Annotated in this window: 50 protein-coding genes (1 of these 50 running past the window's edge); 26 read left to right on the top strand and 24 right to left on the bottom strand. The window is 70.5% G+C overall.

Annotation, left to right across the window (positions count from 1 at the left end):
- Positions 1-85: 85 nt before the first annotated feature.
- Both ccmI and VP06_RS22625 read right to left on the bottom strand, forming a co-directional pair.
- Entirely contained in the window at positions 86-1,246 is a 1,161-nt protein-coding gene (gene ccmI / locus VP06_RS22620) for a c-type cytochrome biogenesis protein CcmI (RefSeq protein WP_048466049.1), read from the bottom strand.
- Between the two features lie 96 nt (positions 1,247-1,342).
- The gene (locus tag VP06_RS22625) at positions 1,343-3,109 is read right to left on the bottom strand and encodes an SLC13 family permease (RefSeq protein WP_048466050.1); all 1,767 of its coding nucleotides are present in this window, start codon (positions 3,107-3,109) and stop codon (positions 1,343-1,345) included.
- A 298-nt stretch (positions 3,110-3,407) separates the two neighbouring features.
- On the opposite strand from VP06_RS22625, the gene VP06_RS22630 reads away from it, so the two are divergent.
- The 17 genes from VP06_RS22630 to VP06_RS22710 all read left to right on the top strand — a co-directional run bounded on the left by VP06_RS22630 (position 3,408) and on the right by VP06_RS22710 (position 25,595).
- Positions 3,408-3,695, top strand: coding sequence for a PDDEXK family nuclease (locus VP06_RS22630; RefSeq protein WP_156295726.1), 288 nt, complete (start codon positions 3,408-3,410; stop codon positions 3,693-3,695).
- Between the two features lie 62 nt (positions 3,696-3,757).
- Positions 3,758-4,315, top strand: a complete 558-nt coding sequence (locus VP06_RS22635; RefSeq protein WP_048466051.1) for a DUF533 domain-containing protein — start codon at positions 3,758-3,760, stop codon at positions 4,313-4,315.
- 102 nt (positions 4,316-4,417) lie between these two features.
- Entirely contained in the window at positions 4,418-5,134 is a 717-nt protein-coding gene (locus VP06_RS22640) for a TetR/AcrR family transcriptional regulator (protein ID WP_082167560.1), read from the top strand.
- Positions 5,135-5,382: 248 nt separating this feature from the next.
- On the top strand, positions 5,383-6,345 hold the full coding sequence (gene mdh / locus VP06_RS22645) for a malate dehydrogenase (protein WP_048466052.1): 963 nt from the start codon (positions 5,383-5,385) through the stop codon (positions 6,343-6,345).
- Between the two features lie 83 nt (positions 6,346-6,428).
- Positions 6,429-7,625 carry an ADP-forming succinate--CoA ligase subunit beta gene (sucC, locus tag VP06_RS22650; RefSeq protein WP_048466053.1) on the top strand — a complete coding sequence of 399 codons (1,197 nt, stop codon included), beginning with the start codon at positions 6,429-6,431 and terminating at the stop codon, positions 7,623-7,625.
- Between the two features lie 39 nt (positions 7,626-7,664).
- On the top strand, positions 7,665-8,000 hold the full coding sequence (locus VP06_RS22655) for a hypothetical protein (RefSeq protein ID WP_048466054.1): 336 nt from the start codon (positions 7,665-7,667) through the stop codon (positions 7,998-8,000).
- Positions 7,990-8,409: a PIN domain-containing protein gene (locus tag VP06_RS22660; RefSeq protein WP_048466055.1), complete on the top strand. Its 420-nt coding sequence runs from the start codon at positions 7,990-7,992 to the stop codon at positions 8,407-8,409. The genes VP06_RS22655 and VP06_RS22660 overlap by 11 nt, the downstream gene beginning before the upstream one ends.
- 23 nt (positions 8,410-8,432) lie before the next feature.
- The gene (gene sucD, locus VP06_RS22665; RefSeq protein WP_048466056.1) at positions 8,433-9,317 is read left to right on the top strand and encodes a succinate--CoA ligase subunit alpha; all 885 of its coding nucleotides are present in this window, start codon (positions 8,433-8,435) and stop codon (positions 9,315-9,317) included.
- 295 nt (positions 9,318-9,612) lie between these two features.
- On the top strand, positions 9,613-12,567 hold the full coding sequence (locus VP06_RS22670) for a 2-oxoglutarate dehydrogenase E1 component (protein WP_048466057.1): 2,955 nt from the start codon (positions 9,613-9,615) through the stop codon (positions 12,565-12,567).
- A gap of 95 nt (positions 12,568-12,662) precedes the next feature.
- Complete coding sequence (odhB, locus tag VP06_RS22675) at positions 12,663-13,958, top strand: 2-oxoglutarate dehydrogenase complex dihydrolipoyllysine-residue succinyltransferase (protein ID WP_048466058.1); 1,296 nt, start codon at positions 12,663-12,665, stop codon at positions 13,956-13,958.
- A 347-nt stretch (positions 13,959-14,305) separates the two neighbouring features.
- Positions 14,306-15,052, top strand: a complete 747-nt coding sequence (locus tag VP06_RS22680; protein WP_048466059.1) for an SDR family oxidoreductase — start codon at positions 14,306-14,308, stop codon at positions 15,050-15,052.
- A gap of 73 nt (positions 15,053-15,125) precedes the next feature.
- Positions 15,126-16,529, top strand: a complete 1,404-nt coding sequence (gene lpdA, locus VP06_RS22685) for a dihydrolipoyl dehydrogenase (RefSeq protein ID WP_048466060.1) — start codon at positions 15,126-15,128, stop codon at positions 16,527-16,529.
- A gap of 210 nt (positions 16,530-16,739) precedes the next feature.
- A complete protein-coding gene (locus VP06_RS22690) occupies positions 16,740-17,291 on the top strand; it encodes a gluconokinase (protein ID WP_048466061.1) in 552 nt (183 codons plus the stop codon).
- Positions 17,292-17,439: 148 nt separating this feature from the next.
- Entirely contained in the window at positions 17,440-21,189 is a 3,750-nt protein-coding gene (locus tag VP06_RS22695; protein WP_197093257.1) for an ATP-binding protein, read from the top strand.
- A gap of 392 nt (positions 21,190-21,581) precedes the next feature.
- Positions 21,582-23,258, top strand: coding sequence for a DEAD/DEAH box helicase (locus VP06_RS22700; RefSeq protein WP_048466063.1), 1,677 nt, complete (start codon positions 21,582-21,584; stop codon positions 23,256-23,258).
- 422 nt (positions 23,259-23,680) lie between these two features.
- Positions 23,681-24,559 carry an aldose 1-epimerase family protein gene (locus VP06_RS22705; protein WP_048466064.1) on the top strand — a complete coding sequence of 293 codons (879 nt, stop codon included), beginning with the start codon at positions 23,681-23,683 and terminating at the stop codon, positions 24,557-24,559.
- Between the two features lie 70 nt (positions 24,560-24,629).
- Positions 24,630-25,595 carry a tyrosine recombinase XerC gene (locus VP06_RS22710; protein WP_048466065.1) on the top strand — a complete coding sequence of 322 codons (966 nt, stop codon included), beginning with the start codon at positions 24,630-24,632 and terminating at the stop codon, positions 25,593-25,595.
- A gap of 7 nt (positions 25,596-25,602) precedes the next feature.
- On the opposite strand, the gene VP06_RS22715 is transcribed toward VP06_RS22710, so the two are convergent.
- Both VP06_RS22715 and VP06_RS22720 read right to left on the bottom strand, forming a co-directional pair.
- Complete coding sequence (locus VP06_RS22715; RefSeq protein ID WP_048466066.1) at positions 25,603-27,066, bottom strand: MFS transporter; 1,464 nt, start codon at positions 27,064-27,066, stop codon at positions 25,603-25,605.
- Between the two features lie 117 nt (positions 27,067-27,183).
- On the bottom strand, positions 27,184-27,645 hold the full coding sequence (locus tag VP06_RS22720) for an Lrp/AsnC family transcriptional regulator (RefSeq protein ID WP_048466067.1): 462 nt from the start codon (positions 27,643-27,645) through the stop codon (positions 27,184-27,186).
- Positions 27,646-27,819: 174 nt separating this feature from the next.
- On the opposite strand from VP06_RS22720, the gene VP06_RS22725 reads away from it, so the two are divergent.
- Complete coding sequence (locus tag VP06_RS22725; protein ID WP_048466068.1) at positions 27,820-28,071, top strand: DUF6356 family protein; 252 nt, start codon at positions 27,820-27,822, stop codon at positions 28,069-28,071.
- Between the two features lie 125 nt (positions 28,072-28,196).
- A complete protein-coding gene (locus VP06_RS22730) occupies positions 28,197-29,198 on the top strand; it encodes an ABC transporter substrate-binding protein (protein ID WP_053081988.1) in 1,002 nt (333 codons plus the stop codon).
- 9 nt (positions 29,199-29,207) lie between these two features.
- On the opposite strand, the gene VP06_RS22735 is transcribed toward VP06_RS22730, so the two are convergent.
- Both VP06_RS22735 and VP06_RS22740 read right to left on the bottom strand, forming a co-directional pair.
- A complete protein-coding gene (locus VP06_RS22735) occupies positions 29,208-29,546 on the bottom strand; it encodes a hypothetical protein (protein ID WP_048466069.1) in 339 nt (112 codons plus the stop codon).
- Positions 29,547-29,908: 362 nt separating this feature from the next.
- Positions 29,909-30,223: a hypothetical protein gene (locus tag VP06_RS22740; RefSeq protein WP_048466070.1), complete on the bottom strand. Its 315-nt coding sequence runs from the start codon at positions 30,221-30,223 to the stop codon at positions 29,909-29,911.
- 346 nt (positions 30,224-30,569) lie between these two features.
- On the opposite strand from VP06_RS22740, the gene cysS reads away from it, so the two are divergent.
- Positions 30,570-31,949, top strand: coding sequence for a cysteine--tRNA ligase (gene cysS / locus VP06_RS22745; protein WP_048466071.1), 1,380 nt, complete (start codon positions 30,570-30,572; stop codon positions 31,947-31,949).
- A 42-nt stretch (positions 31,950-31,991) separates the two neighbouring features.
- On the opposite strand, the gene VP06_RS22750 is transcribed toward cysS, so the two are convergent.
- Both VP06_RS22750 and VP06_RS22755 read right to left on the bottom strand, forming a co-directional pair.
- The gene (locus tag VP06_RS22750; protein ID WP_048466072.1) at positions 31,992-32,198 is read right to left on the bottom strand and encodes a DUF1737 domain-containing protein; all 207 of its coding nucleotides are present in this window, start codon (positions 32,196-32,198) and stop codon (positions 31,992-31,994) included.
- A gap of 340 nt (positions 32,199-32,538) precedes the next feature.
- On the bottom strand, positions 32,539-33,132 hold the full coding sequence (locus VP06_RS22755; protein ID WP_048466073.1) for an LOG family protein: 594 nt from the start codon (positions 33,130-33,132) through the stop codon (positions 32,539-32,541).
- Positions 33,133-33,351: 219 nt separating this feature from the next.
- Between VP06_RS22755 and VP06_RS22760 the strand changes: the two genes are divergently transcribed.
- The 5 genes from VP06_RS22760 (at position 33,352) to pssA (ending at position 40,750) form a co-directional block, all read left to right on the top strand.
- Complete coding sequence (locus tag VP06_RS22760; RefSeq protein WP_048466074.1) at positions 33,352-34,644, top strand: LysM peptidoglycan-binding domain-containing protein; 1,293 nt, start codon at positions 33,352-33,354, stop codon at positions 34,642-34,644.
- A gap of 149 nt (positions 34,645-34,793) precedes the next feature.
- Positions 34,794-36,734: an ABCB family ABC transporter ATP-binding protein/permease gene (locus tag VP06_RS22765; RefSeq protein ID WP_245291279.1), complete on the top strand. Its 1,941-nt coding sequence runs from the start codon at positions 34,794-34,796 to the stop codon at positions 36,732-36,734.
- Between the two features lie 94 nt (positions 36,735-36,828).
- Positions 36,829-39,108, top strand: coding sequence for a spermidine synthase (locus VP06_RS22770; protein WP_053081989.1), 2,280 nt, complete (start codon positions 36,829-36,831; stop codon positions 39,106-39,108).
- A 74-nt stretch (positions 39,109-39,182) separates the two neighbouring features.
- Positions 39,183-39,896 (top strand): phosphatidylserine decarboxylase, encoded by a 714-nt coding sequence (locus VP06_RS22775; RefSeq protein ID WP_048466075.1) that lies wholly within the window; start codon positions 39,183-39,185, stop codon positions 39,894-39,896.
- A gap of 17 nt (positions 39,897-39,913) precedes the next feature.
- Positions 39,914-40,750, top strand: coding sequence for a CDP-diacylglycerol--serine O-phosphatidyltransferase (gene pssA / locus VP06_RS22780; RefSeq protein WP_048466076.1), 837 nt, complete (start codon positions 39,914-39,916; stop codon positions 40,748-40,750).
- 294 nt (positions 40,751-41,044) lie between these two features.
- Here the strand turns inward: pssA and VP06_RS39050 are convergent, their stop codons facing one another.
- Both VP06_RS39050 and tam read right to left on the bottom strand, forming a co-directional pair.
- Entirely contained in the window at positions 41,045-41,647 is a 603-nt protein-coding gene (locus tag VP06_RS39050) for a hypothetical protein (RefSeq protein WP_048466077.1), read from the bottom strand.
- Positions 41,648-41,927: 280 nt separating this feature from the next.
- Positions 41,928-42,701 carry a trans-aconitate 2-methyltransferase gene (gene tam, locus VP06_RS22790; protein WP_048466078.1) on the bottom strand — a complete coding sequence of 258 codons (774 nt, stop codon included), beginning with the start codon at positions 42,699-42,701 and terminating at the stop codon, positions 41,928-41,930.
- Positions 42,702-42,825: 124 nt separating this feature from the next.
- Here tam and mscL point away from each other — a divergent pair, with 124 nt between their 5' ends.
- Positions 42,826-43,236, top strand: a complete 411-nt coding sequence (gene mscL, locus VP06_RS22795; RefSeq protein ID WP_048466079.1) for a large conductance mechanosensitive channel protein MscL — start codon at positions 42,826-42,828, stop codon at positions 43,234-43,236.
- Positions 43,237-43,239: 3 nt separating this feature from the next.
- On the opposite strand, the gene VP06_RS22800 is transcribed toward mscL, so the two are convergent.
- The 14 genes from VP06_RS22800 to VP06_RS22865 form a co-directional block, all read right to left on the bottom strand.
- On the bottom strand, positions 43,240-43,494 hold the full coding sequence (locus VP06_RS22800; protein ID WP_048466080.1) for a hypothetical protein: 255 nt from the start codon (positions 43,492-43,494) through the stop codon (positions 43,240-43,242).
- A gap of 324 nt (positions 43,495-43,818) precedes the next feature.
- Positions 43,819-44,226 (bottom strand): DUF1236 domain-containing protein, encoded by a 408-nt coding sequence (locus tag VP06_RS22805; protein WP_048466096.1) that lies wholly within the window; start codon positions 44,224-44,226, stop codon positions 43,819-43,821.
- A 140-nt stretch (positions 44,227-44,366) separates the two neighbouring features.
- The gene (locus VP06_RS22810; protein WP_048466081.1) at positions 44,367-45,104 is read right to left on the bottom strand and encodes a sigma-70 family RNA polymerase sigma factor; all 738 of its coding nucleotides are present in this window, start codon (positions 45,102-45,104) and stop codon (positions 44,367-44,369) included.
- A gap of 129 nt (positions 45,105-45,233) precedes the next feature.
- The gene (locus VP06_RS22815; protein WP_048466082.1) at positions 45,234-46,025 is read right to left on the bottom strand and encodes a class II glutamine amidotransferase; all 792 of its coding nucleotides are present in this window, start codon (positions 46,023-46,025) and stop codon (positions 45,234-45,236) included.
- Between the two features lie 45 nt (positions 46,026-46,070).
- Positions 46,071-46,370, bottom strand: coding sequence for a cytochrome C oxidase subunit IV family protein (locus VP06_RS22820; RefSeq protein ID WP_245291280.1), 300 nt, complete (start codon positions 46,368-46,370; stop codon positions 46,071-46,073).
- Positions 46,371-46,380: 10 nt separating this feature from the next.
- Positions 46,381-47,043, bottom strand: a complete 663-nt coding sequence (locus tag VP06_RS22825) for a cytochrome c oxidase subunit 3 (RefSeq protein WP_048466083.1) — start codon at positions 47,041-47,043, stop codon at positions 46,381-46,383.
- Positions 47,040-48,716: a cytochrome c oxidase subunit I gene (locus VP06_RS22830; RefSeq protein WP_048466084.1), complete on the bottom strand. Its 1,677-nt coding sequence runs from the start codon at positions 48,714-48,716 to the stop codon at positions 47,040-47,042. The genes VP06_RS22825 and VP06_RS22830 overlap by 4 nt, the downstream gene beginning before the upstream one ends.
- Before the next feature lie 10 nt (positions 48,717-48,726).
- Positions 48,727-49,695 (bottom strand): cytochrome c oxidase subunit II, encoded by a 969-nt coding sequence (coxB, locus tag VP06_RS22835; RefSeq protein WP_048466085.1) that lies wholly within the window; start codon positions 49,693-49,695, stop codon positions 48,727-48,729.
- Positions 49,692-50,249: a hypothetical protein gene (locus VP06_RS22840; protein WP_053081990.1), complete on the bottom strand. Its 558-nt coding sequence runs from the start codon at positions 50,247-50,249 to the stop codon at positions 49,692-49,694. The genes coxB and VP06_RS22840 overlap by 4 nt, the downstream gene beginning before the upstream one ends.
- Positions 50,246-51,304, bottom strand: coding sequence for a hypothetical protein (locus VP06_RS22845; RefSeq protein WP_048466086.1), 1,059 nt, complete (start codon positions 51,302-51,304; stop codon positions 50,246-50,248). The genes VP06_RS22840 and VP06_RS22845 overlap by 4 nt, the downstream gene beginning before the upstream one ends.
- Positions 51,304-51,849 carry a c-type cytochrome gene (locus tag VP06_RS22850; protein ID WP_048466087.1) on the bottom strand — a complete coding sequence of 182 codons (546 nt, stop codon included), beginning with the start codon at positions 51,847-51,849 and terminating at the stop codon, positions 51,304-51,306. Before VP06_RS22850 ends, VP06_RS22845 begins: the two co-directional genes overlap by 1 nt.
- A complete protein-coding gene (locus tag VP06_RS22855; protein ID WP_053081991.1) occupies positions 51,846-53,837 on the bottom strand; it encodes a quinol:electron acceptor oxidoreductase subunit ActD in 1,992 nt (663 codons plus the stop codon). Before VP06_RS22855 ends, VP06_RS22850 begins: the two co-directional genes overlap by 4 nt.
- A complete protein-coding gene (locus tag VP06_RS22860; RefSeq protein ID WP_048466088.1) occupies positions 53,834-56,809 on the bottom strand; it encodes a TAT-variant-translocated molybdopterin oxidoreductase in 2,976 nt (991 codons plus the stop codon). The genes VP06_RS22855 and VP06_RS22860 overlap by 4 nt, the downstream gene beginning before the upstream one ends.
- On the bottom strand, positions 56,806-57,365 hold the 3' portion of the coding sequence (locus VP06_RS22865; RefSeq protein ID WP_048466089.1) for a cytochrome c3 family protein. 100 nt of this gene lie beyond the right edge of the window; 560 of the gene's 660 nt are visible here — the last part of the coding sequence; its start codon lies off the right edge, out of view — the gene reads right to left on this strand; it ends in the stop codon at positions 56,806-56,808. Before VP06_RS22865 ends, VP06_RS22860 begins: the two co-directional genes overlap by 4 nt.

Consider the following 57,365-nt stretch of genomic DNA (forward strand, 5'->3'; position numbering starts at 1 on the left):
AGCGGCGTCCCCTCTCCCGGCCTGCTCCGCAGGCCACCCTCCCCCGCAGAGGGGGGAGGGGTCATGCGCCCGGCCGTCGCGCTCGTCACGGTGTCGCCTTGGCGGCGCCCAGGCCCATCTCCCGCGCCACGTCGTCCAAAGGCGCGAGCTTGCCGGGGTCGCTCCCGAGCGCGGTCCGCGCCTGGGCCAGGACCGCCTCCGCCTTCGGCCGGTCGCCGAGAACCACGTAGGACCGCACCAGCCGGCCCCATTCCTCCGGCGAGCCGCCCTTCTCGGCGAGGCGCTGGGCCAGCCCCTCGACCATGCCGCGGATCATCCCTCGCTGCTCCTCGCTCATGCCGGGGGCCTTGGGCTGATCCTTGGCCTGACCCGCGGCGGCGGGAGCCGGCGCGGTGCCGTCCAGGCGGGCGAGGCTGTCGCGCACCATCGGCAGCCAGGGTGCCTCGGGCGGCGCGGCGGCGGCGAGCGCGGCGTAGCGGGTGCGCGCCTGGGCCCGGTCGCCGTCCTGCTCGGCGGCGCGGGCGAGGTAGAATTGCGGCTTGACCGCCTTGGCATCCTGCCGGAGCGCCCGCTCGAAGGCGTCGCGGGCCTTGGCCGAGACGACGCCGTCGCCCGCCGCCACCAGGGCCTCGCCGTAATCGGCCAGGCGCGTGGCGTCGTCGCCGAGGATCCGCAGGGCATTCTCGTAGGCTTTGGTCGCGTCCTCGATGCGGCCGAGGCGCAGGTAGACCGGAGCCAGCACCGTCCAGCCGCGGCCGTCTTCCGGCGCCTTGGCGAGATGGGCCTCGATCTGCGTCACCGCCGCCGCGAGGTCGTTGCCGGCCGACCGGGCATGGGCCAGCCGCTCGGCCTGGGGCTGGGCCGGCAGGTCCGGCGAGCCGTAGATGCCGTAGACGAGGAGGGCCACCAGCGGCACCGTCGAGAGGGCGAAGGCGGAGGCCGCCCGGCGCCGGCGCAGGGCCGGCTCGCCCATCGCTCCCGCGGTCCGGCCGGGCTCGCGGCTCGCTCGCAGCAGGCGGCGCGCCGCTTCCGCCCGGGCGGCCTCGGCCTCCGGCGCGGCGAGGAGCCCGCGGGCGGCGTCGCGGTCGATCTCGCGCAGCTGGTCGCGGTAGAACCCGGTCTCGGTGGCGATCCGTGCCTCGGCCTCGGGGAGGCCCGCGAGGGCCGGGCGGCGCGACATCGGCCAGAGCAAGGCGAGCACCGCCAGGCCGGTCATGAGCGCGAAGATGAACCAGATCGCCGTCATGCCCTCTTCTGTATCCCCCGGCCCGTGGCGACACGATTCCGGCCCGTGGCGACACGGTGTCACGTCGGGGACATCCCTCAAGGATGGTCCCGGCTCTCAGCGCGGCGCGACCGGCCAGAACAGGCTGATCAGCAGCGTGCCGACGACGATCACCGTGATCGAGAGCGGCAGGCCGAGGCGGGCGTAGTCGCCGAAGCGGTACCCGCCCGGGCCCATCACCAGGGTGTTGCACTGGTGGCCGATCGGGGTGAGGAAGTCGCAGGCCGCCCCCACCGACACCGCCATCAGGAACGGGTCCGGGTTGAGCCCGAGCTTCTGGGCCAGGCTGGCGCCGATCGGCCCCATCACCAGCACCGTCGCGGCGTTGTTGAGGAATGGCGTCACCGCCATGGCGGCGATCAGCAGCAGGCCGATCGCCAGCATCGGCGGCACCGTCTGCATGGCGTGCGAGAGCGCCCCGGCGATGAGGTCGGTGCCGCCGGTGGCCCGCACCGCGTCGCTCACCGGGATCAGGGCGCCGAGGAGCACGATCACCGGCCACTCGATCGTCTCGTAGGCGTCGTGCATGGTCATGACCCGCAGGACCAGGAGCAGCACCGCGGCGCCGAAGAAGGCCATCGCCACCGGCACGACATGCAGCGCGATCAGCGCCATCGCGCCGGCCAGCACCACGATCGGAAGATAGCTGCGGCGGCTGTGGCCCAGCGCCAGCTTGCGCTCGGCGAGGGGCAGGAGGCCGAATTCGGACAAGACGTCCGCCAGCCGCTCGGCTTCGGCGCGCAACACCACCACGTCGCCAGCCCGCAGGCGCACGCTGCCGATCCGCCGGGTGATCGCCGCGCCCGAGCGGCTGACCGCGAGGAGCGCGGTGCCGTAGCGGGCCGCAAGGTCCGCATCCGTCGCCGTGGTGCCGACGAGCGCCGAGCCGTCGGGAATCACCGCCTCGATCACCGTCATCTCACCGCCGGCCGGCTGGGTGCCGACCAGGGTGAGCTTGGCCCGCGCCACCAGGCGCTCCAGATCCTCCGGCTCGCCGTCGAGGAGCAGGATGTCGTCGGCGGCAAGCCGCCAGTCCGGCCCCGGCACGTAGCGGCGGAAACGCTCGCGGATCACCGTCGCCACGGTCACGTCGCCGTCGCCGAGCGCCTCCAGCTCGCCCACCGTGGCGCCGACGAGGGGCGACTCCGCCGGCAGGCACGCTTCCGTCGTGTAGGCTTCGATCCGGAAGGCGGCGGCCAGCGAGCCCGCCGGGCGCCGGTCCCGCGGCAGCAGCCGGTAGCTCAGCGACAGGAAGGCGAGGCCCGCCACCGCCAGCCCGAGACCGACCGGCGTGAAGTCGAACATCCCGAAGGGCTGGCCGGTGACGTCGGCCCGCACCTTGGCGACGATGATGTTGGTCGAGGTGCCGACCAGCGTGACGAGGCCGCCGATCAGCGAGGCGAAGGACATCGGCATCAGCAGCAGCGAGGCCGGCGTGCCGGTCTTGCGCCCGAGCTGGAGCGCCACCGGCATGAAGATCGCGAGCGCCCCGATATTCTTGGTGAAGATCGACAGGCCCATCACCGCGCCGGCCAGCGCCGGCACCTGCTGGCGGGGTTTTCTGAGATAGGGCAGGAGCGGGCGCATCGCGCTCTCGACCACCCCGGAGCGAGACACCGCGGCGGAGATCACCAGGGCGCTCGCCACGATGATCACCACGTCGTCGGCGAAGCCGTCGAAGGCTTTCGACGCCGGCACCAGCCCCAGCGCCACCCCGGCGACGAGGGACAGGAGCGCCACGAGGTCGTAGGGCAGCCGCCCCCAGACGAAGAGCAGGACGGTGACCCCGATGAGGCCGAAGGCGAGGCCCTGGTCGAGGGTCATGCGCGGGCGCTGCGAGCGAGAGGGCGGGGGCGTGTCATGCCGGGAGGGTGATCCTGCTGCCGAGTATCGGGCCTCCCTAGATTGGGCCGGGTGAGGCGGCGCCCAGGGTGGCGGATGGAAGAGTTTGCGCGGCCGGCACCTTTCCGCCGGGGCTGTCACGCGCCAAGCGGACGAAGCGTTGGCGGGCCAACGCTTCGTCCGCTTAGTTTCTTATCTGATCGCAGATTTTTGCCGCCGAACCGGTGACCACTTCGGCGAAATCGGCTGAGGCTCGGCCCCAGCCTCCCGGAGCCCCATCATGGAAGACCGCGTCCACCGGCCTGGCCGGTGCACGATCGCCGCGTTCGACCGTTTCGTCGACGCACAGCGCGACGAGCGCGACCGGGAACTCGTCGACGGCGACGTCGTCTTGATGACGAACCCGACCGAGAACCACGAGCAGATCGCCGGCCATCTCGGCGCGCCCCTGAAGCTCGCGATGGATGCCGCCGGCTGCCGGAGCGATCAGGGCGGCATGCGGGTGCAGCGCGACGACGATGGGCGCGGCCGCGACAGGCCCAAGCCGGACATCGTCGTGCGCGGCTGAGCCGGCGGAGCCTGCCCGCGCCTCGCACGTTGGGTGCGGGATCACGCCATCCGGGACCCCGCATGAGCTTCGCCTTCCTCACCCGCGCCTTCGGGCGCGACGCGCCGGACGACGCCGAGGAGCCTCAGGCTGCGCCGGTCCGGGCGTCGCGGCGCGACCGGCGGGCGGGCCGCGCCGATGCGGTGGTGACCGAGGCGCTGGGCCAGAAGGTGCTGCACGCCTTCCTTCAGAACCGCCATCAGACCCTGGTGCCGCTCACCCTGAACCTCCGGGTGCTGGAGCCCGCGCAGCGCGATCTCGTGATCCAGGCGATGGCGGCGGCGTTCCTGGCCCAGGGGCGCCGGCAGGACCCGGCACCGGTCCGCGACGCGCTCGCCCGGATCAGCGCCGCGGAGGCCGAGCGCCAGCGCCTCGACAAGGCGCTCGGCGCACCGCTCGCCCTCGGCGACCTCCTCGACGCCATCCAGGAGGCCGATCTCGGCGCCTATGCCTATGTCGCCTCGCTGCTCGCCGTCGACCAGCGCCTCAGGGTCAACCAACTGTATCTCGCCTATCTGGCCGAGCGGCTCGGGCTGCCCGAGGACGTGGTGTCGAGCCTGCACCGGCGCTACCGGGTCTGAGACTGCGTCTTCAGGGCGTCGGGTCGGGTCTTCTCCTCCGCATGGCCGGCCGCTACCCTGGAGGGATCGTCGCGCCGTCGATCCTGCCAGTTCTCGAGTTCCATGCCTCGCAGCCGCCCCGGCGCCCAGACCCGCGACGAGATCCTTCCGGCGGACGCGCCGTTCCCATCCGGTGCAAGCGCGTCCAGTCCAAGTTCGTCCGGCCCGAACGCCCGCGCCCGGACGGCGCCCCCCTCCGCCGATGCCCGGCTGCTCGCCATCGCGGCCGACCATCTGCGCCGGCTCGGTCACCGCCAGGTGACGGTGGTGGGGGTCGCGGCCGAGGCTGGCATGACCCATGCCAATGTCTACCGCTACTTCCCGTCCAAGACCGCCCTCGTCGATGCGGTGGCGGGCCGCTGGCTGCGGGAGGTCGAGGCCGAGCTGGGCGCCATCGCGGATGCGCCGGACCCCGCCGACGACAAGCTCGAACGGCTGCTCCTGGCCCTCGCCTCGATGCAGCGGGAGGTGCTGGCGCGGGACCCGCACCTGTTTGCGGTCCACCGCGACGCGACGGTCGAATCCCGGCCGATCGCCCGGCGCCACCGCGGCCGCCTGCGCCAACTGGTCGAGCGGGTGATCGAGGAGGGGATGAATGCCGGCACCTTCTCGTTGCGTGACCGCGAGCGCGGCCTGGCCTTCATCTTCGACACCAGCCACCGCTTCCTGCACCCGGTCTCGATCCAGCTCGATGCGGAGGTCCCCCGCGACCTGATCGAAGCCCGCCTCGGCGCGGTCATCCGGGCGATGTTACGGATCCTGCGCATCGGTACCCTGTAGTGGTGCTGACAAACTGTCAAAAATGTAACGATCGTGTGGATGTCGGCATAAGTCATTCATTAAAAACAACGATTCGGATCGCGTGGCGCGCCGCGAGCGCGGCTGTCGCGGTGCGCCAGGGCCTCGCGCGGGCCTTCGGGTTGTCGGGCACGGCTTTTTTCGCCAAAGAGGCACCCGCCGGCGCGGGCTCCTCGCGAGCGGACCCCGGCCCCCGACGGTTCCACCACACCGCGAAGGATCGGTTCTACATGGCACGCAAGAAGATCGCGCTCATCGGCGCTGGACAGATCGGCGGCACGCTCGCGCACCTCGCCGGCCTCAAGGAGCTGGGCGACGTCGTGCTGTTCGACATCGCCGATGGCGTGCCGCAGGGCAAGGGCCTCGACATCGCCGAGTCGGCTCCGGTCGACGGCTTCGACGCCAAGTATTCCGGCGCCAGCGACTACAGCGCGATCGCAGGGGCCGACGTGGTGATCGTGACGGCCGGCGTGCCGCGCAAGCCCGGCATGAGCCGCGACGACCTGATCGGCATCAACCTCAAGGTGATGGAAGCGGTCGGCACCGGCATCAAGACCCACGCCCCGAACGCCTTCGTGATCTGCATCACCAACCCGCTCGACGCGATGGTGTGGGCGCTCCAGAAGTTCTCCGGCCTCGACCCGAAGAAGATCGTCGGCATGGCCGGCGTGCTCGACTCGGCCCGCTTCCGCCACTTCCTGGCCGAGGAGTTCCAGGTCTCGGTCGAGGACGTGACCGCCTTCGTGCTCGGCGGCCACGGCGACGACATGGTGCCGCTGGTGCGCTACTCGACGGTGGCCGGCGTGCCGCTGCCCGACCTCGTCAAGATGGGCTGGACCACCCAGGAGAAGCTCGACGCCATGGTCGAGCGGACCCGCAAGGGCGGCGGCGAGATCGTCAACCTGCTCAAGACCGGCTCGGCCTTCTACGCGCCGGCCGCCTCGGCGATCGCCATGGCCGAGAGCTACCTCAAGGACAAGAAGCGGGTCCTGCCCTGCGCGGCCCACCTCACCGGCCAGTACGGCGTCGACGGCCTGTTCATCGGCGTGCCGATTGTGATCGGCGAGAACGGCGTCGAGCGCATCGTCGAGGTCGAGTTCACGGCTGAGGAGACGGCGATGTTCGAGAAGTCGGTCAACTCCGTGAAGGGCCTGGTCGAGGCCTGCAAGGGCATCAACGGCGCGCTGGCGTAAGGCCGGATCCCCACGGGGCGGCGCGGAGATCCGCGCCGCCCTCCGCGCACGCCAACACGCCCGCTAACGAAAGCTTTCCGCCGATGAACATCCACGAGTATCAAGCCAAGGCCGTCCTCAAGGAGTTCGGCCTGCCGGTCTCGAACGGCCGCGCCATCTTCAAGGCGTCCGAGGCCGAGGCCGCCGCCAACGAGCTGGGTGGCCCGCTCTGGGTCGTGAAGTCCCAGATCCATGCCGGCGGGCGTGGCAAGGGCAAGTTCAAGGAGGCCGAGGCCGGCGAGAAGGGCGGCGTGCGCCTCGCCAAGTCGGTCGAGGAGGTCAAGACCTTCTCCGAGCAGATGCTCGGCCGCACCCTCGTGACGGTGCAGACCGGCGAGGCCGGCAAGCAGGTCAACCGCCTCTACATCGAGGACGGCTCGGACATCGAGACCGAGTTCTACCTGTCGATGCTCGTCGACCGCGAGACCGGCAAGGTCGCCTTCGTGGTCTCGACCGAAGGCGGCATGGACATCGAGCAGGTCGCCCACGACACCCCTGAGAAGATCATCACCTTCTCGGTCGACCCGGCCACCGGCGTGATGCCGCATCACGGCCGCGCGGTCGCCAAGGCGCTCGGCCTCACCGGCCCGCTCGCCAAGGAGGCGGAGGATCTGACCACCAAGCTCTACCGGGCGTTCACCGCCAAGGACATGAGCATGCTGGAGATCAACCCGCTCATCGTCACCCAGGACGGGCACCTGAAGTGCCTGGACGCCAAGATCTCGTTCGACTCCAACAGCCTCTACCGTCACCCGGAGATCGTGCAGCTGCGCGACATCACCGAGGAGGACGAGAAGGAGATCGAGGCGTCGAAGTACGACCTCGCTTACATCGCCCTCGACGGCACGATCGGCTGCATGGTGAACGGCGCCGGCCTCGCCATGGCGACGCTCGACATCATCAAGCTCTACGGCGAGGAGCCGGCGAACTTCCTCGATGTCGGCGGCGGCGCCTCGGAGGAGAAGGTCACCGCGGCGTTCAAGATCATCACCGCCGACCCGAACGTGAAGGGCATCCTGGTCAACATCTTCGGCGGCATCATGAAGTGCGACGTGATCGCCAACGGGGTGATCGCGGCCGTCAAGGCGGTGGGCCTCCAGGTCCCGCTGGTGGTGCGCCTCGAGGGCACCAACGTCGAGAAGGGCAAGGAGATCATCCGCTCGTCGGGCCTCAACGTGATCCCGGCCGATGACCTCGACGACGCCGCCCAGAAGATCGTCGCGGCGGTGCGCAAGGGCTGATAGGCGCGCGGGGCCGGCCCGGACAAATCGGAGCGAGCGATGACGAAGGTGATCCTGGACCTCGACGAGACGACCCTCGACCGCGTCGCCAGCGTGGCGCGGGCGCGGCAGATCTCGATCGAGGACCTGCTTCAGCAGCAGGCCAGGGATCTCGTCGCGCTCGCCCCGATCGAGATCCACAATCCGGGCCACCGCGCGATCATGGCCGTGCTGGACGAGCCGCCGGAGGAGGGCCGCGCCGCCCTCCACGACCGGCGTCGGGGCCGGGCCGAGACCTACGCCGACACCCGTCGGCGTCTGCTCGCCCTGATTGACGCCACGACCGGCGATCTCGGGTCCGACGTCTGGAGCAGGACGCGCTCCTATGAGCCCTGACTGCTTCCTCGACACGAACGTGCTGATCTATGCGGCCCTCGGCCGCTTCTCGGCACCCAGCAAGTACGAGCGCGCCCGCCTGCTCATCGCGGAGACGGATTTCGGCATCTCGGGACAGGTCTTGCAGGAATTCTTCTACAACGCCACGCGCAAGTCGAAGACGCCGCTCACCGCGGCCGAAGCGATCGCGTGGATGGAAATCCTGCGGGACCGTCACTTCGCGTCCATCACCTTCGAGAGCGTCGCGCGGGCTGCCGAGATCTACGACCGCTACCGGATCAACTACTGGGACGCAGCGATCATCGCGGCGGCCGAGCGGCTCGATGCCCCGGTCGTCTACAGCGAAGACCTCAATGACGGGCAGACCTACGGCTCGGTCCGTGTGGTGAACCCGTTCCGTCCGATCTGAACACGCACGCCGGAAAGACACGCATGTCCATCCTCATCGACAAGAACACCAAGGTCATCTGCCAGGGCTTCACCGGCAAGAACGGGACCTTCCACTCCGAGCAGGCGATCGCCTACGGCACCAAGATGGTTGGCGGCACCTCGCCGGGGAAGGGCGGCGCGACCCATCTCGGCCTGCCGGTGTTCGACACCGTGAAGGAGGCTAGGGCCGCCACCGGCGCCGACGCCTCGGTGGTCTACGTGCCGCCGCCGGGCGCCGCCGACGCGATCTGCGAGGCGATCGACGCCGAGATCCCGCTGATCGTCTGCATCACCGAGGGCATCCCGGTTCTCGACATGGTGCGGGTGAAGCGCTCGCTCGAAGGCTCGAAGTCGCGCCTCATCGGCCCGAACTGCCCCGGCATCGTCACCGCCGGCGAGTCGAAGATCGGCATCATGCCGGCCAACATCTTCCATCCGGGCTCGGTCGGCATCGTGTCGCGCTCCGGCACGCTGACCTACGAGGCGGTGTTCCAGACCACCAACGAGGGCCTCGGCCAGACCACGGCCGTCGGCATCGGCGGCGACCCGGTCAAGGGCACCGAGTTCATCGCCATGCTGGAGATGTTCCTCGCGGACGACAAGACCGAGTCGATCGTGATGATCGGCGAGATCGGCGGCTCGGCCGAGGAAGAGGCGGCGCAGTTCATTCGCGACGAGGCCAAGCGCGGCCGCAAGAAGCCGATGGTCGGCTTCATCGCCGGTCGCACGGCGCCTCCCGGCCGCCGCATGGGCCATGCCGGCGCGATCATCTCGGGCGGCAAGGGCGGCGCCGAGGACAAGATCGCCGCGATGGAGGAGGCCGGCATCCGCGTCTCGCCGTCGCCGGCCCGCCTCGGCAAGACCCTGGTCGAGGTCCTGAAGGGCTGATTGCCCGTCAGATCCTTGCCCTTCGCCTCACGCATGGCAGGACTTGGCGTCGAGCAGGGCTTGGCGTCGAGCAGGGCTTGGCGTCGAGCAGGGCTTGGCGTCGAGCAGGGCTTGGCGTGCGGAATTGCGGTTCCGCACCCATATCGCAAGCAAACGTCAACTCTCTTGAGTGCGTAAGACATCCTGGCGCCCGGATCTTCGGGCGCCCCCACCGTCGCTCGCTCGCCATTCTCCCGCCTCAACTGAAGGGAAGAAGCCGGCGCATCGATCGACCAGCGCGGATAGACAGATCGCCATGGCACGCCAGGACGCGAACGACGCCCTCCTCGGAACCTCGTTCCTCTACGGAGGCAACGCCGACTACATCGAGGAGCTGTACGCGACCTACACCCGGGATCCCCAGTCGGTGGACCCCGAGTGGCGCAGCTTCTTCTCCAGCCTGAAGGAGGAGAGCGCGATCGTGGTCAAGAACGCCGAGGGCGCATCCTGGGCCAAGCCGAACTGGCCGATCGCCGCCAACGGCGACATCGTCTCGGCCCTCGACGGCAACTGGGCGCAGATCGAGAAGGCGGTCGGCGAGAAGATCAAGGCCAAGCAGGAGGCCAAGGGCCAGGCCGTCTCCGCGGCCGACGTCCAGCAGGCGACCAAGGATTCGGTCCGCGCGATCATGCTGATCCGCGCCTACCGCATGCGCGGCCACCTGCACGCCAGGCTCGATCCGCTGGGCCTCCAGCCGCGCGGCGACCACGAGGAACTGCACCCGCAGCATTACGGCTTCACCGAGGCCGACTGGGACCGCCCGATCTTCCTCGACAACGTGCTCGGCATGGAGTTCGGCACCATCCGGGAGATCGTGGCGATCCTGGAGCGGACCTACTGCCAGACGCTCGGCGTCGAGTTCATGCACATCTCCGATCCGGAGGAGAAAGCCTGGATCCAGGAGCGCATCGAGGGCAAGGACAAGGAGATCTCGTTCACCGAGCAGGGCCGGCGGGCGATCCTCAACAAGCTGATCGAGGCGGAGGGCTTCGAGAAGTTCCTGGATCTCAAGTACACCGGCACCAAGCGCTTCGGCCTCGACGGCTCGGAGGCGATGGTCCCGGCGCTCGAGCAGATCATCAAGCGCGGCGGTGCGCTCGGCGTCACCGACATCGTGCTCGGCATGGCCCATCGCGGCCGCCTCAACGTGCTCGCCAACGTGATGTCGAAGCCCTTCCGGGCGATCTTCCACGAGTTCAAGGGCGGCTCGTCCTCCCCGGCCGAGGTCGAGGGCTCGGGTGACGTGAAGTACCACCTCGGCGCGTCGAGCGACCGGGCCTTCGACGGCAACACCGTCCACCTGTCGCTGACCGCGAACCCCTCGCATCTCGAGATCGTCGATCCGGTGGTGCTCGGCAAGGTGCGCGCCAAGCAGGACCAGAAGGGCGACGAGCAGCGCACCACCGTGCTGCCGCTCCTCATCCACGGCGACGCCGCCTTCGCGGGCCAGGGCGTGGTGGCGGAGTGCTTCGGCCTGTCGGGCCTGAAGGGCCACCGCGCCGGCGGCTCGATCCACTTCATCATCAACAACCAGATCGGCTTCACCACCGATCCGCGCTTCTCGCGCTCCTCGCCCTATCCGTCCGACGTGGCGAAGATGGTCGAGGCGCCGATCTTCCACTGCAACGGCGACGACCCCGAGGCCGTCACCTTCGCGGCCAAGATCGCCACCGAGTACCGGCAGAAGTTCCACAAGCCGGTGGTGATCGACATGCTCTGCTACCGCCGCTTCGGCCACAACGAGGGTGACGAGCCCGCGTTCACCCAGCCGAAGATGTACCAGATCATCCGCAAGCACCCCTCGACGCTCGAGACCTACGGCAAGCGCCTGACCGAGAGCGGCGTGCTGAGCCAGAAGGAGCTGGAGGACCGCAAGGCGGAGTTCCGCGCCACCCTCGACAGCGAGTTCGACATCGCCACCGCCTACAAGGCCAACAAGGCCGACTGGCTCGATGGCCGCTGGTCGGGCCTGAAGGCGGTGCGCGAGGACGAGGACGACCCGCGCCGCGGCCGCACCGGCGTGCCGGCCGACACCCTGCGGCAGATCGGCAAGGCCATCACCACGGTGCCGGCCGACTTCCACCTGCACCGCACCATCCGGCGCTTCCTCGACAACCGCGCCAAGGCGATCGAGACCGGCGAGGGCCTGGACTGGGCCACCGCCGAGGCCCTGGCCTTCGGCTCGCTCCTGACGGAGGGCCACCGGGTCCGCCTGTCGGGCCAGGACGTCGAGCGCGGTACCTTCTCGCAGCGCCATTCGGTGGTGATCGACCAGGAGAACGAGGAGCGCTACACGCCCCTCAACCACATCAAGGACGGTCAGAGCCGCTACGAGGTCATCAACTCGATGCTCTCGGAGGAGGCGGTGCTCGGCTTCGAGTACGGCTACTCGCTGGCCGAGCCGAATTCCCTGGTGCTGTGGGAGGCGCAGTTCGGCGACTTCGCCAACGGCGCGCAGGTCGTGGTCGACCAGTTCATCAGTAGCGGCGAGCGCAAGTGGCTGCGCATGTCGGGCCTCGTGATGCTGCTGCCGCACGGCTACGAGGGCCAGGGACCGGAGCATTCCTCGGCCCGTCTCGAGCGCTACCTCCAGATGTGCGCCGAGGACAACATGCAGGTCGCCAACTGCACGACGCCCTCGAACTACTTCCACATCCTGCGCCGGCAGCTGAAGCGGGACTTCCGCAAGCCGCTGGTGCTGATGACCCCGAAGTCGCTGCTGCGCCACAAGCGGGCGGTCTCGGCGCTCTCGGACATCGCCGAGGGCTCGACCTTCCACCGGGTGCTGTGGGACGACGCCGAGAAGGCGCAGGACGGCGTGAAGCTGGCCAAGGACGACAAGGTCCGGCGGGTCGTGCTCTGCTCGGGCAAGGTCTATTACGACCTCTACGAGGAGCGCGAGAAGCGCGGCATCTCCGACGTGTACCTGATGCGCGTCGAGCAGCTCTACCCGTTCCCGCTGAAGTCGCTGGCGACCGAGGTCTCCCGGTTCCGCAACGCCGAGGTGGTGTGGTGCCAGGAGGAGCCCAAGAACATGGGTTCGTGGGCCTTCGTCGAGCCCTATCTCGAATGGGTCCTCAACCAGGCCGGCTCCGCCTCCAAGCGCCCGCGCTACATCGGCCGCCCGGCCTCGGCCTCGACCGCCGTCGGCCTGATGTCGAAGCATCTCGACCAGCTCCAGGCTTTCCTCAACGAGGCCCTGGCGGTCTGATCCCAAGGTACCTCCCAAGTCACCGGCGCCCCGCCCGGGGCGCCGCCTGAGTTTTTCCGGGCGCATCCCCACCGCCCCAACCCCCGACGGAAGACATGGCCACCGAAATCCGCGTCCCGACGCTCGGCGAGTCCGTGAGCGAGGCCACGATCGGCCGCTGGTTCAAGAAGCCCGGCGACACCGTGAAGGCGGACGAGCCGCTGGTCGAACTCGAGACCGACAAGGTCACCCTGGAGGTCAACGCCCCGGCCTCCGGCCAGCTCGGCGACATCGTCGCCAAGGACGGCGAGACGGTGGAGCCGGGCGCGCTCCTCGGCTCGATCGTCGAGGGCGGCGCGAGCGCCGGCAACGGCGCGGCCGCTCCGAAGGCCGAGGCCCCCAAGGGAGCCTCCAAGGAAGCCCCCAAGGAAGCCCCGAAGGCTGCCGCCGAGGCGCCGGCCAAGTCGTCGTCGGCCTCCTACGGCAGCCACGGCGACGCCGCTCCGAAGGCTCACGCCTCCGGCGACAACGGCCCGGCCGTCGCGCGCCTCGCCCAGGAATCCGGCGTCGACCCGTCGTCGGTGAAGGGCAGCGGCAAGGATGGCCGCGTCACCAAGGGCGACATGCTCTCGGCGATCTCGTCGGGCGCCGCCGCTCCCGCCCCGGCCGCGGCCCCGCAGGTCGCCCGCGCCCCGTCCGCCCCGGACGATGCCTCCCGCGAGGAGCGGGTGCGGATGACCAAGCTGCGCCAGACCATCGCCCGGCGCCTCAAGGACGCGCAGAACACCGCCGCCATGCTGACGACGTTCAACGACGTCGACATGGGCGCGGTGATGGCCCTGCGCCAGCAGTACAAGGACGTGTTCGAGAAGAAGCACGGCGCCAAGCTCGGCTTCATGGGCTTCTTCACCAAGGCGGTGATCGGCGCCCTGAAGGACGTGCCGGCAGTCAACGCCGAGATCGACGGCCAGGACATCGTCTACAAGAACTACTACCACGTCGGCATTGCCGTCGGCACCGACAAGGGTCTGGTCGTGCCGGTGGTGCGCGACGCCGACCAGCTGTCGATCGCCGGGATCGAGAAGGCCATCACCGGCTTCGGCCGCAAGGCCCGCGACGGCAAGCTGTCGATCGAGGACATGCAGGGCGGCACGTTCACGATCACCAACGGCGGCATCTACGGCTCGCTGATGTCGACCCCGATCCTCAACGCGCCGCAATCCGGCATCCTCGGCATGCACCGCATCGAGGAGCGCCCGGTCGTGCGGGGCGGCAAGATCGAGGCGCGGCCGATGATGTACCTGGCCCTGTCCTACGATCACCGGATCGTCGACGGGAAGGAGGCCGTGACCTTCCTGGTGCGGGTCAAGGAGGCCCTGGAGGATCCGGCGCGCCTCGTGCTCGACCTTTGAGGACAGGCTGAGACCTGCCCCTCGCTCGATCGAGGGGGTATCCGGGAACACTGGCGCGACGAGAAGGGCGCGGGTTCCTGCTCTCCCCGCGGGCGGGGAGAGGGCTTCATCCCCCTTGTCGGGGATGAAGCAAGCCCGCAGGGCGAGGGTGAGGGGGTGTCTCCGGAGGCGCCGCATCCGGCATCACCCCCTCACCTCGCTCGGGCTTTCGCCTCCGCTTGCCGCGTCTCCTGAACGCAGACACGCCCCTCTCCCCGCCCGCGGGGGAGGAGAAACCCAGCGCCTCTTCTTTTCCCCTGGATCGCTTTGCCGTCCGGGAGAGGGGCCTCTCGCATCGGAGCACGACGATGACCGACAAGGTCCTGGTGGTCACCGGCGGCAGCCGCGGCATCGGCCGGGCGGTGGCCTTGCGGGCGGCGCGGGCCGGCTGGCGGCTCTGCTTCTCCTACGTCGCGGCCAAGGACGCCGCCGATGCCCTGGTGCGGGAGATCGCGGATCTCGGCGGCACCGCGCTCGCGGTCCGGAGCGACGTCGCGGTCGAGGCCGACATCCCGGCCCTGTTCCGGGCCGCCGATGGTCTCGGTCCGCTCGGCGGCCTCGTCAACAATGCCGGCGTCGTCGATTATGCCGCCCGGGTCGACGAGATGACGTTCGCGCGCCTCAACCGGATGATGACCACCAACGTCATCGGCTCGTTCCTGTGCGCAGGCGAGGCCGTGCGCCGGATGTCGACCCGGCATGGCGGGCAGGGCGGCGTCATCGTCAACATCTCGTCGGTGGCGGCGCGGCTCGGCGCGCCGGGCCAGTACGTCGATTACGCGGCATCCAAGGGCGCCATCGACACCTTCACCACCGGCCTCGCCGGCGAGGTCGCCCAGGAAGGCATCCGGGTCAACGGCGTCGCCCCCGGCCTGATCGAGACCGACATCCATGCCAGCGGCGGCCAGCCGGACCGGCTCGCGCGGCTCAGCCCCCTGGTGCCGATGAAGCGCTCCGGCACCGCCGACGAGGTCGCGGCCGCGGTGCTGTGGCTTCTCTCGGAGGAAGCCTCCTACGCCACCGGCGCGACCCTGACCATCTCGGGCGGCCGCTGACCGTCCTCGCCCCTCACCTCCATCCCGCGGCGGCGCCGTCCCGGCCCACCGCTCCCAACCTCGCGAGTCCCGCATGTCCTCCTACGATCTCGTCGTCATCGGCACCGGCCCCGGCGGTTACGTCTGCGCGCTGCGCGCCGCCCAGCTCGGCCTGAAGACCGCCGTGGTCGAGAAGCGCCCGACCCATGGCGGCACCTGCCTCAATGTCGGCTGCATTCCGTCGAAGGCCCTGCTCCACGCCTCCGAGGCGTTCGAGGAGGCGACCAAGCACTTCCCGGTACTGGGCATCACCGTCGGCGAGCCGAAGCTCGACTTGTCCAAGATGATGGCGTTCAAGCAGGACGGCGTCGACGGCAACACCAAGGGCGTCGCGTTCCTGCTCAAGAAGAACGGCATCGACGCCTTCCAGGGCACCGGCCGTCTCGCCGGCGCCGGCCGGGTCGAGGTGACGTCGGAGGATGGGGCTAACCAGATCCTGGAGGCCCGGAACGTCGTCATCGCGACGGGCTCGGACGTCGCCAACCTGCCGGGCGTCACCATCGACGAGGAGGTGGTGGTCTCCTCCACCGGCGCCCTCGACCTGGCGAAGGTCCCGGGCAAGCTCGTGGTCATCGGCGCCGGCGTCATCGGCCTCGAACTCGGCTCGGTCTGGCGGCGGCTGGGCGCCGAGGTGACGGTGGTCGAGTACCTGGACCGCATCCTGCCGGGCATGGACGGCGAGGTCGGCAAGCAGTTCCAGCGCATCCTCCAGAAGCAGGGCATCACCTTCCGCCTGTCGCAGAAGGTCACGGGCGTCGCGCGCAGCGGTGAGGGGGCCACGGTCACGGTGGAGCCGGCTTCGGGCGGCGCGGCCGAGACCCTGGAGGCCGACGTGGTGCTGGTGGCGATCGGCCGCGTGCCCTACACGGCGGGCCTCGGCCTGGAGACGGTCGGCGTCCAGCTCGACACCAAGGGCCGGATCCAGACCGACGACCGCTACGCCACCAACGTCACCGGCCTCTACGCCATCGGCGACGTGATCGCCGGCCCGATGCTCGCCCACAAGGCCGAGGACGAGGGCGTCGCGGTGGCGGAGATCCTGGCCGGCAAGGCCGGTCACGTGAATTACGGCGTGATTCCGAACGTGGTCTACACCACGCCGGAGGTCGCCTCGGTCGGCAAGTCCGAGGAGGAGCTGAAGAAGGACGGGATCGCCTACAATATCGGCAAGTTCCCGTTCACTGCCAACGGCCGCGCCAAGGTGAACCACACCACCGACGGCTTCGTGAAGGTTCTGGCCGACGCCGCCACCGACCGGGTGCTCGGCGTCCACATCGTCGGGCCGGATGCCGGCAACCTCATCATGGAGGTCGCGGTGGCGATGGAGTTCGGCGCCTCCTCGGAGGATATCGCCCGCACCTGCCACGCCCACCCGACCCTGACCGAGGCGGTGAAGGAAGCCGCCCTCGCGGTGGAGAAGCGCGCGCTGCACATGTGAGGACGGGCTGCCGTTCGCAAAGCGCGCGCGGATGGACCCTCCCCCGCAGAGGGGGGAGGGTTGGGCGCCAAGCCTGATCGATTGCGAGAGAAGCGTCACGATCGCATTGCCATCGCGAAGCTTCTCTCGCTCTTTGGTTTTGCCGCATTGTCTACGACGAACCGGTATCCACTTCGTCGGAAAATGCTCTCAGTCGAAGGATCCACGACGATGGACGGTGCGGCAGCACGCGGGACCACCACACCCCCCGCGGTCGTCGTGGTGATGGGCGTGTCGGGGTCCGGCAAGACCACGGTGGCGAGCCTGCTTGCCGGTCGGCTCGGCTGGGAGTTCGAGGACGGCGACGATTTCCATCCCGCCGCCAACGTCGAGAAGATGCAGGCCGGCACGCCGCTGACCGACGAGGACCGCTGGCCCTGGCTCGCCGCCATCGCGGCCTGGATCGACCGGCTCCGCGCCGAGGGGCGGCACGGGGTGGTGACCTGCTCGGCCCTGAAGCGGGCCTATCGCGAGATCCTGGTCGGGGATCGTCCCGATGTGCGCCTCGTCTACCTCAAGGGCGACCGCGCGCTGATCGGCCGGCGGATGGCCGCCCGCCACGGCCATTTCATGCCGACGAGTCTGCTCGACAGCCAGTTCCGGACCCTGGAGGAGCCGGCGCCCGAGGAGCACCCGCTCGTGGTCTCGGTCGGCGCCACCCCGCAGGCGATCGTGGCCACGATCGGCGAGGTCCTGACTGGCCGGCCGGTGCCGGGCGCCTGATCCGCGCCGGCCAGCCGCATTCACCATTTCTTGAGTTTGGTTTTTGACAGTCCGGGCTGCCCGTGCCATCGCCAGGGCATGCTGGACAATACCCATGCCCGGTAACCGGCCGAGTTCGCACGAGACACTGTTTCCCGGTGGTGGCGAGATGGGCGCCCGTCTGCGCGCCCATGACTGGGCGGCGACATCCCTCGGGCCGGTCGCCGGCTGGCCGCCAACGCTGACCACGGCGGTGCGGATCATGCTCGGCTCCCGCTTCGCCATGTGGATGGCGTGGGGCCCCGACCTCACCTTCTTCTGCAACGACGCCTACCGGCCGACCCTCGGCGTCAAGGACGCCTGGGCCCTCGGCTCCCGCTCGGACGTGGTCTGGGCCGAGATCTGGCCCGATATCGGTCCGCGCATCGCCCAGGTGCTGCGCACGGGCGAGGCGACCTGGGACGAGGCGCTGCTGCTGTTCCTGGAAAGGCGCGGCTTCGCGGAAGAGACGTATCACACCTTCTCGTACAGCCCGCTGGCGGATGAATCCGGCACCGTGACCGGCATGCTCTGTGTCGTCTCTGAGGAGACCGAGCGGGTCATCGGCGAGCGCCGCCTGCGCTGCTTGCGCGACCTGGGCGCCGGCATGGCGGCGGCCCGCACCGGGGCGGAGGTCGGCGCGGTGGTGGCCGGCTGCCTCGGGGAGGGCACCCGCGACCTGCCCGTGGCCCTCGCCTTCCTGGCGGGCGATGCGCCGGCTCTGCTCGCCCATGCGGGACTCGGGCCCGACCACGCCGCCGCCGCGCGGCCGGGCGAGGCGGCCTCCGCCGCGCTGGAGTGCCTCGGCCCCGCGGTACCGGTGGCGGCCCTCGGCCCGCTCTTCGCGGACCTGCCGGCCGGCCCCTGGGACCAGCCCCCGACCCACGCCCTCGTCGTGCCGATCGCCCAGCAGGGCCAGAGCCGCCCGGCCGGGGTGTTCGTCGCGGGCTTGAATCCCTACCGGCCCCTCGACGAGGCATATCGCGGCTTCGTCGACCTGTTCGTCGGCCAGATCGCCACGGGGCTCGCCAACGCCAACGCCTACGAGGCCGAGCGGCGCCGGGCCGAGGCCCTCGCCGAACTCGACCGGCAGAAGACCGTGTTCTTCTCCAACGTCAGCCACGAGTTCCGCACGCCCCTGACCCTGATGCTGGGGCCGCTGACCGAGGTGCTGGATTCCGCCCCCGCCGCCCTCGACTCCGACACGCGCCGCCTGGTCGAGCTGGCCCATCGTAACGGCCTGCGGCTGTTGAAGCTCGTCAACGCGCTCCTCGATTTCTCCCGCATCGAGGCCGGCCGGGCCCAGGCCGCCTTCGAGCCCCTCGACCTTGCCCGCTTCACCGCGGAACTCGCCTCCAGCTTCCGCTCGGCCACCGACAAGGCCGGCCTCGTCCTCGACGTCGATTGCACGAGCCTGCCGGAGCCGGCCTTCGTCGACCCGGAGATGTGGGAGAAGGTCGTCCTCAACCTCGTCTCCAATGCCTTCAAGTTCACCCTCGCCGGCCGCATTGCCGTGCGGCTGCGGGCGGAAGGCGGACGGGCGCTGCTGTCGGTCGCGGATACCGGCCTCGGCATCCCGGAGGCCGAGCTGCCGCGGCTGTTCGAGCGCTTCCACCGGGTTGAGGGCGCGCAGGGCCGCAGCTTCGAGGGGTCCGGCATCGGCCTCGCCCTCGTCCAGGAGCTGGTCCGGCTGCATGGCGGCACGGTCGGGGTTGAGAGCCGGCTGGGCGAGGGCAGCACCTTCACGGTGAGCCTGCCGCTGGGCCAGGTCCACCTGCCCCAGGACCGCATCCGCGCCGCCCGGGCCGGGGTGTCCACCGCCACCCGCTCCCACGTCTATGTCGAGGAGGCGACGCGCTGGCTCGACGACGGGCCTGCGGGCCCGCCCGATCTCGGCGAGGCGCCCCGTCCCGTCCCGCCCGGCCTCACCGGCCGGGTGCTGCTCGCCGACGACAACAGCGACATGCGGGCGTATGTCGGGCGCCTGCTCGGCGACAGCGGCCATGTCGTCGAGGCGGTGGGCGATGGGACCGCGGCCCTGGAGGCGGCCCGCCGCCACGCCCCCGACCTCGTCCTCTCCGACGTGATGATGCCGGGCCTCGACGGGTTCGGGCTGCTCGCCGCGCTCCGGGACGATCCGGCGCTCCGGGGCGTCCCCGTGATCCTGCTGTCGGCCCGGGCGGGCGAGGAGGCCCGCATCGAGGGCCTCGCCGCGGGCGCCGACGATTACCTGATCAAGCCGTTCTCGGCCCGCGAGCTGCTGGCCCGGGTGGAGACCAACCTGCGCCTCGCCCGGGTCCGGCGGGAGGCGGCGGATGCCCTGCGGCGGGTCAACGAGACCCTGGAGGCCCAGGTCGCCGCCCGCACCCGCGAGCGCGACCGGATGTGGCGCCTGTCGAAGGACGTGATGCTCATCGCGCGCTTCGACGGCACCATGACGGCGCTCAATCCGGCCTGGCAGGCGGTGTTGGGCTGGCAGCCGGCCGATCTCGTCGGCCGCTCGTTCCTCGACCTCGTCCATCCGGACGACCATGCGCGCACCGAGGCGGAGGCCCGGCGCATCGAGCAGGGCGAGACCACGCTGCTGTTCGAGAACCGCTACCGCCACGCCGACGGCTCCTACCGCACCCTGTCCTGGACGGCGGTGCCGGGGGAGGACCACCTGCACGCGGTCGGGCGCGACGTGACCGAGCAGCGCGAGCTGGAGGACGCCTTCCGCCAGTCGCAGAAGATGGAGGCGGTGGGCCAGCTCACCGGCGGCATCGCCCACGACTTCAACAACCTGCTCACCGGCATCATCGGCTCCCTCGACCTCCTGTCGACGCGCTTGCGCCAGGGGCGCACCGACGTCGTCGAGCGCTACATCGAGGCGGCGCTGGCCTCGGCCCACCGGGCCGCGGCGCTGACCCATCGCCTGCTGGCCTTCGCGCGGCGCCAGCCCCTCGATCCGCGCCCCGTCGATGCCAACGCCCTCGTCGCCTCCTTGGAAGATCTGGTGGGCCGGACCCTCGGCGAGACCGTCTCCCTGGAGAGCCGCCTCTCGGACGGCCTGTGGCCGGCGCTCTGCGACGCCAACCAGCTCGAGAGCGCGATCCTCAACCTCGCCATCAACGCCCGCGATGCGATGCCCGACGGCGGGCGCCTCACCATCGAGACCCGCAACGTCACCCTCGACAGGGTCTTCGCCGCCGCCCATGGCGACGTGGCGCCGGGCGCCTATGTCCGGCTCGCGGTGACCGATACCGGCACCGGCATGCCGCCCGAGGTGGTGCGCCGCGCCTTCGACCCGTTCTTCACCACCAAGCCGATCGGCCAGGGCACGGGCCTCGGCCTGTCGATGATCTACGGCTTCGCCCGCCAGTCCGGCGGCCACGCGGTCATCGCCTCGGAGGTCGGACGCGGCACCACCGTGGCGCTCTACCTGCCGCGCCACGACCTCCCGCTCCAGGCCGGCCCGCCCGCCGAGGCGGAGAGCCTGCCCCCCGGCCCGGCCGAGACGCCCGCCGGCAGCGGCGAGACCGTGCTGGTGGTGGAGGACGAGCCGGCGGTGCGCAGCCTCATCGTCGACGTGCTGCGCGACCTCGGCTACCGGGCGCTGGAGGCCGAGGACGGCCCGGCCGGCCTCGCGGCCCTGCGGGGGGCCGCCCGCATCGACCTTCTCGTCACCGATGTCGGCCTGCCGGGCCTCAACGGACGCCAGCTCGCCGACGACGCCCGCGAGCACCGCCCAGGGCTCAAGGTGCTGTTCATCACCGGCTACGCCGAGAACGCCGCCATGGCCGGCTTCCTGGCGCCCGGCATGCAGATGATCACCAAGCCGTTCCCGGTGGATCTGCTGGCGCGGAGAATCCGGGCGATGATCGAGGGCGGATCTTCGTAGGGCCAGAGCGTTTCGTGCTTAATAATAAGCATTTGAAGTTTTATAAGACTTTAGATGGGGGCGCGTCCCCCTCCCATGCGGGAGAGGGGAAGCGCGCTCGTGTTGATATCGGGGAAGAAGCGGTTGATCGGTGAGGTCTGGGCGTGATCGGCTGACCGTGAAGGTCCATGCGCCGGACGCCCTCTCAGCCATGCGCGGGTGAGGAGCGAGGCCCCCCGGGGTGGACCTCGCGCCCGAACCCCTGTAACAGCTGCCTCCTCCACGAAAAGACCGTAGGGATTCCCCGCGCGCCGCGAGCGCCCGCCGCCATGCGGCCGGCCCTCAGACGAGGCTCACCGCCTCCGGAGCCGATTCGATCCCCGCGCGTCGCCACTACCTGGGATCGAATCCACGTGCCGTTTCCTGTTCTGCCCGCCCCCCTCGCCAAGGCCCTCGCCGACCGCGGCTACGAAGACCCGACACCGGTCCAGGCCGCCGTCCTCGAGCCCGAGACCGAGGGGCGCGACCTCGTCGTCTCGGCCCAGACCGGCTCCGGCAAGACCGTCGCCTATGGCCTCGCTCTCGCCCGCACGCTGCTGGGCGACGCCGAAATGCTGCCCGCGCCGGGTGCCCCGCTCGCGCTCGTGATCGCGCCGACCCGCGAGCTGGCGCTCCAGGTCCATCGCGAGCTGTCCTGGCTCTACGGCCCGGCCGGCGCCCGCGTCGTGTCCTGCGTCGGCGGCATGGATCCGCGGCGCGAGAGCCGCTGGCTCGCCGACGGCGTCCACATCGTGGTCGGGACCCCCGGCCGCCTGCGCGACCACCTCGAGCGCCGCAACCTCGACCCGACGGCGTTGCGCGCCGTGGTGCTCGACGAGGCCGACGAGATGCTGGATCTCGGCTTCCGCGAGGATCTGGAATTCATCCTCGGCACCACCCCGGCCGAGCGGCGCACGCTGCTCTTCTCCGCCACCCTGCCGAAGGGCATCGTGGCGCTCGCCGAGTCCTACCAGCGTGACGCGATGCGGATCGCGGTGGCCGGCGAGACCAAGGGCCATGCCGACATCGAGTACCGCGCCTTCCGCATCCTGCCGCGGGAGACCGAGCTCGTGGTGGTCAACACCCTGCGCCAGATCGAGTCGCGCACCGCCATCGTGTTCTGCAACACCCGCAATTCGGTGCGCCACCTCCAGGCGGTGCTGACCGAGCGCGGCTTCCAGGCCGTGGCGCTCTCGGGCGAGCTCGGCCAGGGCGAGCGCAACGCCGCTCTCCAGGCCCTGCGCGACGGCCGCGCCCGGGTCTGCGTCGCCACCGACGTTGCCGCCCGCGGCATCGACCTGCCGGGTCTGGGCCTCGTCATCCATGCCGAGCTGCCCAACGATTCCGAGGTGATGCAGCACCGCTCCGGCCGCACCGGCCGGGCCGGGCGCAAGGGCATCAGCGTGCTCCTGGTGCCGCCGTCCCGCCGCCGCCGCGCCGAGGAACTGATGGTCCGGGCCAACGTGGTCCCGGTCTGGTCCGGCCCGCCGCCGGCCGACGAGATCCGCGCCCTCGACCAGGAGCGCCTGCTGCTGGACCCGCTTGTCACCGACGAGGTGAGCGACGAGGATCGAGCGATGGCCCAGTCGCTGCTCGCCCAGCGCTCGGCCGAGGATCTCGCCGCTGCCCTGGTGCGCGCCTACCGCTCGCGCCTGCCGGCGCCCGAGGAGGTCACCGATCCGGGCTTCGCCACCGGCCGCGGCGTGACTCCCCGCCGCGAGACCACGACCCGGGACGGCCCGCGCGCCCCGTTCGGGTCGAGCGTGTGGTTCCGCCTCAATGTCGGCCGGCGCGACAATGCCGATCCGCGCCGCCTGCTGCCGATGCTGTGCCGCCGCGGCGACGTGACCCGCGAGGAGATCGGCGCGATCCGCATCTTCGACCGCGAGACCAAGTTCGAGGTCCGCGGCGGCGCCGCCGAGCGCTTCGCCCATACCTTCCCGCGCACCGGCCCGGCCGACCTTCAGGTCGAAGCCCTGGCGGGCGCCGAGGCCGAGGTGTCGCCGCGCCCGCGCCAGCCCCGGCGCAACAACCACGCCCGGCGGGGGTAAGACCAACGGTCGAAAGAAAACGACCTTTGGTGCCGTTCGCGAATTTTTGCCAAGTCTCGAATTGTCTCGAAGCCCACAATCCCGGACATCTGGGCTTGGCATCGACAAGTCGAGATGGAGCAACGGCCGCGTCAATCTCGGGCCTGCCCGGGATCGAATCGATGCGTCAGCATCGTCGGCCGTTGGTACAAGACCACCCCCTTGATCCCTCCCCCCTCTGCGGGGGAGGGTGCCCCGCGAAGTGAGGCGGGAGAGGGGACGCCGTTTCCGGAGAGGTCGCGACCGTGGTGTCGGGCACCTCGTCCTGAAGCGTCGCGCTGTCCCTCTCGGCGGGACTTCGTCCCGCTGCGCTCACTGCACTCGCCACCCTCCCCCGCAGAGGGGAGAGGGAATCGTGCCCGGCCAGCTCAATGAGGGCCCCGATGAGCGACACCGTCGAGATCCGCCACCGCGACACCACCGCCCGCCTCGCCCTCCACGGGGCCGAGCCGGTTTCCTGGCGGGTCGGCGGCACCGAGTACCTGTGGGAGGGCGATCCGGCACATTGGAACCGGCACGCGCCCTGGCTCTTTCCGGTCGTCGGCGCCTCTGCCGGAGGCGCCGTCACGGTGGCGGGCCGCGCCTATCCGATGGCGCAGCACGGCTTCGCCCGCGACAGCCTGTTTGCGGTGGTGGCGCAGGCCGGGGACCAGGTGACCCTGCGCCTGGCCGACACGCCGGCCTCCCGGACGTCCTACCCCTTCGCCTTCCGCCTCGACATCACCGCCACGGTGCGGGACGGGGCACTGTCCTTCGCCTGCGAGATCCACAATCCGGGAGCCGACCCGCTGCCCTACGGGCTCGGCTTCCACCCGGCTTTCCCGTGGCCCTTCGCCGGTGGTGAGCGGGCGGCCGGGGGCGGCTATGCGGTGCGCTTCGCGCATCCCGAGCGACCGGCGGTGCCGGAGGTGGGGGTCGGCGGGCTCCTGGTCCGCAGCGAGCGGACGCTGCCCCTCGCCGGCGACACCCTGCCCCTCGATCCGGCGATGTTCACCGAGGCCCTGGTCTTTCTCGACGCCCGCAGCCGGGCGATGCGCTTCACCGCGCCCTCCGGCGCCGCCATCGCCCTCGAGGTGGAGGATTTTCCCCATCTGGCGGTGTGGACGAAGCCGACCGCGCCGTTCCTGTCCCTCGAATGCTGGACCGGGCACGCCGACTGGATGGGCTTCTCCGGCGAGCTGGCGGCGCGTGATTCGCAACGCCTGCTGGCCCCGGGCGCCAGCGCCCGCCACGGCGTGACCTTGCGCTTCAGCCCTGCCTGACCGGGGCGTCAACCCGCCGTCAACCGGGTCCGGGGCCTACTCGGCTCCCCCAACCGGAGCCCGGTCCCCGATGTCCGATGCCGAACCCGCCGACCTGCTCCTGCCCGGCGCCCCCGACGTGCGGGCGGCCGCGATCGCCTGGCTCGACGGGCTGGCCTCGGAGCGGCGGCTGTCGTCGAACACCGTCGAGGCGTATCGGCGTGACCTGCGCCAGTTCCTCACCCATCTGGCCAAGGGGGGCAGGAACCCCGACATCCCGACCCTGATCGGGCTCAAGCCCCGCGACGTGCGCGGCTTCATGGCGGCGCGGCGCCAGGACGGCATCGGCGGGCGCAGCCTGATGCGGGCGCTGGCAGGCCTGCGCTCCTTCGCCCGCCACCTCGACCGGGAGGGGCATGGCAGCGTGGCGGCGCTCGCGGCAGTGCGCTCACCCAAGGTCGAGCGGCGCCTGCCCCGCCCGCTTCCGGTCAGCGCGGCGATCGCGATGGCGAGCCCCGACATCCGGGCCGGCGAGGAGCGCCCGGCCTGGGTGCTGGCCCGGGACGCCGCGGTGCTGGCGCTCCTCTACGGTTCGGGCCTGCGCATCTCGGAGGCGCTCGGCCTCACGCGGCGCGACGCGCCGACCCGCGGGATCGACGCCGTGACGGTGGTGGGCAAGGGCCAGAAGACCCGCAGCGTGCCGGTGATCGCCCAGGTCCAGGCCGCCGTGGACGAGTACCTCAAGCTCTGTCCCTACGCTTTGCCGCCGGAGGGGCCGCTCTTCGTCGGCGCCAAGGGCGGTCCGCTCTCGCCGCGCATCGTGCAGCTCGCCGTCGCCTCGATGCGCGGGGCGCTGGGCCTGCCCTCGACGGCGACGCCGCACGCCCTGCGCCATTCCTTCGCCAGCCACCTGCTGGCCCGCCAGGGCGACCTCCGGGCGATCCAGGAACTGCTGGGCCACGCCTCCCTGGCGACGACGCAGGTCTACACCAAGGTCGATGCCGCCCGCCTGCTCGACGCCTTCGACGCCGCCCATCCGCGGGCGCGCGCCTCCTGAGAGCGGGTCACTCCGCCGGAACCTCGCGGGCGCGCCCGAGGGCGACGTGCGGCACCAGGAGCGCGGTGGCGAAGGCCGCCGCGGAGATGAGCAGCACCGCCCAGAAGGTCTGGTGCAAGGCATGCTGGAGCACCAGGCGCACGGTCTCGGCCTCGCCGGGCAGGCCGCCCGCTGCCAGCGCCTGCTGGAGGCTGTCCGCCGTGACGGTGCTGCCCCCCGCCGACAGCCCGTGATTGAGCACCGCGCCGAACAAAGTGGCACCGAGCGTGCTGCCGAGGTTGCGCGAGAAGATGTTCGAGGCGGTGGCGCTGCCGCGCTGGGTCCAGGGCACGATCTCCTGGATCAGCATCAGGGCGGCGTTGCTGAGCAGGCCCATGCCGAAGCCCATGACGAGCGAGCCGATCCCGGCCTGGATCGGCGTGCTGCCGGGCCGGAGCGTCACGAAGGCCAGCGCGCCGAGCGGCAGCAGCAACCCGCCGGCGACCAGGATGCGGCGCAGGCCGAACCGGTGCAGGTTGCGCGCCGCCAGGGTCGCGCCCATCGGCCAGCCGAGCACCATCACGGTGAGCGCCATGCCGGCAACGATCGGCGTCTGGCCGAGAACGCCCTGCACGTACATCGGCAGGAAGGTGGTGAGCCCGATCAGCGCCATGCCGGCAAGCAGCGAGGTGGCGTTGGCGGCGGCGATCGGCCGGCGGCGCCAGATCGCGGCGTCGATCACCGGCTCTTGCGCCCGCCGCTCCTGGAACGCCAGCACCAGGGCGGCGATCAGCCCGAGGCCGGCGGCGAGGCCGACGACGGGCCAGCGCCCCTCGCCGGCCTCGGTCAGGGCCACCATCAGGCCCGCGACCGTCAGGGTGAACAGGGCGGCGCCCGCCGCGTCGACCGGCCGGCGCTCGCGCCGCTCGCCCTCGTGCAGGAAGGCGACGAACAGGCCCGAGGCGACGAGGCCGACCGGCAGGTTGATCCAGAAGATCCACGACCACGAGGCATGGGCGACGATGAAGCCCCCCGCCACCGGCCCGACCACCGCCGAGACCGCCCAGACGCTGGCGAGGAAGCCCTGGATCCGCCCGCGCTCCTGCGCGGTGTAGAGGTCGCCCACGATGGTCAGCGAGACCGGCTGGATCGCGCCCGCGCCGATGCCCTGGATCAGCCGGAACGCGATCATCGCCGGCATCGACCAGGCGAAGCCGCACAACAGCGAGGCGATGAGGAAGACCGCGATGCCGGCGAGCAGCACGGGCTTGCGGCCGTGGATGTCGGCGAGCTTGCCGAACACGATCGTGGCGGCGGTCTGGGTCAGGAGGAAGCCCGAGAACACCCAGGCATAGAGCGACAGCCCACCGAGCTCGCCGACGATGCCCGGCATCGCCGTGGAGATGATGGTCGCCTCGATCGCCACCATCGCCATCGCGGCCATGACGGCGGCGATCACGAGGGGACGGCGCGTCGTCCGGGAAGTGGTCATGGTCGCGGGCTTCGTCGGGCAGGGGAGGGGACGATGGCCGCAGCTAAACCGATCGGGCCGGAAAGCAACCGTCGCCCGGCGCAGGCCAGACCCGCGCCATCGTGACTCGCCTTTGTCTTACTCGGCGTAAGTCACCGGCAGTGCCGTCGTGTACTTGATTCGCTCCATGGCAAAGGCCGAGCTGACGTCGTAAAGCTCGACTGACTGGATCAGCCGCTTGTAGACCCGGTCGTAGGCCGCGATGTCGGGCACGACGATGCGCAGCAGGTAATCGATCTCGCCGCTCATGCGGTAGAACTCGACCACTTCGGGGATCGCCACCACGGCGGCGCAGAAGCGCTCGGCCCAGTCGGCATTGTGCCGGTTGGTCCGCACCGAGACGAACACCGTGACGCCGACCCGCATCCGGTCGGGATCGAGGAGCGCCACCCGGCGCTGGATCACCCCTTGCGCCTCCATCTTCTGGATCCGCCGCCAGCACGGCGAGGTCGATAGGCCGACCCGGGCGGCGATCGCCTCGAGCGAATCGGCCGCGTTCTCCTGAAGACACAACAGGATTTTCCGATCGAACTCGTCCACGCAAAAATTCTCCAATCTTCCGCATGATAGCGCAATCAGATTGCGCCTTCATCCGGAAGACAGGGAAATTTCGCAATCCGTCTTCGCGGCGTCCGTGCGATTCTGATTCTGCCTTCCAAGACCTCAAGACTCCCTTCGAGATCTCAAGACTCCCAAGGATCCCCGAGAACCGCCATGTCGAAGCTGTCCTTCTCCGAGCATCCGGCCTCCGTCGGCGAGACCTATTTCGAGCATATGGGCGTCGCCACCGGCTTCGGGCTCAGCATGATCGCCGGCGGGCTGGCCTGCCTGGTGCACGGGATCCTGCCCTTCGCCTTCACCAGCACCGGCTCGCGCACGATTTGTCGCCTGCACGACCGCATGGTGGCGAATCGCAGCCGCACCGCCCGGCACCGGGCCGAGGCCCCGTCCGCCGTCTCGGCCTGAGGCCCGAAGCCCCGGTCACGGCTTGACGTGTCCGGGGTATTTCCGGACCCTGGCTCCGACACGGTCCCGGCGGGCGCTCTCCCTGAGCGCCCGGACAGGGGCCGGGAACCAGGGAGAATCCGCCCATGCCGTTCCTCAGGCGCGCCCTCGGTGCGCTGGCCGTCGCGCTCGGCCTCGCCACGTTGCCTGCGAAAGCCGAGACCGGCGAGGTGCGCTTCACCCGCCAGCCCGGCCTGATCTACATGCCGATGGTGCTGGCCGAGCAGCAGCGTCTGGTCGAGAAGCACGTCGCATCGGCCGGCCTCGGCGACGTGAAGGTGAGCTGGGTCACCCTGACCAGCGGCGGCGCCTCGGTCGATGCGCTGATCTCCGGCAACGTCGATTTCGTCACCAGCGGCGCCACCAACCTGCTGCTCGCCTGGGACCGCACCCGCGGCGAGGTGAAGGGGCTGGCGGCCTCGGCCGGCGCGCCGATGATGCTCGTCACCCGCAACCCGGCGGTGAAGACGCTCGCCGACTTCTCGGCCAAGGACCGGATCGCGGTGCCGACCGTGAAGGTCTCGGCCCAGGCCGTGATGCTCCAGATCGCCGCCGAGCGCCAATTCGGCGAGGCCGGCCGCAACAAGCTCGACGCGATCACCGTGCAGCTCGGCCATCCCGATGCGGTCGGGGCGCTGCTCGGGGGCACCAGCGAGGTCAACAGCCACTTCTCGCTGCCGCCCTACCAGCAGATCGAGCTGAAGGACCCGAAGATCCACGTCGTGCTCAACTCCTACGACGTGGTCGGCGGTCCTCTGAGCAACGCCATCGTGTTCGGCCGCGGCAAGTTCATGGACCAGAACCCGAAGACGACCGCCGCGGTACTCGCCGCCATCGACGAGGCCAACGCGCTCATCCGCGACGATCCGAAGAAGGCGGCCGAGATCTACCTCGCCGCCACCAAGGAGAAGTTCGAGCCCGACGAACTCGTCGCGATGATGAGACAGCCGGGCGTCGTCTTCTCGGCCACGCCCTACGGCACCATGTTGCAGGCCGACCACCTGGTGAAGGCCGGGGTGCTGAAGAACCGGCCGAAGACCTGGACGGACTTCTTCGCCAAGGCGGTGCACGATCGGCCCGGCACCTGAGCCGGCCGTTCAGCGCGGCAGGATGTTCGATCCGGCGCGGCCGAGGGTCCGCTCGCCGAGGTCGCATTCCGGGGTGCTGGTGACCGGAAACGCGACGGCACCGGAGGCCGAGGCGCCGCCGGTGCCGTAGCCGTAGGCGGTGCGGCCCCAGCCGCTCGCCGCCCGTACCGGACGGGCGCCCGGGCGCGGCGCGGCGCCGACGACGTCGTGGTCGAACGGCGTCCAGAGGCGGCAATCGTAGCCGGGCAGGCCCGGCACGGCCGGGCCGACGGGGGCGCGATGTGGCGGAGCCGCGACGGCGAGGGTCGGCAGCAGGAGCGCGGCGATGATGACGGCGCTTCGGATCATGCCCTGGTCTCCCCGGCGCCTCGGCCGTGGGTCTGGAGATAGGCGGGTCCGGGCGGCGTGCCAACGGGTCATGGCAAGGGTCATCGCACGGGTCATGGCGATGTCGGATGAAGCCCGTGTGTCGGGCGCGGCGAGCCGCGTTCCCGCGCCAGCCGACCCAGCGTCACCCCGCCCTGGATCTCGTCCTGAGCAGCCGGCGATCGGAGATCGATGGGCCTCAACGGAGGAGCCAGGGATCTCGGAGGTTTCTGGAGCCTTCCGTCGAGGCTGCCGCAAGCGGCAGCACCTCAGGATGAGGTCCAGGATAGGATCGAGCGGATGCCGCCCTGCAATCGAGCCGGCAACTCGCTCTCGGACAACACTCAGTCCCGGCAGGTGATGCGGATCGGGCGGTCCGAGGTCTTCACGGCCGGGGCTGCCTCGATCGCGCCGGTATACTCGTCCTGGGCGGCGACGCCGAAGGAGGCCGACTTGGCGTAGCCCTGCGACTCGCACCAGGCATCCGCCACCACCTGGCCGCACTCGCCGCCGGTGGTCAGGCATTCGGCGACGCCGTAGCCGTCGCTGGAGGGAATCAGGAACGTCTTCTCCACGCCGGTGCCCTGCGATGCAGCCAGCGCCGGCACGGCGGAGACCAGGACACCGAGGGCGCTGAGGACGGCGAGCGTGCGACGCATGGGAAAAACCTTCTGAACGGAGCGGTCGGCATCCGGCTCCGGCGCGACACTGGGCTTGGGTGGTAAACAATCTCTCTACGCAACGTGCGAGCGCACCGGTTATGCAGGGTCCGACAGGGCTTTGCCCCCGCGGCGTCCGCCTTCTCGAATTGCTCACGGATTTGAGCTAACCCGGATCGGCTCATCCGGGCGTCTCACCCGTGCAACAGGCAGCCGCCTCGGTGGCCCGCGCGGGGGATGCCGGGGCGACCGGCCGGACGGGACCGAGCCCGATCCGGCAACGACTTAGAACCTCGGCCGGCGTCCCGCGCGGCGCCCCGGCCCGACCCCGTCCCGCAGGTGTTTCATGGCCTCGCTGTTGCGCCTCTACAACACGCTCTCCCGGGCCAAGGAGCCGCTCCGGCCGATCGATTCGGGCCGGGTGCGGATGTATGCCTGCGGCCCGACCGTCTACGACGCGGCCCATATCGGCAACGCCCGGCCGCTGATCGTCTTCGACCTGCTGTTCCGGCTCTTGCGCCACCTCTACGGCGCCGACGCCGTCGCCTATGCCCGCAACGTCACGGACGTGGACGACAAAATCAACGCCCGGGCGGCGGAGCGCGGCATCACCATCCGCGAGCTCACCGACGGGACGCTGGCGCAGTTCCACGATGACATCCGCCGCCTCGGCATCCTGATGCCGCAGGACGTGAACGCGCCGGGCAAGCCCCCGGCGATGATCGAGCCGCGGGCGACCGACCACATCGTCGAGATGACGGCCCTCATCGACCGCCTCGTGGCGGCCGGCCACGCCTACGTGGCCGAGGAGCACGTGCTGTTCGACGTGCCCTCGATGCCCGATTACGGCGCCCTGTCGCGCCGCCCGCTCGACGAGATGGAGGCCGGGGCCCGGGTCGACGTGGCGCCCTACAAGCGCTCACCGCTCGATTTCGTGCTGTGGAAGCCCTCGAAGCCCGGTGAGCCGTCCTGGCCCTCGCCCGCCGGGATCGCCGTCCCGGGGCGGCCGGGCTGGCACATCGAGTGCTCGGCCATGGCCTGGAAGCATCTCGGCGAGACCTTCGACATCCATGCCGGCGGCATCGACCTGGTGTTTCCCCACCACGAGAACGAGGTGGCGCAGTCGCGCTGCTGCTTCGGCACGCCGGTGATGGCCAATCTCTGGCTCCACAACGGCTTCCTCCAGGTCGAGGGGGAGAAGATGTCGAAGTCGCTCGGCAACTTCGTCACCTTGCGCGAGGTGCTGGCGGATTGGCCGGGGGAGGTCGTGCGCCTCGCCATGCTGCGCACCCATTACCGCCAGCCGATCGACTGGACCCTGCGCGGCCTGGAGGAGGCGAGCCGTACCCTCGACCGCTGGTACGACGCCACCGGCGACGTCGCCCCGGGCCCGGCGCCCGACAGCGTGCTCGAGCCGCTCTTGGACGACCTCAACACCCCGGCGGCCCTCGGCGAGGTGCACCGCCTCGACGACCCGGCGGCGTTGAAGGCCGGCGCCGGCCTGCTCGGCCTCCTCGGCCAGAGCAAGTCCGAGCGCGACCGGGCGGCGGTGGCGGCCTCCGGCGTCGACGCCGCGGCGGTGGAGGCGCTGATCGTCGCGCGCAAGGAGGCCCGCGCCCGCAAGGACTGGGCCGAATCCGACCGGATCCGCGGGGCGCTCACGGCGCTTGGGGTGACGGTGAAGGACAACAAGGACGGGACGACCACCTGGACGGTGGGCACGTAGGACCATAGGCCGAGAGGGGGGCGTGCCCCCCTCACGCCGCCGTCATTCCTTGACGACCGACGGCCACACCACCGCCTGCGCCACGATCACGTCGGTCCCGTTGAAGGTGCAGGAGGGCGAGCCGTACAGCCGGTAGCCGAGCGCCAGCGCCTCCGAGATCCGGCGGCAGAATTGGGCGTCGTCCTTGCCCGTGATCAGGCGGTAGGGCAGCATGTCGGCCGGAGGCTTCGGGTCCGAGGTGGTGGCCACTTTGTGCTCCCGGTGAGAGTGTTCGTTGATCCATCTGCCACCTCATCCTGAGGTGCCCACGGAGCGGGCCTCGCAGGAGGGCTCCAGGTCGCGCAGGGACATCTGGAGACCTCCTTCGAGGCGGCTTCGCAGCACCTCAGGATGAGGCAGAAACCTGGCGTCGCCGATCCCCGGCTCGGCGTTCGCGGCGCGGAACGGCGCCGAAGTTTGAGCATGGTCCGACCAAGCGGACACCGGTTGGTCTCAGAAAATGCGGCAAAATCAGAGACCTGGACTGGCATCTGATTGCAACGTGATCGGGTGTGCTGCGCTCGCTGGAGCCGCGAGTGCCGCCGGGGCTTCAGAACTTCGCATCGATCAGCGCCTCCGCCTCCGGCCGCGGCGTGGCCTTCCGGATCGCCTCGCGCAGCATCGGCACCGCCTGGTCCGGTTCCTCGGCGACGAGGTAGCTGAGGTCCAGCCCCTCGCGGATGAAGCCGGTGCGGCGCATGTGGTCGAGGAGGCCGAGGAATGGCGCCCAGAAGCCGGCCACCGAGAGCAGCAGGATCGGCTTGGCGTGCTGGCCGAGCTGCGACCAGGTCATCTGCTCGACCAGCTCCTCCAGGGTGCCGATGCCCCCCGGCAGGGCCACGAAGGCGTCGGACCGGTCGAACATCAGCTTCTTGCGGGTGTGCATGTCGGAGACCACGATGGTCTCCTGCACGTCGTCGAGCATGCGCTCGCGCGACTTCAGGAAGTCCGGGATGATGCCGGTGACGTGGCCGCCATGGTCGAGCACCGCCCGCGCCACGGTGCCCATCAGCCCGACATTGCCGCCGCCATAGACGAGGGCGATGCCGGCCTCCGCCAGATGGCGCCCCAGCGCCCGCGCCGCCGCCTCGAAGACCGGATCGGTGCCGAATCCCGAGCCGCAATACACGCAAACCGTCCGCATCGAGTCTCCACACCGTTCGCGGCCGAAACCGGCCGTTGCCACGCACTGCCCTGCGCCACGCAAGTTTCCGGCCGAGCCGCGCGATGCGCGCCGCGTGGTCTCGCCCCGCCAGTCCTGTTACTATGGGGGCGATGGCGTCGGCGTGTCGACCGGAGGCGAAAGGTCGCGCGGTCCCGCGGCACCATCGATCGGAGGGCCCGTGAGCCGGAGTGTTGCGCCATGACGACCGAGTTGCGAACGACCGAGCTGCGCAAGGGCATCGTCCTCGCGGGCGTCGGCGTCGTCGCCGGGTTCGTGCTCATCGGCGTCGCCGCCAGCGGCACGCGGCTGTTCTCGCTCGACGCGCCGGAGACGGCGCCGGCGGCGATCGCGCCGCAAGCCCCGGTGCCGCTCGCCGCCCTGCCGGCCAAGCCCGAACCCCCCGCCGCCGCGGATGGCGCTCCGGCCTTCGACGTCATCCGGGTCGAGCCCGACGGGGCGAGCGTCGTCGCCGGGCGCAGCCGGCCTGGGGCCGAGGTGGAGCTTCTGCGCGACGGTCAGCCCTTTGCCCGTGCCAAGGCCGACGAGGCCGGCAACTTCGCCCTGGTGCCGCCGGCCCTGCCGCCGGGAACCCACGAGATCACTCTGCGCAGCACCGCGCCGGACGGCGCCACGGCCGCCGGCCGGGCGAGCGCCGTGGTGGTGGTGGCGCCGGACCGCCGCACCCAGCCCCTGGTCGCCGTGACGGCGCCCGGCCAGCCGACCGCCGTGCTCTCGCTGCCGGGGAGCACGGCCGGAACTGAGCCCGCCAAGGTCGATCCGGCCAAGGTCGACCCGGCCAAAGCCGAGGCCCGGGGCGTGACCAAGGCTCCGGCCGGTCCCGCCCCGGTCAAGGTCGTCGGCGTCGATGCCGAGGCGGGGGGGCGGCTCTACGTCACCGCGCAGGGCGCCCCGAAGGCCAACCTCCGGCTCTACCTCAACGACACGCTGGTGGCGCCTGGCCAGGCCGGGCCCGACGGCCGCGTCGCCTTCACGATCGGCCGCGGGGTCGAGCCGGGCGATTACCGGGTGCGGATCGACCAGGTCGATCCCGCCTCGGGCGCGGTCAAGACCCGCGCCGAGACCGCCTTCGCGGTGCCGCCGCTTCTCGACCGGCCGGTCCCGGCCGAGGTCCCGGCCCGCAAGTCCCTGCTGCGCGGCGCGTCCCCGGGTGGCCCTGCCCCCGTGGTCGCTCCCGCCACGACCGGGGCGGGCGCGACCGCGACGGTCTCGGCGTCCCCGGGCGCGGAGGCGTCGCCGAATCCCGTCGATCCCGTCGCGGTGTTCGTGCCCGGCATCAGCACCGCGAAGGTCATCCGCGGCGACAACCTGTGGAGCATCAGCCGCCGGGCCTACGGCAAGGGCCTGCGCTACACCGTGATCTTCGACGCCAACCAGGGCCAGATCCGCGACCCGAACCGGATCTATCCCGGCCAGGTCTTCGTGCTGCCCGGCGAGACGTCGCAGGCGCGCGAGCCGGAGAGGCGCGGCTGATCCGCACGGGCGTTTCGGAGAGCGGGTTGTGTCCGGGGGCTTGCCAGGGCCGGCGGCCCCCGCCTCGCAGGCCCGGGCCGCGTCGGGCGCGCTGTCGCGCCGTCCCGTCCTGGCTTATATGCCGCCCGATCCCGTCCGGAACCGGTTCCTTGTCCACCACCCAGATTCCCCCGGCCGAGCCCGAGCGGCCCGGCCTCGTCGCGACCTACCGCCGCCTGTGGCCCTATCTCTGGCCCCACGGCCGGCCCGATCTTCAGCGCCGCGTCTTCACCGCCTTCGGGTTGCTGCTGGTCGCCAAGGTCGTCACCCTGGCGATGCCGTTCACCTTCAAATGGGCGACCGACGCCCTGGTGGCGGTTGTCGGGGCTAAGGACGGGGCCGTCCCGACCGGGATCTGGGCCGCGCCGGCCCTGATGATCCTGCTCTACGGCGCCACCCGGATCGCCATGGCGCTGCTGACCCAGGTCCGCGACGGGCTCTTCGCCAAGGTGGCGATGCATGCGGTGCGGCGCCTGGCGCTCCAGACCTTCCGGCACATGCACCAATTGTCCCTGCGCTTCCACCTCGAGCGCAAGACCGGTGGCCTGACCCGGGTGCTGGAGCGGGGGCGCAACGGCATCGAGGAACTCTCGCGCCTGATGGTGCTGACGCTGGTGCCGACCATCGTCGAGTTCCTGCTGGTGCTGGGCACGCTCGCCTACGAGTTCGACCTCCTCTACTCGGTCGTGGTCCTCGTCATGGTGGCGGCCTATCTCGGCTATACCTACAAGGCCACGGAATGGCGCATCGCCATCCGGCGGCGGATGAACGATTCCGACACCGACGCCAACACCAAGGCGGTCGATTCGCTGCTCAACTACGAGACGGTGAAGTATTTCGGTGCGGAAACCCGCGAGACCGCCCGCTACGACCAGTCGATGGCCCGCTACGAGAAGGCGTCGACCCAAACTTATGTCTCGCTCGCGGTGCTGAACGCCGGCCAGGCGGTGATCTTCACGATCGGCATGAGCGTGGTGATGTGGCTCGCCGCCCGCGACATCATGGCCGGACGGACGACGATCGGCGGCTTCGTGCTGGTCAACACCATGCTGGTGCAGCTCTCGATGCCGCTCAACTTCATGGGCATGATCTACCGCGAGATCAAGCAGGCCCTGATCGACATCGACGACATGTTCAAGATCCTGCATCGCAACCCCGAGATCGCCGACCGGCCGGGCGCCGCCCCGCTCGCGATCACCGAGGCGGTGGTGCGGTTCGAGGACGTGCACTTCGCCTACGTGCCGGAGCGGCCGATCCTGCGCGGCATCAGCTTCACGGTGCCGGCGGGGCGCACCGTCGCGATCGTCGGGCCGTCGGGGGCCGGCAAGTCCACCCTGTCGCGCCTGCTGTTCCGCTTCTACGAACCGCAAGCCGGCCGCATCACGGTCGACGGGCAGGACATCGCGGGCGTGCAGCAGGAGTCGTTGCGCGCCGCCATCGGCATGGTGCCGCAGGACACGGTGCTGTTCAACGACACGATCGGCTACAACATCCGCTACGGCCGCTGGGAGGCGAGCGAGGCGGAACTGCGCGAGGCCGCGACCCTCGCGCAGATCGACCGCTTCATCGCCGCCCTGCCGGAGGGCTACGACACGCCGGTGGGCGAGCGCGGCCTGAAGCTCTCGGGCGGCGAGAAGCAGCGCGTCGCCATCGCCCGCACGATCCTGAAGGGGCCGCCGATCCTGGTCCTCGACGAGGCGACCTCGGCCCTCGATTCCTTCACCGAGCGCGAGATCCAGGATGCCCTCGACCGGGTGAGCCGGGGCCGCACCACCCTGGTCATCGCCCATCGCCTCTCGACGGTGGTCGGCGCCGACGAGATCATCGTCCTCGACCAGGGCCGCATCGCCGAGCGCGGCACCCATCTGGCGCTGCTCGCGCAGGGCGGTGTCTATGCGGCGATGTGGAACCGCCAGCGCGAGGCGGAGGCCGCCCGCGAGGCGCTCAAGCGCGCGGAAGCGCAGGAGGGCGAGAGCCTGCGGCAGCACCTGGAGCCGGGCGAAATTCAGGGCCCGGTCGCCAAGGCGCCGGAGCCGGCCTCGGTGGCGTGAGGGTCGGGGCGGCCCCCGTCCTGCCACCGCATCGTCCTGCACCTCATCTTAAAGGGCGGCCGGCGAGACTATCGCGATCTCGCCGGATCCCCCCATGCCGACCACCACGCTCCGCACGGCTCCTCGCTTCAGCCTCGGCCTCGCCGCGGCGCAGGTGCCGGCCGCCGCCGCCGCGCTGCTGCTCTCGGCCTTCCTGCTGTTCTCGGTCCAGCCGCTCTTCACCAAGATGGTGCTGCCGCGCCTCGGCGGCAGCCCGGCGACCTGGTCGGTCGCCCTGGTGGTGTTCCAGGCCCTGCTGATGGGCGGCTACGTCTACGCCCATCTGCTCACCCGGTGGCTCGGCATCCGGCCGGCCCTTGCGGTCCATCTCGGGCTGATGCTCCTCGCCGGGCTCGCCCTGCCCATCGGCGTCCCGGCCGGCTGGGGCCGCCCGCCGGCGGAGCATGAGGCGCTCTGGCTCGTCGGGCTGTTCGCGTCCGCGATCGGGCTGCCGTTCTTCGCCCTCTCGGCGAACGGCCCTCTCATCCAGGCGTGGTTCGCCCGCTCCGGCCATGCGCGGGCCGACAACCCGTATTGCCTCTACGCGGCCTCGAATATCGGGTCCTTCGCCGCCCTCGTCGCCTATCCTCTGCTGATCGAGCCCGTCCTGCCCCTGCGGGTGCAGGCCGAGGCGTGGCTCGGCGGCTTCGTCGTGCTCGTCCTGCTGATCCTGGCCACCGGCTTGTCCTCGGCTTCGGGCGGGGCGGGTCTCTCGGGTGCGGGTCCTTTCGGGGCGGGCGCCGGGATGCCGGCCTCGGCGGCGCCCGGCTGGCGCCGTCGCGGCGCCTGGATCGGCCTCGCCCTGGTGCCCTCGGGGCTCCTGGTCTCGGTCACCGCCCATCTCTCGACCGATGTCGCGGCGGCCCCCCTCCTCTGGGTGGTCCCGCTCGCGCTCTTCCTCCTCACCTTCGTGATCGCCTTCCGGGATGGGATGGTCCTCCCCGGCTCCGGCCCGCGCGGCCGGGCGCTGCTGCGCCTCCAGGTCTGGGGCACCGCGCTCGCCCTCGCGAGCTTCGTCGTCGGGTTCGGCCTGTGGGGCGGGCTTGCGCTCCATCTCGGCCTGTTCTTCGTCTCTGCGCTGATCTGCCACGCCACGCTCTACCACCTGCGCCCGGCCCCGGACCGGCTGACCGAGTTCTACGTCTGCGTCTCGCTCGGCGGCGTGCTGGGCGGCATCGCCTGCGGGCTGGTCGCACCGCTCGTGTTCTCGCGGGTGGTCGAGTACCCGCTCCTGATCGTCGCCGCTCTCGCGTGCCGGCCTGGCTTCCTGGCGGGCGGCACCCGCACCTGGCTCGCCGCCGTGCGGCCGATCGCCCTGGCGGGCGCGGGTGCCGCGGCGGTCATGGGTCTGGCCGGGACGATGCTCGACGTCGCCGCCCTGCCGCAGCTCCTGGCGCTGGCGGGGGCGGGCCTGCTGGCGGCGAGCTGGCGCGACCCGCACCGCCTCGCGGTGGCGGGCGTGCTGGCCCTTGCCGCCGGCCTTTTCGCGATGCGGGCGGACGCCGCCGTGAGCGTGCGCTCGTTCTTCGGCATCCACCGGATCGTCGAGACCGCCGACGGGACGACCCGCCTGCTGATGCACGGCACCACCGTGCACGGGGCGATGCGGCTCGGCCCGCCTGACGGCCCGCCGGAGCCCCTGGTGTACTACACGGCTCCGGGGCCGATCGGCACGGCGATCCGGTCTGTCCGTGCGGCGCAAGGCGGCGCCCTCGGCGCCGTCGCGGTGGTGGGTCTCGGCACCGGCAGCCTCGCCTGCCACCGGCGCGGGGCAGAATCCTGGCGCTTCTACGAGATCGACCCGGAGGTGATCCGCATCGCCCGCGATCCGGGGCGGTTCCGCTTCCTCTCGGAATGCGGTCGCGACATGCCGGTGGTGCTGGGCGATGCGCGCCTGACCCTCGCCGATGCTCCGGGCGGGCTCGGCCTCCTGGTGATCGACGCCTTCTCGTCCGACGCGATTCCCGCCCATCTCCTCACCCGCGAGGCCCTGGCGCTCTATCTCGAAAAACTGGCCCCGAACGGCGTGCTGGCGATGCACATCACCAACCGCCACCTCGACCTCGCCCGCATCCTGGCCCGGGTCGGCGCGGAACTCGGCCTGTCGACCTACGTCGCCCGCGAAGCCTTCCCGTTCGATCCGGTGCGGTTCCGTGCCGCGGCCACGGTCGCGGTGCTCGCCCGCGATCCCGCCGATCTCGGCGCCGTCGCGGCCGATCCGGCCTGGACGCGGATTGCGCCGGAGAGCGACCGGCGTCCCTGGACCGACGATTTCTCCAACATCCTCCAGGCGATGGCCGACAAGCTCGCGCTCCCGCGCGCTTCTGGCGATTGACGCGAAGCCACGCGCCTGCCATCCGCGGGGCGCCGGACCGGCCGTTCGCGGCCGGCGAGAAAGCCCGAGGACTCATGACCGACCTGTTCGAGACGATCCGCCGCGTGCTGGTGCCGATCCACAAGGAGGGCTACCCCTTCATCGCGATCGGCATCGTGCTGACGGTGCTCGCCGGCACCTTCGTGCAGTTCCTCGGCTGGATCTTCCTGCTGCTCACGCTGTGGGTCTGCTACTTCTTCCGCGACCCCGAGCGGATCGTGCCGGTCGGCGACGGCTTGGTGATCTCTCCGGCGGACGGGCGGGTGAACCTCATCAGCACCGTGCTGCCGCCCTCCGAGCTGGACCTGCCCTCGGTGCCGATGCTGCGGATCTCGGTGTTCATGAACGTGTTCGATTGCCACGTGAACCGGGTTCCGGTCACCGGCCGGATCGATCAGGTCCATTACACCCCGGGCCTCTTCCTCAATGCCGAGCTGGACAAGGCGAGCGAGGGCAACGAGCGCAACGGCCTCGTGATCGAGACCCGGCAGAACGGCGAGCCGGTGCGGATCGGCGTGGTGCAGATCGCCGGGCTCGTGGCGCGCCGCATCGTCGACTGGGTCAAGCCCGGCGACGATCTCACCGTCGGCGACCGCTTCGGCCTGATCCGCTTCGGCTCGCGGGTCGACGTCTACCTGCCGGCGGGCACCCGCGTGCTGGTCGGCCTCGGCCAGAAGGCGGTGGCCGGCGAGACGGTGCTGGCCGACCTGCGCGGGACCGGCCCGGTGCGGCAGTTCCGCCGTACCTGACAGGGGAGCGACCCGCCATGGACGACCTCTTCCCGCCCTTCGCGCCGGAGCCGAACGAGCCCAAACCGCGCCGGTTCAAGCCGGTGCCGGTGCGGATGATCATTCCCAACATGATCACCCTGATGGCGGTCTGTCTCGGGCTCACCGCCGTGCGCTTCGGCTTCGAGGGCAAGTTCGAGCCGGCGGTGATCGCCATCATCGCCGCCGCGGTGCTCGACGGCGTCGACGGGCGGGTGGCGCGCCTGCTCAAGGGCACCTCGCGCTTCGGTGCCGAACTCGATTCGCTGGCCGATTTCGTCAATTTCGGCTGCGCCCCGGCGCTGATCCTCTACACCTTCGTCCTGCACAACCTGAAGTCGCTTGGCTGGATCGTCGCCCTGATCTTCGCCATCGCGATGGCCCTGCGGCTGGCCCGCTTCAACGTGATGCTGGACGATCCCAACCGGCCGGAATGGAAGAAGGACTTCTTCGTCGGCATGCCGGCCCCGGCCGGCGCGCTGACCGTGATGCTGCCGCTCTACCTGCACTTCCTCGGCTTCGAGATGGTGCCGAGCCTCGCGCCGGTGGCGCTGATCTACATGCTGGTGATCGCCCTCCTAGTGATCTCCACGGTGCCGACCTTCTCGGGCAAGACGATCGGCAAGCGCGTGCCGCGGGAATACGTGCTGCCGATCTTCGTCGTGACGGTGGCGGCGTTCGGCCTTCTCATCAGCTTCCCGTTCGAGATCCTGGCGCTCCTGAGCATCGGCTATCTTGTCGCGATCCCGATCGGTGCCGCCCAGTACCGGCGCAAGCTCAAGGCCGAGGCGGCACAAGGGCCCTCGCTCCCGAGCGACGAGGCGCCGGCGGCCTGAAGCCGGGCAGGGATCGGTCGATCCCCACCCTGCCACGCCTTCCGGACGGACGTCCGGAAGGCGGATTATGCCACCGGCCCAAGATGCTGACGCGTCGGGCCGTTGACCGATCTCGAATTGTCGATGCCAAGCGAGAGCACTGCCTGATCACGTTGCAATCGGGCCGTGCTCTCAGTCTTTGATTTTGCCACATTTTCTACGACGAACCGGTATCCACTTCGTCGGAAAATGCTCTAGAGGCTTGGCGAAAATTCGAGAACGGAACCAAAGGTCGTTTTCTTTCGACCGTTGCTATCACTCCATCATGCCCATCAGGTCGCCGATTCGCACGTCGCGGATCGCGTCGAGGGACATGCCCCCACCGGCACCGGCCATGCCGCCCATCATGCCGCTGAGCCCGCCGAGGCGGTTCATCCAGTACATCGCCTGCCGCATCTCCGAGGAGCGCCCGCCGAGGCCCGCGAAGCCGGCCATCCGGCCGGTCCCGCTCCGGCGCCGCACGGCGGCGGTGCGGACGGTCCGGGGCTGGGCCGCGATGCGGCGCGGACCGGCGTGCCGGATCGTGGCCGGGGCCTCCGCCCGGGCGACCGCGCCGGACCGCACCATCCTGCGCGGGATCAGCCGCGGCGCGGCAGCCGGCGCGGGAGCCCGCTCGACCTCGGCGGTGCGCTGGGCCGGGGCCTCGGCGGCGTCCATCACGGAACGGCAGGCCGTGCTGAGGCTCGCCTTCTCCCGTCGCAGGCACGACGTGATCGCCCCGACATTCGGGATGTGCGACGAGCACAGCCGCATGGCGTCGGAGGTGCAGGCGGCCCGTTGCGCCGCCGTGCCCTGAGCGAGGGCCGGTGTCACGGCCAGGAGCAGCGAGGCGGCTGCGGCAAGTGAAGACAATCTCATCGTCGGGGTCTCCTCCAAGCGGGAGAGGGAGCGGCTTCCGGGGGAAGGCCGTCCCTGCTGTGCACCGGCGGCGGACCGGCCGCGGTGTGACGACGCACGCGCTATCGATCTCACATCTCGTCTCGTCTTGCGGAGATTGGTGCCCTCCTCCGCTCGACCGGACGAGACTGGTCCTTTCCGGATGCGATGTCGAGCTGTCACGTGGTCGTCATCCCGGTGAGCGAGGCCGGTGCCCGGCTCGTGCCGGGACGACCTGAGACGACGGGCCGCGGAAAGCCGGTCAGGTCCGCCGGGCGACCAGGAACAGCCTCGGAAAGGGCAGCAGCACCCGCCCGTCCTCCTGTGCCGGATAGGCCCCGCGCAGGGCCGCCTCGTAGCGGGCGAGGTAGGCGCTCTGCTGCTCCGGGCCGAGGGGCGCCAGGAACGGCCGCAAGCCCGTCGCGCGCACCCACTCGACGATGCCGCGATGACCTTGCAGCGGATGGACGTAGGTGGTGCGCCACAGATCGACGGTGCAGCCCGCCCGCGACAGCCAGGTGTCGTAATCCGGGAACCCGCCGAGCGTGGTGCGGGCGCCGGCGGCAGCCGCCAAAGCCTCACGGAACGGCGATTCCTGCGCCACCTCGCGCATCAGACGGTGCGACGGCTCGTCGAGATTGTCCGGCATCTGCACGGCGAGGCAGCCGCCCGGCGCCAGGACGCCGGCAAGCCGCGGCAGCAGGGCGGCGTGGTCGGGCAGCCATTGCAGCACGGCGTTGGCGAAGATCAGGTCGGGCTTGGCGTCCGGCTCCCAGGCGGCGAGGTCTGCCTCGACGAAGGTGATGGCCGGCAGGGTGCGACGCGCCTCTTCCAGCATCGCGGGCGAGGAATCGAGGCCGGTGATCGCCGCCTCGGGAAAGCGTGCGGCCAGCAGGGCGGTGCTGTTGCCTGGCCCGCAGCCGAGATCGATCACCCGGGCGGGCGCGGTGAGTGGCACCCGGGCCAGCAGGTCGGCGGCCGGCCGTGTGCGTTCATCGGCAAATGTCAGGTACTGGCCCACATCCCAATCAGTCATCGGACAGACTCCCCGCCGCGCGTCCCCGCCCCAGCTTAACCGAGAGGGAGCCGCCCGCGCGACGCCGTGCCGTGCCGTGCGCAGCTGGTCCCCCAAACGGAATTCCCTCTGCGGAGACTCGGACATGATCGAAGAATTCAAGAAATTCGCCCTGCGCGGAAACGTCGTCGACCTCGCGGTCGGCGTGGTGATCGGCGCGGCTTTCGGGGCCATCGTCACCTCGCTGGTGCAGGACATGATCATGCCGGTTGTCGGGGCGATCACCGGCGGGCTCGATTTCTCGAACTACTACCTGCCGCTGTCCTCGAAGGTGCAGAGCGGGATGGCCTATGCCGAGGCCAAGAAACAGGGCGCGGTGATTGGCTACGGCCAGTTCATCACCGTGGCGCTCAACTTCCTGATTGTCGCCTTCGTGCTGTTTCTGGTGATCCGCGCGATGAACCAGCTGGTCCGGCGCGAGGAGGTGAAGAAGGAGGACCCGGCCGACGTGAAGCTTTTGACAGAGATCCGGGACCTGCTGGCAGCGCGGCGTTGACGCTCACCGCTTCGCCGGCAATTCCCGCAGGATGTCGTTGAGGGCATCCTCCACCGCCTCGCGGCCGGTGTCGTGGGCCTTCAGGCGGCCTTCGAGGCGGCGCAGCTGCGGGGTGAATTCGGACGGCAGGCCGGGATCGCCGAGATAATCCGGCTTCTCGGTCTCGGCATTGTAGGCCGAGCGAAGCTGCTGCCCGAGATGCTCTCGCACCGGTTGCGGCAGTGCGGCGTCGTGGTTCTCGTGCGGGTCGGAAGGCATCGGGATCCGTCTCGTTGACGTCTGTGGCGCGGGTGTCAAGCCATTCGCGGCGACCATCAACAGAAACGACGATCTCGGGATTTCGTTGCAGATCCCGGCGCAATGGCTGACTGAATATCATGCCGTCGAACAGCAAAAAGCCCCGGTTCCGCACCGGGGCTTTCTGAGGACGAAGGACGCGTCGCCCGAGGGCGGCGCACGAGAGCGCTTCACGATCGCGTTGCCATCGCGAAGCTTCTCTAGCCCTTTGATTTTGCCGCATTGTCTACGACGAACCGGCATCCGCTTCGTCGGAAAATGCTCTCACCGTTCGTCGATCAAGCGTCAGTCGATGACCTGCACGATGCGGCGGGTGCCCGGATCGACCAGCACGACGCGATCATTGACCACGGTGTAGCGGCGACCGCGGATGCCGTACTCGGACGGGACCTCGTAATAGCTCACGCCCGAGGAGGGCAGCACGGTGCCGACTGCGACATCGCCGTTCCAGTCATAGGAGCGGTGCTGGCGCACGGCGTAGGTGCGGAAGCGCGGGCGGTCGTCGACGCCGAGGAGGCCCCCGACGGCGCCGGTCGCGGCGCCGACGGCCCCGCCGACGATGGCACCGACCGGGCCGGCCGCGGCCGCGCCGTCCTCGGCGCCGCGCTGCGCGCCGCCGATCAGCCCTTGGGCGTGGGCGGCCATCGGCAGCGACAGGGCGAGAGCAGCGGCGGCCAGGAAGGTCTTCTTCATCGGATCGGTCTCCGTTTCGTCCAATCTACCCCGGTCGAGCGGGGCAGCTTTCGGGGGGAGTAACGTCGACTGACGCGAAACGGTTCAATCGTGCGGCGGAAAAAGTCGCCGTGAATCCCGCAGGACCCCTCCGGTCCGGATCAGGCGTCCTTCTGCATCGCCGACTGGATCAGCCGGTCGGTGCCGAGATCTTCCTCATCGTAGCCCAACAGTTCGGCCAGTCGGCCGCGGGCGCGGCTGACGCGGCTCTTCACCGTGCCGACCTTGCAGCCCATGATCGCCGCCGCCTCCTCGTAGGAGACGCCTTCGGCGCCGACGAGGACCAGGGCCTCGCGCTGGTCCGGCGGCAGCTTGGCGAGCGCGCTCTGGAGGTCCTCCACGTCGAGCCGGTCGCCCTGGTGCGGGGCGGTGGCGAGGCGGGCGGCGTAGGACCCGTCCTGATCCTCGACCTCGCGCACCCGCTTGCGATGGTCGGAGTAGAAGATATTGCGCAGGATGGTGAACAGCCAGGCATTCAGGTTGGTGCCGGCCTGGAACCGGGCCCGGTGCTGCCAGCCCTTCAGCAGCGTGTCCTGCACCAGGTCGTCGGCCCGGGCGGGGTTGCTGGTGAGCGACAGCGCGAAGGCGCGCAAGGACGGCACCGCCTGGAGCAGCCCGTCGCGGAATTCCGGCAGGACGACCTCGCCCTGCGCCTTGAGCGCCGCTTCCAGGCGCGCGATGAGATCGGCGAACCGGTTGTCCGGATCGGCGTCGCCCAGGGCCTCGTAGGTGGCCCGGAGCTGCGTGCCGAGATGCGACCGGATGCTGGCCGACAGCCCGGGGCGGTCTTCCGCCGACCGGTTCGGGGCCGACGGATTCGGGGCAATGTCTCGCGTCATGGCTCTCGCGTCTGCCTGTCGTCAGGGAGATGGGCCCGGGGGCCGCGACCGGAAAGGGAGAGCTTAGCGACAAACGGGCCGGAACCGATAGGGCCCCGCGACAGGGTCGATGACGCGGCCGGCGCCGCGTCAACCCCCGGCGCCGGCGCCGGTCTCGTCGCCGTCCGGCACGCCGAGGCGGAAGGCCAGCACCTCGCCGGGGGCGAGGTCGGTCCAGCGCTCGTCGCGGGTGAGCGGGCGAGTCGCCACCACGGTCACGATGTCGTCGGGGGTGGTCTCTTCAGCGAAATCCACCCGCCAATCCTCGTCGATCAGCGTCGCGGTGCCGAACGGCGCCCGCCGGGTCAGGGTGCACAGGCGCTTGCCGCAATGGGCATAGAGGGTGCGGCTGTCGGAGAGCAGCATGTTGAACACCCCGAGCCCGTGCAGTTCGGTGCAGAGTTCCCGCACCGCCCCGTCGAGCCGGGTGGGCTTCGGCAGCGTGCCCCAGCGTTCCTCGAGCCGGCCCAGCATCCAGCAGAAGGCGTGCTCGCTGTCGGTGGTGCCGACCGGCTTGAAGCGGCCGAGCGTGAGGCGCTTCACGCCCTTCAACTGGCCGTTATGCGCGAAGGTGAAGGTGCGGCCCCACAATTCGCGGCTGAACGGATGGGTGTTCTCCAGGGACACCCGGCCGCGATTGGCCCGGCGGACATGGGCGATCACGATCCGGCTCTTGATCGGGTATCGCCGCAGCAGCCGGGCGATCTCCGAGCGGGCGCTCGGCTCCGGGTCATGGAAGCTGCGGCTTCCGCGGCCTTCATAGAACGAGATGCCCCAGCCGTCCTGATGCGGTCCGGTCTCGCCCCCGCGGCGCGCCAGGCCCGCGAAGCTGAAGCGGATGTCGGTCGGGACGTTGGCGCTCATGCCGAGCAATTCGCACATGGCGTCCCTCATAGCCCCGCGCTGGTGAGCGGGGAGTGAACGCGCTCAGCCGCGCGAGAGGTAATCCACCAGCGTCATCGCGAACAGGATCCCGACCCAGAAGAAGCCGATGCCGGCAAACAGCTTCACCAGCGGCGGCTCGTGGCGGACCTCCATCGAGACCAGGAGGATCGTCACCACCATGGCACCCGCCACCAGAAGCTCGACGATCCAGACATGCGGGAAGGGGAGGGTGGCGCCCAGAGCCACGTTGATCCCGAGCATCGCCAGGAGCGCACACGCCGTCAGGACCGGCTCGCGCATGTGCCGCCAGAGGATGCGGCGCTCGTCGTGGGTGCCGAACACGGGGGGCCTCCTACCGGTTGAGCACGTAGAGGGTCGGGAAGGCGATGATCCAGATCAGGTCGATGAAGTGCCAGTAGAGTCCGAAGATCTCGATCCGGTTCTGGTGCTGCGCCAAGAAGCCCGGCCGGCTCGCCTGCCAGGTCATCACCAGCAGGAGGGTGATGCCGGTCATCAGATGCAGGCCGTGGAGGCCCGTCGCGACGTAGTAGAGATTCACGAACAGCCGCGAGGGCGGCGAATCCTTGAGCGCATAGGGCCGGTCGGACAGGAACGGCATCATGTGTTCGTGGTAATCGGCGTAGTACTCGTAGCCCTTGAGCATCAGGAACAGGGTGCCCAGAGCCGCCGTGGCGAGCATGAAGCGCACCATGCCGCGCTGCCAGCCGAGTCGCGAGAGCTGGATCGCCCCCGACATGGTCAGGCTGGAGCCGATCAGCACGACGGTGTTGGTGGCGCCGATCCAGACCTTGAGGTGCCGCGCCGCCGCCTGGACCGCCTCCGGGTGGAGCAGGCGCAGAATCAGCGCGGTCAGGAACAGGCCGGCGAAGAGCAGCAGTTCGGTCAGCAGCCACGCCCACATGCCGAGCACGGCGGCGCGCTTCTGCTGCTCGACGGTCGCGAAATGCGAGACGAGCTTGACGCCGACGGGCGCGTCGGTGGCTCCCGCGCTCACGAGTGCTGCCTCCCGGTCTCCTGGGCCTGGAGCGGGTAGTCGTAGGGCACCTTCGGCGCCACCGGCTCGGTGAGGAAGTTGTGGGAAGGCGGCGGTGACGGCACGGTCCATTCGAGGCCCCTGGCATCCCAGGGGTTCGCCGGCGCCCGCTTCCCGAACCAGATCGAGTAGACGAGATAGACCATCGGGAAGAGGTAGCCGACCGCCAGGATCGTCGAGCCTGCCGATGACAGGATGTTGAGGAACTGGAATTCCGGCGGATAGACGTGGTAGCGCCGCGGCATCCCGAGATAGCCGAGGATGAATTGCGGGAAGAAGGTGACGTTGAAGCCGATGAAGATCAGGAAGGCGGAGATCCGGCCCCAGGCCTCGATATACATCCGCCCGGTGATCTTCGGCCACCAGAAATGCAGGCCGCCGAGGAAGGCCAAAACCGTGCCGCCGACCATGATGTAGTGGAAATGCGCCACCACGAAGTAGGTGGCGTGGACGTGCTGGTTGATGGCGAGGGTCGCGAGATAAAGCCCGGTGAGGCCGCCGAGGACGAACAGCCCGATATAGCCCATGGCGTAGAGCATCGGCGTGTCGAGCTTGAGCGAGCCCTTGTGGATCGTCGCGGTCCAGTTGTAGACCTTGACCGCCGACGGCACCGCCACCGCGAAGCTGAGCACCGAGAACGCCACGCTGGCGAAGTCGCTCTGCCCGTTGACGAACATGTGGTGGCCCCAGACGAAGAAGGTCACCGAGGCGAGCCCGATCGCCGCGTAGGCGACGAACTTGTAGCCGAACAGCTTCTTCTGCGCGAAGGCCGGGACGATCTCGGAGATCACCCCCATGCCCGGCAGCACCATGATGTAGACCGCCGGGTGCGAGTAGAACCAGAACAGGTGCTGGAACAGCACCGGATCGCCGCCATAGGCCGGATCGAACACCCCGATATGGAAGGCCCGCTCGGCGATGAGCAGAATCAGCGCCACGGTGATGACTGGGGTGGCCAGCAGGAAGATCAGGCTGGTGGCGTAATGGGTCCAGACGAAGATCGGCAGCCGGAACCAGGTCATCCCCGGCGCCCGCATGGTGTGGATCGTCACCACGAAGTTGAGGCCGGTCAGGATCGACGAGAAGCCCACGATGGTGACGCCGATCAGCGCCGGCACCACCCAGGTGTTCGAGAACGCGGTGGAGAGCGGCGTGTAGAAGGTCCAGCCGGTATCGACGCCCCCGAGCACCACGCTCGCCAGCGTGAACAGCGCGCCGGTCATGAACACGTACCAGGAGGCGAGGTTCAGCTTCGGGAAGGCGAGATCCCGCGCGCCGATCATCAGCGGGATCAGGAAATTGCCGAAGGTCGCGGGGATCGAGGGGATCAGGAAGAACCACACCATCACGACCCCGTGGATCGTGAACAGCTTGTTGTAGGTGTCGTTGGTGAAGACCTGCCCGTCGGGCACCACCAGCGCCAGGCGCACCAGCCCGGCCGTGACGGCCCCGATGACGAAGAAGGCGGTGATGCTGGCGAGGTAGAGCAGGGCGATGCGCTTGTGGTCGGTGGTGAAGAACCATGAGCGCAGGGTGTGCTCGGCATGCAGGTAATCGGCGCCATGGCCGAGGCGGGAATCCGGAGTGTGGGGGTCGCGCAGGGCTGGCCCGCCGGTGATGGTGCCGCTGGTCATCGAACGGACCTCATGGACTGGCTTGCTGCTGCGCCGTCGCGCCCGCGCTCTTCAGGTAGGCGACGAGACGGTCGAGGTCGTCGGGCGGGATCACGGTGCGGAAGGCCGGCATGACCTGCTTGTAGTCGGCGGCGAGCTTCTGCCGGTTCGGGTTCAGGATCTTGTCGCGGAGATACGTCTCGTCGGCCGTGACGGTGCGGCCATCCGCGAGCCGGACCTCGCGGCCGTAGAGGCCGGCGAGCGACGGCGCCCGGACCTTGGCGCCGGGATCGTGGCAGGCGCCGCAGCCATAGGACTCGTAGACGACGCGGCCCGCCCCGGCCTGGCCGCCCTGCTGCGCGCCGGAATTCTGCAACCAGGCGGCGTAATCGGCCTGGGTCATCAGGGTGAGCGTCCCGTCCATTGTCGAATGGTCGGTGCCGCAATATTCCGAGCAGTAGAGCCGGTAGCTGCCGGCGCGGTCGGCCTTGAACCATAGCTCGGTGTAACGGTCGGGCAGCGTCGCCATCTGCATCCGCAGGGCCGGCAGGTAGAGGTTGTGGATCACGTCCTGGCTGATCATCCGGATCCTGATCGGCTGGCCGATCGGCAGATGCAGGTCGTTGATCTCGGACTGGCCGGTCGGGTGCTGGAACTTCCACATCCATTGCCGGCCGATCGCCTCGACCACCATGGCATCGCCCGGCACCTGCTTCGAGATAAAGAACAGCCGGGCGCCCCAGACGAAGAAGATCAGGGTGAGCAGGAACGGGATCAGCATCCAGCTGATCTCGATGAGCACGCTGCGGGTGTTGCCGTGGTGGCGGTCGGCCTGCTCGCCCTGGCGGTAGCGGATCGCGAACCACGTGATCGCGACGAAGACCGGGACCGTGAGCAGGAGGGTGAGGACCGTGAAGGCGAGGATCAGCCAGTCGGTCTCGACCGCGGTGGCGGAGGCCGCCGGCGGCCACAGCCGGAGCGCGAGGTCGGTCGGGTTCATTGCGCGGGGGCTCCGCCGGCGGGCGGCAAGGGATCCACGGCGGAGGGATCGAGGGCAGGGGAATCGAGGGCAGGGGAATCGAGGGCAGGGGAATCGAGGGATGTTCCGGCGATCAGCTGCATCGCGCGCGCGACCGGGATGCGGGCGTGCCCGTCGGGGAGCGGCGCGTAGGTGGTGAGCTGCGCCCTCTCCCGCGCCTCCTGGCGGGCGAGGTCCTCGTAGGGCGCGCCCTGGAGGTTGGGCGGCGGCGGCTGCACCTTGGCGGTCTGCTGCGGCGTCAGGGGCGGGGTGCCGCCGACATGCCAGACGCCGAACAGGTGCATCATCAGCCCCACGGCGGCGATCGCGACGGCGACGGAGCCGGCGAGCCCCGCCACCACGAAGGCGGTGCGGCGGACATCGACATCCTCGTCCTCGAACCCTTCCGGGTTGTGCGGGCCGTGGTCGGGCTCGGGCGGCGCCACGGGCTTGACGCCGGCAAGCCGCAGGAGGCCTGCCGCCGCGACGGCCGAGAGCAGGGCGAAGGGGCCGGGCCGGGTGATGCCGCCGCTCATGAGACCTGGCCCCGCAGGCGGCGATCGACCGGGCCGTAGAGGCCCCCGGCGACGCCCACCACCCCGATCAGCGCCAGCGCGTCGGCCCAGGTGAATTGGAACGCGCCGCGGAAGCCCGGCGTGACGAGCCAGAAGATCTCGGCCCCGTGAAGCACCAGGATCAGCAGGGCGATGCCGGCGAGCAGAGCCGGCCGGCCGGCATTGCGGCGCGGCACCAGGACGATGGCTGCCAGCACCATCACGCCGATCCCGGCCCAGAGTCCGAGGCGGCCGAGCGCCCCGTCCCGGGCGAGGTACCAGCGCGCCTCCTCGGGAAGATTCGCCGACCAGACGGTGAGGTACTGCGCGGCATGGACGAAGCCCCAGATCGCCAGCAGCACCAGGATCGGATCGGCGAAGGCGGCAGCGGTGCGCTGGTCGCGGCCGGGCCGGCCGGAGGAATCGCGCGCCGCGATCAGGGCTGCCGCCGAGACGGCGAGACCCGCCTGAATCGTCATGACCAAGAGGCCGAAGGCCGTCGAGGCGAGGCCCGGATCGGCCGATTGCACCCAATCCTCCGCCGCCAGCGTGCCGGTGACGGTGGTGAGGATCAGGCCGAGCACCGCCTGGCTCCGGCGCCGGGCCGCCGCCGGGCTTCCGGGCTCGGCGGCCGGGCGCCGGAAGATGTTGGCGAGCCAGAGCCAGACCGCCAGATAGACGAGGCTCCGCAGGATGAAGAACAGAGGCGTGAACCACAACGCCGCAAAGGGGGTGCGCGGCGGCAGGCCGCGATCCCACGGATAGAGGCCATTGAGGCTGAGCAGCACCGGCAGCAGCAGCAGGCCGGCAATGGGAAGCAGGCCGAGCAGGCGGCGCAAGGATGCGGCCATCGGTCCGGCGGCGAAGCCGGCGAGTTCGAGCCCCATCAGCAGCGGCAGGGCGCCGACCGGGAGCGACACCAGGATCAGCCAGGCGGCGAGATAGGACGGCATCACCGGGCTGCCGGTGACGCCGGCAAGCGCGCAGATCCCCAAAGCCGCGGCGCCGAGGACGAGGGAAATCGGGCGACGGCTCATCATTTGCCCCCCGGACTGGTCTGGCCCGCCGCGGCGACGGCGGCCTGATCCTCCGCCGGCAGGCTCGCCAGCGTCGCGCCCTGGCTCAGTTGCAGGGCGCGAAGATACGCGACGATTGCCCAGCGGTCGGCCGGCGGCACCTGCGCGGCGTAAGGCAGCATGGTGCCCTTGCCGTTGCTGATCACCTCGTAAAAATACCGTGCCGGGGCCGCCCGCAGGCGGGCTTCGACGAAGGCCGGCGGGCGCGGGTAGCCGCGCTGCACGATCAGCCCGTCGCCATGCCCGGCGCCGCCGTGGCAGGGGGTGCAGAAGATGTCGTAGCGCTCCCGGCCCCGCGCCAGCAGCTCCGGGCTGGCGGAGGCCGGATGTGGCACCGGCCGGTCCGGGCTGTTGCGCGGCACGGTACCGGGCGGCGGCAGCCGCATCGTCTGGTTCTGCGGGAAGAACGGGTTGCTGTCCCAGGTCTTGGATTTGGGCTGGCTCACCATGTTGGCCTGGTCGCAGGCCGCGAGGGCGAGAGGCAGGACGAGGAGGACGCGCTTCACAGCGGCACCCTCCGGATCGTCAGCGGCCGGCCTTGCGGCAGCCGCGCCAGGGCCTGCTCGATCCGGGCCGGGTTGAAGCGGGGGCCCGCGGCCTCGAAGGCGAGGAAGAAGCGGTCCTCGCTGGCGCGGGTGAAGCCCGGGATCGCGAAGGCCGGGTGGTTGAGCCGCGGCAGGCGGTTCTGGACCAGCAGCGCCAGTAAAGCGGTCAGCCCGCCGCAGAGCGTGCCGAACGACACGCTCGGCACCAGGAAGGCCGGCCAGGAGAAGCGGGGCCGCCCGCCGACATCGAACACGTAATCGACGCCGGACGCATAGAGGCACAGGCCCATGAAGGCGAGGCCGCCGGCAAGCGCCGCCCCGAGGGCGAGGAGCGGCAGGATCCCGGCCGGACGCCCGAGACTCTCGGCGACGCGGCGCATCGGCACCGGGCCATAGGTCTCGATCCGGGCGCCGAAATCCCGCTCCTTCAAGGCACCCGCCGCCGCCGCGAGGGCGCCGGCATCGTCGAACTCGGCGCTCACGCCCCAGAGCCGCGCCTGGGCGCTCTCGGCCGGAACCGGCGCCCGCTCGCCGCGCGGCCGCCCATCCCGGTGGCTCTCGGCGACACGCCGCGTCTCGGCGATCGAGACCATCGGCAGGGTGCGCAAAGCCAACAGCAGCAGGGCGAGGAACAGCCCGATGGTGCCGGCGAGCGTGGCGAGGCCCCAGACGCCCATGGAATAGGGATGGGCCGAGGAGGGCAGGAAGTCGTGGCTGAGCGTCACGATCAGCAGCATGAAATGGTCGCCGAAGCTGCCGATGGCGGCGGCGAGGCCGACCAGCGCCACGACCCGGCCGGAGCGGCGGAAGGCGGCGAACCAGAACAGGTGCACCGGCAGCAGGGCGAAGACCACGATGATCCAGAATGCCCAGGCATGGGAGCCGGAGAGGCGCCGCACCAGCACCGCCCGGTCGTAGGCATCGCCGTGCAGCAGACCCGAAAAGATCTCGGTGGCGTAGCAATAGGCCGAGGCGAGCCCGAGACCCAGCATCAGGTGGGCCATCAGGGCGATGTGCCGCTCGGTGATCAGCGCATCGAGGTGAAGCGCCCGGCGCACCAGCACGGTCAAGGCGGCGGTGACGCCGACGCCCGAGAGGAGCGAGGCGGCAAGGAAGCTCACCGGCAGCAGCGTGTCGTGCCAGCCCGGCAGCACGCTGCCGGCGAGCATCACCGAGGCCCCGGTCTGGAGCGAGACGACGAGGACGAGGGCGAGCGCCGACAGGGTGCGGGTGGCCATCAGCCAGCGCTCCCAATGGGTCGACGCCCCGCGCCAGCCGAGCGCCAGGATGCCGTAGGTCTGCGCCTTCATGAGCGTGAGGCGCCGGGTCCGGCCGCGTTCGTCGGCTTCCGCCAGCGCCGCCTCGAAGGCGCGGTCGCGCAGGGTCGCGAAGTCGGGAAGCAAGCCGACATACCACAGCCCCAGACAGACCCCCAGGAAGCTGATGATGTCGATGGCATCCCAGACCAGCGGCGAGCGGAATTGCGGCCAGAGCGCCAGGGTGTTGGGGTAGGGCAGGGTCCAGTAGAACAGCCAGGGCCGCCCGAGATGGATGATCGGGTAGAGGGCGGCGGACGCGGCGGCCAGGATCGCGGTCGTCTCGGCGATGCGATCGATGCCGGAGCGCCAGGACGCGCCGGTGAGGCGCAGGATGGCGGAGGTGAGGAGCGCCCCGCAGGCGATGCCGATCCACCAATCATAGGCGACGATGTCGAGCGCCCAGACGACCGGGTTGTTGTTGTGCCAGATGCCGACGCCGTTGATGAGCAGCCAGGCCAGCGTGACGGCGAAGACGCCGAGGAGCCCGCCGGCGCCCGCAAAGGCGATCCACCACGCCCGCGAGGGGATGCGGGACGAGGCGCCGGTGACGGCGCGGCCGATCGAGGCGAAATCCTCGCCCTTGCCGAGGAGGCCGGCCCGGGCCGGTAAAGGCGTGACCGTCCCGCTCACAGGGCGCTCCCCGGTGTGACGGCGGCATCCTCGACCAGCCGGGCGAGGTAGGTGGTGCGCGGCTTGGTGTTGAGTTCGGCGAGCAGGCCGTAATTGCGCGGATCGGCCGCCGCCGCGGCGACCCGGCTGCCGGAATCGCGCAGGTCCCCGAAGGTGATGGCCCGGGTCGGGCAGGCGCCTTGGCAGGCGGTTTGGACCGCCCCGTCGCGGATCGGGGCGTGATCTCCCATCGTCGACTCGATCCGTGCTGCTGCGATCCGCTGGACGCAGTAGGTGCATTTCTCCATCACGCCGCGGGCCCGGACGGTGACCTCCGGGTTGCGCTGCTGCTGCTGCACCGGCGCCGTGTCGCCGGAATAGTCGAGATAGTTGAAGCGGCGGACCTTGTAGGGGCAGTAGCTGGAGCAGGCCCTTGTGCCGACGCAGCGGTTATAGACCATGAGGTTCAGCCCCTCGCGGTCGTGGAGTGTCGCTTCCACCGGGCAGCCGACTTCGCAGGGCGCCTGCTCGCAATGCATGCAGGGCACCGGCATGAAGTGGGTTTTCGGGGTGTCGATCCCGCCCTCGTAGTAGCGGTCGATCCTGAGCCAGTGCAGCCAGCGGCCGAGAGCCACCTCCTCCCTGCCGACGACCGGGATGTTGTTCTCGGCCTGGCAGGCGGTGACGCAGGCGTTGCAGCCGATGCAGGCATCGAGGTCGATCACCATGCCCCAGGCGCGCTCGGAGCCGTAGCGCCCGCCCGGCGAGGTCGGGGCCGGGGGATAGAGCGAGGGCAGGGCCGCGCGGGAGGCGACCGGAGCGGTTGAGCCCACAGTCTGCACGCGGACGATGTCATGCCCTTCCATGGTGCCGTGGTCCTGCGTCGTCACGGGCGGCGCCGTGCGGCCGGTCTTGGCCAGCGTCGCCTCGGCGAGGCGCCAGGGTGTGGCGCTGGCGCGCAACGGCGAGGCACCGTAGCCGAGCCCGTCCGCCAGCTGCTCGGGAATCCGTCGGCCGTAGCCGAGGACGACGGTGACCGAATCGTCGGCCTGGCCGGGCTGGATCCAGACCGGCCCCTCGATCCGCCGCCCCTCGGCCTCCAGGGTCACGACGTCGCCCTGGCGCAGCTCCTCCCGCTCGGCCAGGCTTGCGCTCACCGCGATCACGTTGCCCCATACCACTTTCGTCAGGGGTTTCGGGAGTTCCTGCAACCAGGCGAGGTTCGCGAGGCTGCCGTCCCAGACACTGGCATCGGGCCGGAACAGCACCTCGACCCGCCGGGCCGGGCCGGCTGGCGAGGGCGCGGGACGGACGGTGGCCACGGTGGCCGGCAGGGCTGCGCCGACGGCCTCGGGCGCGAGCGCGGTATTCTCCAGAAACCCCGCTTGCAGGAACGCCTCGCGCCGCGCCGCCCAGGCGGCCTCGGTCTCGTCGGGCCGGCGCCAATGGGCGTCGAAGAGGGCGGCGCCGTCCTTCGCCTCGGCATCGGTCAGGATCGACAGGATCTCCGGACCTGAGCGGCTGTCATAGAGCGGGCGGATCGTCGGCTGGATCAGCGTCACCGTCCCGTCGAGGGAGCGGGCATCGCCCCAGGCTTCGAGCGGGTGGGCGAGGGGCAGGTTCCAGTCGCAATGGAAGGCGGTCTCGTCCGGGTAGAGCCCGGCATGGATCTTGAGCGGAACCCGCGCGAGGGCGGCGAGGAATCCGAGATCGCCCGGCGCGTCGTAGACGGGGTTGACGTCGAGCATCACCAGGACCTGCACCTCGCCCCGGCCCATCGCCTCCGTCAGGGCCGACAGGGGCTCAGGCCCGAGGACAGGCACCGGTGCGGTATGGAAGACGGTGCGGCCGGTATTGCCCAGCGCCGCGTTGAGGCGGTGGACCTGCGCCAGCAAGTCCGGCCCGGCCTGGGTCCCGGCGAGCACGATTCCGTGGCCGCGGGCCGTATTCAGCGCCGCGAAAGCCTTCTGGCGCCACGCGGCGGCCGGGCCGCTGCGATCCTCTGGCGTACCGCCCCCGGCCTCGGCCAGGAGGTCGCGCACGAGGGCGTCGAGGCCGTCCGAGCCGAGGGCCAGGGGGGAATCGGCCTTGGCCGAGGTCAGGTTCGGGCTCGGGCCGGCATGGTGGAGGGTCAGCAGGCGCCCCTCGCCGGCGGCCCTGCGGCGGGCCTCGATCCAGTCCCGCGCCTGCCCGACCTGGCCGGGCCCGGGATCGAGCACGTCGCCGTCGAGCGAGACGACGATCCTGGCCTGGTCGAAGCGCCAGCGGGTCTCGAGCGGGCGGCCATAGGCGCGGCGGGTGCCCTCGTAGAGCGCGTCCCGCCCGACCGGGGCCGAGACGTGCCAGCGCATGGCCGGGAAATCCCGGCGCATCGCGGCGAGTTGCGCGGCGAGCGAGGGCGAGGTCACCGGCCCGGTGACGAGGTGGAGGCCGCGCCCGCCCTCCGCCGCCTTCAGCGCCGCGAAACGCCCGGTCATCGCGGCGCGGAAGGCCGGCCAGGAACTCGGCCGGCCGAGATGCTGCGGGGTCTGGAGCCGGAACGGATCGTACAGGCCGAGCACCGAGGCTTGAGCGAACACGTCGGTGCCGCCGCGGCTCCAGGGATGCTCGGCATTGCCCTCGATCTTGAGCGGCCGGCCGTTGCGGGTGGTGACCGTGATGCCGTTGGCGAAGCCGTCGATCAGGGCCGCCGAGGCATAGGCGAGGGGGGCGCCCGGGACGATCCGCTCGGGCTGGCGGACATACGGGATCTCTTTCGAGCGCCCGTCCGGCTGGCCGCAGGCGGCAAGCCCGCTCATCGCGAAGGAGGCGGCCATCAGCTTGAGGAAGCCGCGCCGGTCGGGAGCGGCGGCCAGCCGCGCGGCGGCCGGATATTCGGTGTCGAGGAAGGCCCGGAACTCGGGCGACTCCGCCACCGCGTCCAGGCTGCGCCAGAAGGCCGGGCCGTCGCCGCCGGCGAGGCGGGCGCGCAACTCTGCAATGCCGCCGCTCATCGGTGGCAGATCCCGCATTCGGTCAGCCGCTCGCCGCCGCGGATATGGTACTGGCGCACCAGGTCCGGCCCGAGCGTGGCCTGGTTCGCCGGCGGGCTCCAGGTCATGGTGAGGATCTGGTCCTTCGGCCGCACGTATGTCTCGGGGTTGCGGTGGCAATCGAGGCAGAAGCTCATCTCGAAGGCGTTGGCCCGGTAGGTGAGCTGCATGTCGGTGACGCTGCCGTGACAGGTCGAGCAGCCGATGCCGTTGGTGACGTGGACGGCGTGATTGTAGTAGACGTAGCCCGGCAGCTTGTTCAGGCGGGTCCAGACCAGGGGCTGGTCCTTGGCGTAGCTCGCCCGCACCGGTTCCAGCATGTCGGAGCCGGACCAGATCTGGCTGTGGCAGGTCATGCAGGTCTGGGTCGGCGGGATTCCGGCGGTGGCCTGGGTCTCGACCGTGGTGTGGCAGTAGCGGCAATCGATCTTCAATTCGCCCGCATGGTGCTTGTGGCTGAACGGCACCGGCTGGGCGGGCGCCACCCCCACGCCGGTGACGTAGGAGGAGCGCACCA

It is taken from the genome of Methylobacterium aquaticum (genome assembly GCF_001043915.1).
Taxonomy (GTDB): Bacteria; Pseudomonadota; Alphaproteobacteria; order Rhizobiales; family Beijerinckiaceae; genus Methylobacterium; species Methylobacterium aquaticum.

Coding starts and splice junctions, on each gene's coding strand:
- VP06_RS22635 (WP_048466051.1), top strand. CDS start 3,758: ATGAGCTTCGCCTTCCTCACCCGCGCCTTCGGGCGCGACGCGCCGGAC.
- mdh (WP_048466052.1), top strand. CDS start 5,383: ATGGCACGCAAGAAGATCGCGCTCATCGGCGCTGGACAGATCGGCGGC.
- VP06_RS22660 (WP_048466055.1), top strand. CDS start 7,990: ATGAGCCCTGACTGCTTCCTCGACACGAACGTGCTGATCTATGCGGCC.
- coxB (WP_048466085.1), bottom strand. CDS start 49,695: ATGAACCCGACCGACCTCGCGCTCCGGCTGTGGCCGCCGGCGGCCTCC.
- lpdA (WP_048466060.1), top strand. CDS start 15,126: ATGTCCTCCTACGATCTCGTCGTCATCGGCACCGGCCCCGGCGGTTAC.
- cysS (WP_048466071.1), top strand. CDS start 30,570: ATGGCCTCGCTGTTGCGCCTCTACAACACGCTCTCCCGGGCCAAGGAG.
- VP06_RS22670 (WP_048466057.1), top strand. CDS start 9,613: ATGGCACGCCAGGACGCGAACGACGCCCTCCTCGGAACCTCGTTCCTC.
- sucD (WP_048466056.1), top strand. CDS start 8,433: ATGTCCATCCTCATCGACAAGAACACCAAGGTCATCTGCCAGGGCTTC.
- VP06_RS22735 (WP_048466069.1), bottom strand. CDS start 29,546: ATGATCCGAAGCGCCGTCATCATCGCCGCGCTCCTGCTGCCGACCCTC.
- VP06_RS22625 (WP_048466050.1), bottom strand. CDS start 3,109: ATGACCCTCGACCAGGGCCTCGCCTTCGGCCTCATCGGGGTCACCGTC.
- tam (WP_048466078.1), bottom strand. CDS start 42,701: ATGACTGATTGGGATGTGGGCCAGTACCTGACATTTGCCGATGAACGC.
- VP06_RS22830 (WP_048466084.1), bottom strand. CDS start 48,716: ATGACCAGCGGCACCATCACCGGCGGGCCAGCCCTGCGCGACCCCCAC.
- VP06_RS22845 (WP_048466086.1), bottom strand. CDS start 51,304: ATGAGCCGTCGCCCGATTTCCCTCGTCCTCGGCGCCGCGGCTTTGGGG.
- VP06_RS22810 (WP_048466081.1), bottom strand. CDS start 45,104: ATGACGCGAGACATTGCCCCGAATCCGTCGGCCCCGAACCGGTCGGCG.
- VP06_RS22860 (WP_048466088.1), bottom strand. CDS start 56,809: ATGAGCGGCGGCATTGCAGAGTTGCGCGCCCGCCTCGCCGGCGGCGAC.
- VP06_RS22630 (WP_156295726.1), top strand. CDS start 3,408: ATGGAAGACCGCGTCCACCGGCCTGGCCGGTGCACGATCGCCGCGTTC.
- VP06_RS22775 (WP_048466075.1), top strand. CDS start 39,183: ATGACCGACCTGTTCGAGACGATCCGCCGCGTGCTGGTGCCGATCCAC.
- mscL (WP_048466079.1), top strand. CDS start 42,826: ATGATCGAAGAATTCAAGAAATTCGCCCTGCGCGGAAACGTCGTCGAC.
- VP06_RS22730 (WP_053081988.1), top strand. CDS start 28,197: ATGCCGTTCCTCAGGCGCGCCCTCGGTGCGCTGGCCGTCGCGCTCGGC.
- VP06_RS22755 (WP_048466073.1), bottom strand. CDS start 33,132: ATGCGGACGGTTTGCGTGTATTGCGGCTCGGGATTCGGCACCGATCCG.
- VP06_RS22710 (WP_048466065.1), top strand. CDS start 24,630: ATGTCCGATGCCGAACCCGCCGACCTGCTCCTGCCCGGCGCCCCCGAC.
- pssA (WP_048466076.1), top strand. CDS start 39,914: ATGGACGACCTCTTCCCGCCCTTCGCGCCGGAGCCGAACGAGCCCAAA.
- VP06_RS22770 (WP_053081989.1), top strand. CDS start 36,829: ATGCCGACCACCACGCTCCGCACGGCTCCTCGCTTCAGCCTCGGCCTC.
- sucC (WP_048466053.1), top strand. CDS start 6,429: ATGAACATCCACGAGTATCAAGCCAAGGCCGTCCTCAAGGAGTTCGGC.
- odhB (WP_048466058.1), top strand. CDS start 12,663: ATGGCCACCGAAATCCGCGTCCCGACGCTCGGCGAGTCCGTGAGCGAG.
- VP06_RS22690 (WP_048466061.1), top strand. CDS start 16,740: ATGGACGGTGCGGCAGCACGCGGGACCACCACACCCCCCGCGGTCGTC.
- VP06_RS22815 (WP_048466082.1), bottom strand. CDS start 46,025: ATGTGCGAATTGCTCGGCATGAGCGCCAACGTCCCGACCGACATCCGC.
- VP06_RS22715 (WP_048466066.1), bottom strand. CDS start 27,066: ATGACCACTTCCCGGACGACGCGCCGTCCCCTCGTGATCGCCGCCGTC.
- ccmI (WP_048466049.1), bottom strand. CDS start 1,246: ATGACGGCGATCTGGTTCATCTTCGCGCTCATGACCGGCCTGGCGGTG.
- VP06_RS22705 (WP_048466064.1), top strand. CDS start 23,681: ATGAGCGACACCGTCGAGATCCGCCACCGCGACACCACCGCCCGCCTC.
- VP06_RS22760 (WP_048466074.1), top strand. CDS start 33,352: ATGACGACCGAGTTGCGAACGACCGAGCTGCGCAAGGGCATCGTCCTC.
- VP06_RS39050 (WP_048466077.1), bottom strand. CDS start 41,647: ATGAGATTGTCTTCACTTGCCGCAGCCGCCTCGCTGCTCCTGGCCGTG.
- VP06_RS22800 (WP_048466080.1), bottom strand. CDS start 43,494: ATGCCTTCCGACCCGCACGAGAACCACGACGCCGCACTGCCGCAACCG.
- VP06_RS22695 (WP_197093257.1), top strand. CDS start 17,440: ATGGGCGCCCGTCTGCGCGCCCATGACTGGGCGGCGACATCCCTCGGG.
- VP06_RS22805 (WP_048466096.1), bottom strand. CDS start 44,226: ATGAAGAAGACCTTCCTGGCCGCCGCTGCTCTCGCCCTGTCGCTGCCG.
- VP06_RS22840 (WP_053081990.1), bottom strand. CDS start 50,249: ATGAGCGGCGGCATCACCCGGCCCGGCCCCTTCGCCCTGCTCTCGGCC.
- VP06_RS22740 (WP_048466070.1), bottom strand. CDS start 30,223: ATGCGTCGCACGCTCGCCGTCCTCAGCGCCCTCGGTGTCCTGGTCTCC.
- VP06_RS22640 (WP_082167560.1), top strand. CDS start 4,418: ATGCCTCGCAGCCGCCCCGGCGCCCAGACCCGCGACGAGATCCTTCCG.
- VP06_RS22725 (WP_048466068.1), top strand. CDS start 27,820: ATGTCGAAGCTGTCCTTCTCCGAGCATCCGGCCTCCGTCGGCGAGACC.
- VP06_RS22680 (WP_048466059.1), top strand. CDS start 14,306: ATGACCGACAAGGTCCTGGTGGTCACCGGCGGCAGCCGCGGCATCGGC.
- VP06_RS22655 (WP_048466054.1), top strand. CDS start 7,665: ATGACGAAGGTGATCCTGGACCTCGACGAGACGACCCTCGACCGCGTC.